The 57,671-nt window shown below is 63.1% G+C and carries 52 protein-coding genes (2 of these 52 cut by a window edge); 19 read left to right on the plus strand and 33 right to left on the minus strand.

The window, feature by feature from the left end:
* A protein-coding gene (locus AT395_RS13710; RefSeq protein WP_042116014.1) for a class I SAM-dependent methyltransferase crosses the window boundary here: on the minus strand, positions 1–471 show its 5' portion. 222 nt of this gene lie to the left of the window's left edge; 471 of the gene's 693 nt are visible here — the first part of the coding sequence; the start codon lies at positions 469–471; its stop codon lies beyond the left edge, outside the window.
* 167 nt (positions 472–638) lie between these two features.
* Here AT395_RS13710 and AT395_RS13715 point away from each other — a divergent pair, with 167 nt between their 5' ends.
* Positions 639–1,178, plus strand: a complete 540-nt coding sequence (locus tag AT395_RS13715) for a hypothetical protein (RefSeq protein WP_125347344.1) — start codon at positions 639–641, stop codon at positions 1,176–1,178.
* 68 nt (positions 1,179–1,246) lie between these two features.
* On the opposite strand, the gene AT395_RS13720 is transcribed toward AT395_RS13715, so the two are convergent.
* From AT395_RS13720 to AT395_RS13760, 9 genes are all read right to left on the minus strand, one after another.
* Positions 1,247–2,656, minus strand: coding sequence for an amino acid permease (locus tag AT395_RS13720; protein ID WP_042116015.1), 1,410 nt, complete (start codon positions 2,654–2,656; stop codon positions 1,247–1,249).
* A gap of 30 nt (positions 2,657–2,686) precedes the next feature.
* The gene (locus tag AT395_RS13725) at positions 2,687–3,946 is read right to left on the minus strand and encodes a porin (protein ID WP_048629508.1); all 1,260 of its coding nucleotides are present in this window, start codon (positions 3,944–3,946) and stop codon (positions 2,687–2,689) included.
* 81 nt (positions 3,947–4,027) lie between these two features.
* Positions 4,028–4,933, minus strand: a complete 906-nt coding sequence (locus tag AT395_RS13730; protein WP_042116017.1) for a dihydrodipicolinate synthase family protein — start codon at positions 4,931–4,933, stop codon at positions 4,028–4,030.
* Between the two features lie 86 nt (positions 4,934–5,019).
* A complete protein-coding gene (locus AT395_RS13735) occupies positions 5,020–5,907 on the minus strand; it encodes an alpha/beta hydrolase (protein ID WP_224787582.1) in 888 nt (295 codons plus the stop codon).
* Positions 5,908–5,963: 56 nt separating this feature from the next.
* Positions 5,964–6,833, minus strand: coding sequence for an ABC transporter ATP-binding protein (locus tag AT395_RS13740; protein WP_053086396.1), 870 nt, complete (start codon positions 6,831–6,833; stop codon positions 5,964–5,966).
* Positions 6,830–7,573 (minus strand): ABC transporter permease, encoded by a 744-nt coding sequence (locus AT395_RS13745; RefSeq protein ID WP_048629509.1) that lies wholly within the window; start codon positions 7,571–7,573, stop codon positions 6,830–6,832. The genes AT395_RS13740 and AT395_RS13745 overlap by 4 nt, the downstream gene beginning before the upstream one ends.
* Positions 7,574–7,600: 27 nt before the next feature.
* Positions 7,601–8,158 (minus strand): VOC family protein, encoded by a 558-nt coding sequence (locus AT395_RS13750; protein WP_042116020.1) that lies wholly within the window; start codon positions 8,156–8,158, stop codon positions 7,601–7,603.
* Positions 8,159–8,192: 34 nt separating this feature from the next.
* On the minus strand, positions 8,193–9,218 hold the full coding sequence (locus AT395_RS13755; protein ID WP_042116022.1) for an ABC transporter substrate-binding protein: 1,026 nt from the start codon (positions 9,216–9,218) through the stop codon (positions 8,193–8,195).
* Between the two features lie 37 nt (positions 9,219–9,255).
* On the minus strand, positions 9,256–10,254 hold the full coding sequence (locus AT395_RS13760) for a fumarylacetoacetate hydrolase family protein (protein WP_224787583.1): 999 nt from the start codon (positions 10,252–10,254) through the stop codon (positions 9,256–9,258).
* Between the two features lie 111 nt (positions 10,255–10,365).
* Between AT395_RS13760 and AT395_RS13765 the strand changes: the two genes are divergently transcribed.
* Positions 10,366–11,358 (plus strand): 2-hydroxyacid dehydrogenase, encoded by a 993-nt coding sequence (locus AT395_RS13765; protein WP_048629510.1) that lies wholly within the window; start codon positions 10,366–10,368, stop codon positions 11,356–11,358.
* A 142-nt stretch (positions 11,359–11,500) separates the two neighbouring features.
* Here the strand turns inward: AT395_RS13765 and AT395_RS13770 are convergent, their stop codons facing one another.
* The 3 genes from AT395_RS13770 to AT395_RS13780 form a co-directional block, all read right to left on the minus strand.
* Complete coding sequence (locus AT395_RS13770) at positions 11,501–13,303, minus strand: LVIVD repeat-containing protein (protein ID WP_048629511.1); 1,803 nt, start codon at positions 13,301–13,303, stop codon at positions 11,501–11,503.
* 104 nt (positions 13,304–13,407) lie between these two features.
* Positions 13,408–14,457: a porin gene (locus AT395_RS13775; protein ID WP_042116025.1), complete on the minus strand. Its 1,050-nt coding sequence runs from the start codon at positions 14,455–14,457 to the stop codon at positions 13,408–13,410.
* 255 nt (positions 14,458–14,712) lie between these two features.
* On the minus strand, positions 14,713–15,180 hold the full coding sequence (locus AT395_RS13780) for a VOC family protein (protein ID WP_224785718.1): 468 nt from the start codon (positions 15,178–15,180) through the stop codon (positions 14,713–14,715).
* A gap of 253 nt (positions 15,181–15,433) precedes the next feature.
* On the opposite strand from AT395_RS13780, the gene AT395_RS13785 reads away from it, so the two are divergent.
* From AT395_RS13785 to AT395_RS13805, 5 genes are all read left to right on the plus strand, one after another.
* Positions 15,434–16,087, plus strand: coding sequence for a GntR family transcriptional regulator (locus AT395_RS13785; protein ID WP_042116026.1), 654 nt, complete (start codon positions 15,434–15,436; stop codon positions 16,085–16,087).
* A 348-nt stretch (positions 16,088–16,435) separates the two neighbouring features.
* Positions 16,436–16,939, plus strand: coding sequence for an inclusion body family protein (locus AT395_RS13790; RefSeq protein WP_042116027.1), 504 nt, complete (start codon positions 16,436–16,438; stop codon positions 16,937–16,939).
* A gap of 107 nt (positions 16,940–17,046) precedes the next feature.
* Positions 17,047–17,571 carry an AidA/PixA family protein gene (locus AT395_RS13795; RefSeq protein ID WP_042116028.1) on the plus strand — a complete coding sequence of 175 codons (525 nt, stop codon included), beginning with the start codon at positions 17,047–17,049 and terminating at the stop codon, positions 17,569–17,571.
* Positions 17,572–17,851: 280 nt separating this feature from the next.
* Positions 17,852–19,078, plus strand: coding sequence for an amidohydrolase family protein (locus tag AT395_RS13800; protein WP_042116029.1), 1,227 nt, complete (start codon positions 17,852–17,854; stop codon positions 19,076–19,078).
* 163 nt (positions 19,079–19,241) lie between these two features.
* A complete protein-coding gene (locus AT395_RS13805; RefSeq protein ID WP_042116030.1) occupies positions 19,242–20,081 on the plus strand; it encodes a bifunctional allantoicase/(S)-ureidoglycine aminohydrolase in 840 nt (279 codons plus the stop codon).
* A gap of 15 nt (positions 20,082–20,096) precedes the next feature.
* Here AT395_RS13805 and AT395_RS13810 read toward each other — a convergent pair whose 3' ends face one another.
* From AT395_RS13810 to AT395_RS13835, 6 genes are all read right to left on the minus strand, one after another.
* Entirely contained in the window at positions 20,097–21,011 is a 915-nt protein-coding gene (locus AT395_RS13810; protein ID WP_048629512.1) for a LysR substrate-binding domain-containing protein, read from the minus strand.
* Between the two features lie 138 nt (positions 21,012–21,149).
* Positions 21,150–22,700 carry a gamma-glutamyltransferase family protein gene (locus AT395_RS13815; RefSeq protein WP_376738374.1) on the minus strand — a complete coding sequence of 517 codons (1,551 nt, stop codon included), beginning with the start codon at positions 22,698–22,700 and terminating at the stop codon, positions 21,150–21,152.
* Between the two features lie 385 nt (positions 22,701–23,085).
* A complete protein-coding gene (locus tag AT395_RS13820) occupies positions 23,086–23,622 on the minus strand; it encodes a DUF1097 domain-containing protein (protein ID WP_042116032.1) in 537 nt (178 codons plus the stop codon).
* Positions 23,623–23,650: 28 nt separating this feature from the next.
* On the minus strand, positions 23,651–24,922 hold the full coding sequence (locus tag AT395_RS13825) for an amidohydrolase family protein (protein WP_082164843.1): 1,272 nt from the start codon (positions 24,920–24,922) through the stop codon (positions 23,651–23,653).
* 225 nt (positions 24,923–25,147) lie between these two features.
* Positions 25,148–25,795: a response regulator gene (locus tag AT395_RS13830; protein WP_042118530.1), complete on the minus strand. Its 648-nt coding sequence runs from the start codon at positions 25,793–25,795 to the stop codon at positions 25,148–25,150.
* Positions 25,792–26,880: a PAS domain-containing sensor histidine kinase gene (locus AT395_RS13835; RefSeq protein ID WP_042116033.1), complete on the minus strand. Its 1,089-nt coding sequence runs from the start codon at positions 26,878–26,880 to the stop codon at positions 25,792–25,794. The genes AT395_RS13830 and AT395_RS13835 overlap by 4 nt, the downstream gene beginning before the upstream one ends.
* Positions 26,881–27,436: 556 nt before the next feature.
* Between AT395_RS13835 and AT395_RS13840 the strand changes: the two genes are divergently transcribed.
* The gene (locus AT395_RS13840) at positions 27,437–28,315 is read left to right on the plus strand and encodes a phosphatase PAP2 family protein (RefSeq protein WP_048629513.1); all 879 of its coding nucleotides are present in this window, start codon (positions 27,437–27,439) and stop codon (positions 28,313–28,315) included.
* Here AT395_RS13840 and AT395_RS13845 read toward each other — a convergent pair.
* The 3 genes from AT395_RS13845 to AT395_RS13855 form a co-directional block, all read right to left on the minus strand.
* Positions 28,303–29,928 carry an AAA family ATPase gene (locus tag AT395_RS13845; RefSeq protein ID WP_048629514.1) on the minus strand — a complete coding sequence of 542 codons (1,626 nt, stop codon included), beginning with the start codon at positions 29,926–29,928 and terminating at the stop codon, positions 28,303–28,305. The genes AT395_RS13840 and AT395_RS13845 overlap by 13 nt on opposite strands.
* Positions 29,929–30,018: 90 nt before the next feature.
* Positions 30,019–30,720, minus strand: a complete 702-nt coding sequence (locus AT395_RS13850; protein WP_048629515.1) for an alpha/beta hydrolase — start codon at positions 30,718–30,720, stop codon at positions 30,019–30,021.
* A gap of 104 nt (positions 30,721–30,824) precedes the next feature.
* Complete coding sequence (locus AT395_RS13855; protein WP_042116037.1) at positions 30,825–31,715, minus strand: LysR family transcriptional regulator; 891 nt, start codon at positions 31,713–31,715, stop codon at positions 30,825–30,827.
* Positions 31,716–31,811: 96 nt separating this feature from the next.
* Between AT395_RS13855 and AT395_RS13860 the strand changes: the two genes are divergently transcribed.
* On the plus strand, positions 31,812–32,828 hold the full coding sequence (locus AT395_RS13860) for an NAD-dependent epimerase/dehydratase family protein (protein ID WP_048629516.1): 1,017 nt from the start codon (positions 31,812–31,814) through the stop codon (positions 32,826–32,828).
* Between the two features lie 29 nt (positions 32,829–32,857).
* On the opposite strand, the gene AT395_RS13865 is transcribed toward AT395_RS13860, so the two are convergent.
* Together AT395_RS13865 and AT395_RS13870 are read right to left on the minus strand one after the other, a co-directional pair.
* Positions 32,858–33,706 carry an IclR family transcriptional regulator gene (locus AT395_RS13865; protein ID WP_042116040.1) on the minus strand — a complete coding sequence of 283 codons (849 nt, stop codon included), beginning with the start codon at positions 33,704–33,706 and terminating at the stop codon, positions 32,858–32,860.
* 32 nt (positions 33,707–33,738) lie between these two features.
* The gene (locus AT395_RS13870; protein ID WP_042116041.1) at positions 33,739–34,416 is read right to left on the minus strand and encodes a cupin domain-containing protein; all 678 of its coding nucleotides are present in this window, start codon (positions 34,414–34,416) and stop codon (positions 33,739–33,741) included.
* Positions 34,417–34,629: 213 nt separating this feature from the next.
* Between AT395_RS13870 and AT395_RS13875 the strand changes: the two genes are divergently transcribed.
* The gene (locus AT395_RS13875; RefSeq protein WP_042116042.1) at positions 34,630–35,892 is read left to right on the plus strand and encodes an MFS transporter; all 1,263 of its coding nucleotides are present in this window, start codon (positions 34,630–34,632) and stop codon (positions 35,890–35,892) included.
* Between the two features lie 105 nt (positions 35,893–35,997).
* Here the strand turns inward: AT395_RS13875 and AT395_RS13880 are convergent, their stop codons facing one another.
* From AT395_RS13880 to AT395_RS13900, 5 genes are all read right to left on the minus strand, one after another.
* Positions 35,998–37,860: a feruloyl-CoA synthase gene (locus AT395_RS13880; RefSeq protein WP_082164846.1), complete on the minus strand. Its 1,863-nt coding sequence runs from the start codon at positions 37,858–37,860 to the stop codon at positions 35,998–36,000.
* Positions 37,845–39,026, minus strand: a complete 1,182-nt coding sequence (locus tag AT395_RS13885; RefSeq protein WP_082117908.1) for an ABC transporter substrate-binding protein — start codon at positions 39,024–39,026, stop codon at positions 37,845–37,847. The genes AT395_RS13880 and AT395_RS13885 overlap by 16 nt, the downstream gene beginning before the upstream one ends.
* Before the next feature lie 63 nt (positions 39,027–39,089).
* Entirely contained in the window at positions 39,090–40,007 is a 918-nt protein-coding gene (locus AT395_RS13890) for a beta-keto acid cleavage family enzyme (protein WP_042116044.1), read from the minus strand.
* 149 nt (positions 40,008–40,156) lie between these two features.
* On the minus strand, positions 40,157–41,083 hold the full coding sequence (locus AT395_RS13895; protein ID WP_082164847.1) for a 3-hydroxyacyl-CoA dehydrogenase NAD-binding domain-containing protein: 927 nt from the start codon (positions 41,081–41,083) through the stop codon (positions 40,157–40,159).
* Between the two features lie 29 nt (positions 41,084–41,112).
* A complete protein-coding gene (locus AT395_RS13900) occupies positions 41,113–41,871 on the minus strand; it encodes a crotonase/enoyl-CoA hydratase family protein (RefSeq protein WP_042118540.1) in 759 nt (252 codons plus the stop codon).
* Positions 41,872–42,091: 220 nt separating this feature from the next.
* Here AT395_RS13900 and AT395_RS13905 point away from each other — a divergent pair, with 220 nt between their 5' ends.
* From AT395_RS13905 to AT395_RS13925, 5 genes are all read left to right on the plus strand, one after another.
* Positions 42,092–43,009 (plus strand): helix-turn-helix transcriptional regulator, encoded by a 918-nt coding sequence (locus AT395_RS13905; protein WP_072632834.1) that lies wholly within the window; start codon positions 42,092–42,094, stop codon positions 43,007–43,009.
* Positions 43,010–43,188: 179 nt separating this feature from the next.
* The gene (locus AT395_RS13910) at positions 43,189–43,698 is read left to right on the plus strand and encodes a sigma-70 family RNA polymerase sigma factor (RefSeq protein WP_058375205.1); all 510 of its coding nucleotides are present in this window, start codon (positions 43,189–43,191) and stop codon (positions 43,696–43,698) included.
* Positions 43,695–44,717 carry a FecR domain-containing protein gene (locus AT395_RS13915; protein WP_048629518.1) on the plus strand — a complete coding sequence of 341 codons (1,023 nt, stop codon included), beginning with the start codon at positions 43,695–43,697 and terminating at the stop codon, positions 44,715–44,717. Before AT395_RS13910 ends, AT395_RS13915 begins: the two co-directional genes overlap by 4 nt.
* A gap of 162 nt (positions 44,718–44,879) precedes the next feature.
* Entirely contained in the window at positions 44,880–47,345 is a 2,466-nt protein-coding gene (locus tag AT395_RS13920) for a TonB-dependent receptor (protein ID WP_048629519.1), read from the plus strand.
* Between the two features lie 8 nt (positions 47,346–47,353).
* A complete protein-coding gene (locus AT395_RS13925) occupies positions 47,354–48,838 on the plus strand; it encodes an alpha/beta hydrolase-fold protein (protein WP_082164848.1) in 1,485 nt (494 codons plus the stop codon).
* An 85-nt stretch (positions 48,839–48,923) separates the two neighbouring features.
* Here AT395_RS13925 and AT395_RS13930 read toward each other — a convergent pair whose 3' ends face one another.
* Positions 48,924–49,373 carry a helix-turn-helix domain-containing protein gene (locus AT395_RS13930; RefSeq protein ID WP_042116049.1) on the minus strand — a complete coding sequence of 150 codons (450 nt, stop codon included), beginning with the start codon at positions 49,371–49,373 and terminating at the stop codon, positions 48,924–48,926.
* Between the two features lie 103 nt (positions 49,374–49,476).
* Between AT395_RS13930 and AT395_RS13935 the strand changes: the two genes are divergently transcribed.
* Entirely contained in the window at positions 49,477–50,001 is a 525-nt protein-coding gene (locus AT395_RS13935; protein WP_048629520.1) for a DUF2938 domain-containing protein, read from the plus strand.
* Positions 50,002–50,141: 140 nt separating this feature from the next.
* The gene (locus tag AT395_RS13940; protein WP_042116051.1) at positions 50,142–50,927 is read left to right on the plus strand and encodes an FRG domain-containing protein; all 786 of its coding nucleotides are present in this window, start codon (positions 50,142–50,144) and stop codon (positions 50,925–50,927) included.
* 43 nt (positions 50,928–50,970) lie between these two features.
* Here the strand turns inward: AT395_RS13940 and AT395_RS13945 are convergent, their stop codons facing one another.
* Positions 50,971–52,371 (minus strand): sensor domain-containing diguanylate cyclase, encoded by a 1,401-nt coding sequence (locus AT395_RS13945; protein WP_042116053.1) that lies wholly within the window; start codon positions 52,369–52,371, stop codon positions 50,971–50,973.
* Positions 52,372–53,373: 1,002 nt separating this feature from the next.
* Between AT395_RS13945 and AT395_RS13955 the strand changes: the two genes are divergently transcribed.
* Entirely contained in the window at positions 53,374–53,847 is a 474-nt protein-coding gene (locus AT395_RS13955; protein WP_042116055.1) for a VOC family protein, read from the plus strand.
* Between the two features lie 521 nt (positions 53,848–54,368).
* Positions 54,369–55,358: a 4-hydroxy-tetrahydrodipicolinate synthase gene (gene dapA / locus AT395_RS13965; protein WP_082164849.1), complete on the plus strand. Its 990-nt coding sequence runs from the start codon at positions 54,369–54,371 to the stop codon at positions 55,356–55,358.
* A gap of 45 nt (positions 55,359–55,403) precedes the next feature.
* On the opposite strand, the gene AT395_RS13970 is transcribed toward dapA, so the two are convergent.
* Together AT395_RS13970 and AT395_RS13975 are read right to left on the minus strand one after the other, a co-directional pair.
* Positions 55,404–57,077: a methyl-accepting chemotaxis protein gene (locus tag AT395_RS13970; protein ID WP_048629523.1), complete on the minus strand. Its 1,674-nt coding sequence runs from the start codon at positions 57,075–57,077 to the stop codon at positions 55,404–55,406.
* 237 nt (positions 57,078–57,314) lie between these two features.
* Positions 57,315–57,671 carry the 3' portion of a DMT family transporter gene (locus tag AT395_RS13975; protein WP_058375206.1) on the minus strand. 168 nt of this gene lie beyond the right edge of the window, so 357 of the gene's 525 nt are visible here — the last part of the coding sequence; its start codon lies beyond the right edge, outside the window; the stop codon is at positions 57,315–57,317.

A 57,671-nucleotide genomic window follows, 5' to 3' on the forward strand; every position in this document is an offset into this window, starting at 1 on the left:
CGTCATCTCGCATGCCAGGTCGGCGCTCGCGAGGGGGGCGCCCCGGCGCAACCGTTCCGCAATGCCGCGGAAGAACCCCCGACGCTCGACCGGATCGGTCACGAACTGGGAGACAAGGATCGACGTCGCAGCGTCGAACGGCGCCATCGCCGGCAACGAATCGAGATACCCCTGATGAAACTCGCAGCGCGATGCGATACCTTGCACCTCGGCCTTACGGCGAAATACCTCGAGCATCGGCCCGGACGGCTCCACGGCAGTGAAGCGCCAGCCGGGGTGGCGTTCGGCGAGATACAGAACCTCCGCCCCGGTGCCCGCACCGACGCATAGCACACGGGCCGCTTCCGGCAACGTTGCAAAGACATTATCCAGCACCAGTTGCATGGCCTCGCGCAAGGGCGCCATGGCCTGCCAGGTCTGATCGTACGTTGCTGCGTGCTGGTCGAACATCGCTAGCGTGTCTGGTTGCATGGCCCGACTCCCGCCTTAATGTAACTTTTGGTGTTTCATAATGCCATGAAGCAGAGATGCCGTGCAAGCACGGGCCCGATCAGCGTCTCCGGCAGGGATCGACTGCAAGCCGCTTGCGCAACACTGCGCCCCCGCGGAAATTGACAGGCGAGGCTAAACACTGGCAGGTGCCGAAAGCGCCCAACCCCATGCGCGTGTCGGAGTTCGATGCTTTCGATTACCAGATCTCGCAGCGCACGCAGATCGGTGGCCAGGACACCCTCAATCGCACCATTACCCAGCAAACGCAAGCCACGCTTTCCGCGAGCTACCACCGCTCGCTCTGGGCCGGCGTGCCGCTCAATCTGACGACCGACCCGAAGTCGCAAAACTACGAGTATGTGAAGGTTCAGGACTCGGCAAGCAGCGAGATCGATATCGGCTATCGCGACGGACTGCTGGCTCGTGCGCAGGCACGCCGCACCGCCAGCCAGTCGACGCAAGTCATGCGCTATGAATTGGCCAGGCTCGTAAGCGACGTGACGACGCCGCTTTCGGGGGCGAGCAACATCGACCTGACGCCGCTGCTCCAAACTCTACTCAGGAACGACGCGGCTCACTCCGAGACATCGGCCACGAATGCCCCGGACGACGATGCCAACGCGACGCAAAGCGAAATCCGCAAGCGCACACGGCTCGAAATCGACCCGTCGCGTCTGAACGTCTAAACGGCCACTAAGCGGTGTCTTCGGCCGCGACAGCACAATGTCGTCGCGGCCACGGTCCACCCAACGGCTTACCCCTCCTGTCCCTGCGCATTCGATGCAGGCACTTCCGCCCGTTGGCGATACCACACGGCATAGATCGCCGACAGCGCCACGATAAACGGCACGCCGTACACCAGCGTCATGCGGAACTCGTCGGTGAAATACGTCGTGACGAGTGTTGCCAGCATGAGCAGCGCCCCGGCAAGACTTGCGTACGGATAGCCCCACATGCGGAACGTGAGCGACTTCGCATCGTGCGCACGGCGGAAGTACAAGTGGGTCACGAAGATCATCAGCCAAGTGAACATCGCCCCGAACATCGAGACGGACATCATCAGCGTGAACGACGCCTGCGGTGCGAGCACGTTCAGCGCCACGGCCAACGCAATGCCGATGGTCGACAGCATGAGCGCCGCGACCGGCACACCATTGCGGCTGACCTCGCCGAAGCGTCGCGGCGCGTAGCCGGCGCGAGACAGGCTGAACATCATGCGCGTCGTGATGTAAAGCTGGCTGTTCATCGCGGAGAGTGCCGCCACGAGAATCACCAGATTGATGACGCCTGCCGCACCCGGGATGTGCGTGGCGGCCATTACCTTGACGAACGGGCTGCCGTCTTCGCCCGCCGAACTCCACGGCACGACGGCAAGCGTGAGCGCCAGCGTGAGCAGATAGAAGAACACCAGCCGGAACATCGTCGCGCGGAAGGCACGCGTAATCGCGCGCTGCGGGTCCTGCGCCTCGCCCGCCGCCACCGCGATCATTTCGATGCTCAGATAGCTGAAGATCGACACGATGACCGCCACCCACATGCCCCACGCGCCCTTCGGGAAAAATCCGCCATGCGAGGTGTAGTTGGCGAGCCCGATGCCGCTGGCTTGCGGCGCACGGAAAACGACATACGCCCCAAGGATCAGGAACACGACGATGGCCACGATCTTGAGCATCGAGAACGCGTATTCCACCGCGCCGAACACCTTGACGCTAGCCGCATTGATGCCGATCAGTCCGGCCGAGAAGCCAACGATCCAATACCAGCCCGGCACCGCCGGGAACCAGTACTTCATGTACACAGCGATGGCCGTGACCTCAGTGCCGACGGCGAACACGATCGACGACCAGTACCCATAGCGCACCAGAAACCCCGCCAGCGGCCCGATGTAATGTTCGGCATAGGCACCGAACGATCCCGACGTCGGATGCGCGACCGTCATCTCCGCCAGACACCCCATCAGCAACAGCGCGATGGCGCCACCGATGGCGTAACTCAGCAACACGCTCGGTCCGGCAAAGCCGATGGCGAACGCACTGCCCAGAAAGAGGCCCGTGCCGATCGCCCCGCCAATGGCAATCATCGACAATTGCCCGCTGCTCAGGCCGCGATGCAGCCCTTTTTCTCGCTCGACAATGCTGTCGAAGCCCGGTTGTGTCGTACTCAAGGTTGTCTCCTGTAATGCCGAAAGTCGTGTTTAGAAACTGTGTTCGATGCCGAAGCCGATGCCCCGGTAGTGCGCGCCCGGCGGCGCATTGACGCCGTTGCCTATCGTCGGGCGCGGCGAAAAGCCGTAGCTGCCCCACACGCGGTTGATGACCTGGTAGTAGGCGAGATAGACGTCGGTGCGGCGCGAGAAGTCGTAGCGATAGCCAAGGTTGAGCTGCGTCGCGCCGAGGCCATCGGTGTTGCACACCGCGCCCCCCGTACGCGAGCACGCACCGTTCATCGCATAGCCGCCACCGAGCCAGACGGAATGCTGACCGCCGCCGAACCAGTGCTGGACCATCGCGTAAAACGCGTCGCGCTGGTATCGGTTCAGGTTGCCCGTGGTGCCGTCGTCGGTGCGGTAGGTCAGCCGATCCCACCCCGCGACCCATTTGGTATGCGCATAAGTGAAGACAATCAGCACTTTGTGCGCGTCGTCGCGCGAGCCCGTGGCACGCGAGCCGGGATTGGACGGATTAGCCGAGGGCGGCGCGCCGAGCCACGCCAGCCCGAAGTAGTCCTTATGCATTTCGTACGCATAGCGCACGCGCAGCGGGCCGTTCAGATACTCCAGCCCGGCACCGAACACTTGCGGCGAAATGCTGCCTGCGGGCGTGGTCATGCCGCCCTGCGAGAGCGAATACGAGAGCCGCATGTGGAACCCCGCCCAGTCCGGTGACCAGTACTGAAGGCTGTTGCCCTGACGGCGGTTGAACGTGGCGTCGGCCGCGTTACCCACACGCCCCGACTGTGTCGTTGTGTTCGGCACATTGAAGCCGGGATTGCTCAGGATCGTGCTCAGATCGCCGGTGTACGGATTTCTCACCGGCGAGCCGACCGAGAGCGTCGACCATTGATACGGCGTATCCCAGTTGCCGAGAAACGCCGTCCCGAACGGTCCGCTCAGCCCCACGTTCGAGTTGCGCCCTGCGATGGAACCGGTCGACTTGCCGTCGATCGACACGGGCGTCTCGATCTGCCAGATCGCCGCATATCCGTCGCCAAGGTCCTCCTTGCCGCGCATGCCGAAGTACGAAATGCCCGACATCATGCGCGTGCCGCTCGCCGTCGGCGCGTTGATGGCGCCCGCCGGCGCCTGAGTCGGACGCGGCGCAGACGCCGGTACCTGTTGTGCGCTCACGCTGACCCAGTCTGTCATCGGCGTGAGGTGTCCATAGATTTGCACCTGCGCCTGCGATACCTCGCAAGCGCCCATGCCCAAGGCCATCGCCAGCAGGGTGCCGTGCATGCCGGCGCGAGGCCGCGTCGAACCGTGACGCAGGAAACCACGACATGCCCCTCGATCCCGCAACGCGCCGCGCATGGTCGCTTAACCCGGTAACGCGAAACCGCAAGCGGCCAACGCCGCGTGCAGCCGCGCGTGTTGCTCGCTCGTCAGCGCACTGAGCGGCGGACGCAACTGCGCCCAAGCCCGGTCGTCGCGATGCGATGCCAGCACCGCCTTGAGCGCCGGAATCATGGGGAAGGATTGCACAATGGTGCGAACGGCATCGGCCTGTGCCTGAAGTGCGGCGCCGTCTGCGGACGACCACTCGCGGCACAACCGTCCGATCAACTGCGGATTGATGTTGACCGTCGCCGAAATACAGCCCTTCGCCCCCCTGGCGGACGCGCGCGACACGAGCGACTCCGATGCCGGGAAGATGCCGAAACCGGGGAAAGCATCGAGCATCGCACTCAGGTTGTTCCAGTCGCCCGAACTATCCTTGATGCCGACGACCGTTTGCGGGAAGTCTCGAATCAAGCGCTCGATCACCGGCAATGTGATCGGCACGCCCGAGAGTGCGGGGATGTGATAGAGGTACAGCCGCAAACGGGTGTCACCGACCTGCTCGATCACCCGAGCGTAGTAGTCGTACAAACCGTCGTCGGCGATGCCTTTGTAGAAGAACGGCGGGAGCATGAGTACGCCGGCGCAGCCGCGTGCCACGGCGTGACGCGTGAGTGCGACTGTCTCGGTTAGCGAGCAGCAACCCGTGCCCGGCAGCATGCGGCGCACGTCGAGCCCATGCTCGACCAGATGATCGAGCAGTGCCATGCGTTCGCCGGCACCCAGCGAGTTTGCTTCGCTATTGGTCCCGAACGGGGCCAGGCCCACGCCGTGAGAGAGCAACCATTCGCAATGCGCGAGAAAACGGGGGGCATCCGGCGTCAGATCCGCGTGAAACGGCGTGACGACGGGCGCAAACGCCCCGGTCAATTCGTGATCGACCATGACAGTTCCTAAGAGGGAGAGAGAGATGAACGGCGCTGCCGGTGCCGAGCCTTGCGGCTCAGCGGCTCAGGCAGACGCGCACCGCATCAGGGCGATGGGTTGATTTCGTGCAGGAATTGCAGGATTTCGCGGCCGAGCGAGTCGTCGCCCGAATCGATGTGCGCCACAACCGACGTATGGTTGTGGTCACGCACCTGACAGAAGCGCGGCGCGTGGCCGTCTCGTTGCGACAGCCGGTGACAGAACTCGAGCGCGTAGGTATCGAGATGGGGATTCTCGAACTCCGCAACCACGATCATGACGGGCACGGGCATGGCGTCGGCATGTGCCATTGGGGCGTCCGACGCGTGCCGCTCAGGGTTCTCGCCGTAGTACGCCACAACACCCGGTGCGTTCGGATTGTCGGGCAGCACATCTGCGCGCAAACGCGCACTGATCAGCACGGTGCCGGCCACCTCTGGCTGCGCAGGCCGCACGCGTGGGTCGCAAAGATAGCTCGCAACGTGCGAGCCGCCCGCCGAATGACCGATCAGCAAAATGCGCGTCAGATCGGCGCCGCCCTCACCCGCGTATTCGCCGATATGCTCGCGCACCCATCGCATGGCAGCCCCCACATCTTGCGCGCCGCCCGGAAACGGGGCTTCGGGCGCCAGCCGATACTCCACGTTCACTGCCACACAGCCGTGACGCGCGAAGTATCGCGGCAAGTTGCCGTAAATCTGCGCGTTGGCGTTCATGTCGCCCCGCACGAACCCGCCGCCGTGCACGAACACGACGACCGGCGCCGGGGCGTGCCGCGTCGAATCGGGACGATAGACGTCAAGCCGATGCCGCGCGTGAGGTCCATAGGCCAGATCGCGCACAACGGTATAGCCATCGCCCGGCATCTCGGCCAGCAGCGGCGTGTAGGTCTCGAGCACAACACGCCGGCCGGCGGCAATGTCGTCGGCCCAGCGCGGGCCGAGCGTGCGCATTTGCGCTCGTGCCGCCTGCCAGCCCGCCGTACTCGTCCGAAGGGTCTGCCCGCCCATCAGTAGACCCCCATCAACTGCGAGAGCTGCGCAATGTACCCGGCGTAACGCGGATGCTGCTTGATCGTCTGTGGCGAACGCGGTCTCGGCAGGTCGATGACGACTTCTTGCTGAATTTTCCCCGGCCGCGCCGACATCACGATCACCCTGTCGGAGAGGAACACGGCTTCCTCGATACTGTGCGTCACCAGCAACACTGTCTGCCGGTGCTCCTGCCAGATGCGCAGCAGTTCGACGTTCAGGTTGTCGCGCGTGAGCGCATCGAGCGCACCGAAGGGCTCGTCCATGAGCAGTACCTTCGGCTCGAGCGCCAGAATCTGACCGATCGACGCGCGCTGGCGCATGCCGCCCGATAACTCATGCGGGTGATGATCGGCAAACTGTGCAAGTCCCAGCATGTCGAGCAGCGCCTGTACACGAGGCTCGCTCTTTTCCTTCGGAATCTTGCGCAGACGAGTGCCCAGCAGCAGGTTTTGCCGAACGGTGAGCCAGGGCAGCATATTGCTCGTCTGGAACACCACACCGATCTCGGGCACGGGACGCGCCACGCGCTGTCCGGCCACGCGCACCTCGCCGCCGTCGTGCGGCACCAGTCCCGCCACAATGCGCAGCAGTGTGCTCTTGCCGCAACCGCTCGCCCCGAGAATCGACACGAACTCGCGATCTGCGATCGAGAGCGACACGTCGTCCAGAATTCTCACGGGCGAGGCCTTGCGCTGCTTGGCGGCGAACGTCTTGTCGACGTGACGCACTTCGATCATGGCGCTTTGCGGCAGCACTGCCGTGGCCGGCGTCGCGGGCATTTCGTCGGTCTGCCCGGCGTGCCGCGCCGCGTGGAGTTGCGTTACGGTTTTCGTCACGGTACTCATACGTTGATCCCTCGCCACCAGACAAAGCGCGCCAAACGTTCGATGACCCAGTAGAGCACCACGGCCAGGAGCGTCACCATGAGAATGGCGGCGAACATCACGTCGGTCCGTGCAGCCGCCGACGCGAACACGATCAGGTGCCCCAGCCCTTCTTCCGATCCAATGAACTCGCCAACGATGGCGCCGATCACTGCGAGCGGCATGGCAATCTTGAGTCCGTCGGCAAACGCCGGCAGCGCCGCCGGCAGGTACAGACGCCAGAAGGTGTCCCACGGACTCGCGCCGAGCGCACGGAAGTGCTCGTCGAGATTGCGGGCAACGGAGGCGAGACCGCCCATCGTTGCCACCACCACCGGGAAAAACGCGAACAGGAAGGTCGAGGCCAGCTTCGAAGCAAAGCCGTACCCGAACCACACGATCATCAGCGGCGCAAGTGCGATCTTCGGCATGCTTTGCAATGCCGTGACAAGCGGATAAAGCGTGCGGCGGGCAAATGCGCTGTAGCTGATGACCACACCGATCACCAGACCACCCGCGACCGCCGCCACGAAGCCCGTCAGCACTTCGACCGTGGTGACCCAGGTGTCGGCGAGCATCTGAGGATGCACCTCCCACGCGGCGCGAAAGATCGCCGATGGCGGCGGCATCAGGTACGACTGCACTTTGAAGTACGTGACGGCCATCTCCCACAGGGCGAGCAATACGCCCCAAAATACGATCGTCTGTGCGATGCGTTTCATTCGATGTCTCCTCCGGAATATCGGGCGCTACGCGCGGCCGCCCGACTTGTCCTTGACCATTCCCGGCGGGGGCGGCACGACGAAGCGCTCAAAACGGAAGCGGTCGAAGCTCTCGATGGAGCGCTCCCACACCTTCGCTTCGTAGGGGTGTTCGTCGTCGATCTGTGTCATCTCGCAATACAGTTCGACGTTGTTGCCGTCCGGGTCCTTGAACACCAGGAAATAGTTAGCACCCGGCCCGTGACGCCCGATACCGCGCACGATCTCGACGTTGTGAGCGCGCAGCACGTCGACCGCCTGCTCCATCTCCTCGACGCTGTCGACGAGATAGGAAAAGTGCTCCATGCCGGGACGGCCGTAGCGTGGCAGATCGTCGATGTCCGGCGAGTCCTTCGGAATCTGCGAAAGCGCCAGATCGTGGTGATCGGAACCGGCGCGCAGGAACACCATCTGGTCGCCAATCCAGTCGGAAACCGTCAGGCCGAGCACTTCGGTATAGAACTTCGCCGACTTCTGGATATCGCGCACGACCAGTACCAGATGGCCGAGTCGCTTCGGGTTGAGCTTGGGTTTGGGGCTTGTCATCTCGACTCCTTGCATTGCAGCTATTCGGGGACCGTCACTCGACGAACTGATTGGTGTAGATATCGGTAGCCTTGAGCGTGGGCGCAAGATTGAAGGCATCGCGCACGAACTTCGCGGTGGACTCCATGCGCGGCACCGGCAACCAGCCCGGCTTATGCCCTTGCGTCTCCCGATCGGTCTCCAGCACCCCGATCTGACGGATCTGTTCGACCATGACCTGCTTGTCGAGCATGGGGTACTGCGAGGCGATTACACCGGCCGATTCCTCCGGATGCTCGCGCATCCACGCATAGCCCCGATACGTCGCCTGCACGAAGCGGCGCACGACGTCGGGCTTTTGCTCGATCATCTTCTCGGTCGTGACGATGCCGTTGCCAACCATGTCCAGCCCGAAGTCGCGATAGCGCAGCGAACCGATCTCGCGGCCCTGCTTGGCGGCAAGTGACTTGAGCACCGGCAGGTTCGCGCCTTCCCAGCACTCAGTCAGGTCCACGCGGCCTTGCAGGAACGACGGATTGATGGTCGACGGATCGAGTCGCAGCAGCTTGACCGACGTTGGCGGCAAACCATTGGCCTTGAGCCAGGCGGGCACGATGTTCTGCAACGGCGACGCCCCGCCGCCGCCCATCGACAGGCCCTTGAGATCGGCGGGTTTCGCGATGGTCCTGCCCGGCTTGGCGAGATAGCAGATAGCGCCCGGCCAGACCGCGTTGATCGATCCGACCATTTTCGTCTTGCCGCCTTGCGCCCGATTGAGCATGACGCTGATCGGATCGCCGTAGCCGAATTCGAACAGGCCCTGATCGACTTCATTGACGGTGCGCTGCCCGCCGTGGCCGACGATGGCCGAGACCTCCAGTCCGGCATCGCGGTAATAGCCCTTGTTGATGGCGACGAGTACGCCGCCGGTACTGCCCTGCGGCAGCCATGAGAGGTTGAACTTCACTTTCTCCTGCGCGGCGACAGGCGTCGCCCACAGGGCACTCGCGCCCACAGCTCCGATCGCCCCGGCACATGCGAGCGCTTTCCACCAGCGCGTTGCCCACTGCCACTGCTGCATTGCTGCCTCCTCCTGACCGCCCCATGAGCGGCCTTTGTTATGTGCGCTGTGCCACGACGCGGTTCTCAATGGCGCCAATGCCCTCGATACCCGCCACCATCACGTCACCCGCCTTGAGATACACGCCACGTCCCATGCCCACGCCGGTCGGCGTGCCCGTGGCGATCAGATCGCCGGGCTTGAGCGTGAGAATGCCGGACAGGTAGGCGATCTGCTCCGCAATGTTGAAGATCATCCCTGCCGTCGTGTCGTCCTGCATCGTTTCGCCGTTCACCGACAGCGTCATGCGCAGGTTCTGGGGATCGCGAATGACGTCGCGCGGCACAAACCACGGCCCCAGAGGAGCGAAGGTATCGAAACTCTTGCCGCGAAACCAGTCGTGCGTGAACGGATAGTCGGTGCGGCGATTCAGGTCGCGCGCACTCACGTCGTTGATGACCGTATAGCCAGCGATCCACTCATGTGCCTGTTCCACCGGAATATGGCGGCCGGGACGGCCAATCACCACCGCCAGCTCCACCTCCCAATCGACCCGCTCGGCATGCGGGGGCAACACCACATCGGTGCCGGTCGCGGTCACGCTCGTTTCGGCTTTCATGAACATGTACGGCGAACTCTCGCTGCGCGGCGCGAGCTTGGTGCCCATTTCGGCCGCGTGTTCGTAGTAGTTCGACGCGGTCGCGAAGATGCGTCCCGGCTGGTATGGCACGCACAGGCGGTAATCGGCGCTTGCCAACGCCCCCACTTTGGCCGGCACACCGGCTTCCAGCGCCTGATGCACTGCGGCGCTCAAGGCTTCGCCATGGACATACCAGTCCGAGAGCAACGCCGTGAGATCTTGCGCCGCGAGCCAACCTTCATCGGCGCCCATGTGGCGCAGCACAGCTTCCATATCGTACAGACGGCCATGTTGCACCAGTGCCGTGCGACGTTGTGCGCCTGCTCCCGGCGCCAGCGATTCATAAGTTGCGATACCAAACCAGGCCACACCTTCCTCCTTGTCTTCCTTCGGGAAACCGACGGCGATCTCACGCATCGGTTGTCTTTTTGATTGCTATGTGAAGATACAATACATAGCATATGTATACATAGCAACTGGTTTGTATTTTATTTTTCAATCCTATCCATCGACACGATTAAGGCCCTCATGAACGACGCTCCGTTGCTTCTCAACCTGATTCCGCTAGAACCGATAGCCCGCGCCCAACTGCTCGCGGCAGGCCTTCGTCTGCACGATGTCGACGCGCGTCATTCACGCCTCGACGACCTCGGCAACGCCGACATAGCCTCTGCCGTGCGGGTCGTACTGACCAACGGCACCACCGGTTTGAGCGCGGTTCAAATGGACGCGCTACCGCAACTCGAACTCGTCTGCGCTTTTGGCGCGGGCTACGAGAACATTGACGTCGCGGCCGCCACGGCACGCGGCATCGCTGTCGCGCACGCACCGAACACCAATGGCGAGACCGTGGCCGATCACGCGCTTGCGCTCATGCTTGCGAGCGCGCGCGGGCTCGTCGTGCTCGACCGCGCCGTGAAGGCTGGCGGCTGGGCCAAGTACCGTGCACCGCGCCCAACGCTGCATGGCGCGCAGCTCGGTATCGTCGGCCTGGGCAACATCGGGCGGGCCATCGCAACACGGGCCGAAGGCTTCGGCATGGCGATCGGCTATCACACGCGCACGGCGCGCAGCGACTGCCGCTGGCGCCATTTCAACGACGTGCTCGCATTGGCCGACGCCAGCGACTTCCTCGTACTCGCCTGCCCCGGCGGCCCGGCGACGCATCATCTCGTGAACGCCGACGTGCTGGCGCGGCTCGGCGCTAACGGCTTCCTCGTCAACGTCGCGCGGGGCAGTGTCGTGGATACGACGGCATTGATCGAGGCGCTGTGCGACGGCGTGATTGCAGGGGCTGCGCTCGACGTCTTCGAACACGAACCGGAAGTGCCGTCGGCGCTGCGCATGCTCGAGAACGTAGTGCTCACGCCGCATGTCTCCGGCCGCTCGCCTGCCGCTCTGCAAGCGCAAATCGATCTGCTGCTCGCCAATATCCGCGCGCATCTGTCGGGCGTGGCCTTGCCCGCTGCCGTCAATACCATCGCCGCCCCCGGTGCCACCGAGCCGCGTAGCGAGCGCTAAAGCGTTTGGAAAAAAAGAAGCGGGCAACCGGGAGACCATCGGAGGTTGCCCGCTTCGAACACTTCACGCTTTGGAGGCCCTGTGAAGTCGTCGGCGGCGACGGCACGACGTGTCGCGCCGCCCTGTCGCAATGCCGCGAGGCTTACCGTGCCGGCCAGGGTTTCGCCGGGGCGCCCATCACCGGCTCACCGAGCAGCGGGCTCGACAGCGCGTAGGCGCCGTTCTCGGTGAAGGCCCACATGATGTTGCGGTCGTACTCGGTGTACATCGCGAACACGCCCTTGCCCAGCGTGTAGACGGGCAGTTCGGTCTCATCGGCCAGCCCCGGCACGAAGTAGCCCGCAATACGCGGCTTGGCCGGGTCCTTCACGTCGAAAATCTGCACACCGGCGTTGTAGAACGAATACGGCACAATGCCCTGACGCCACGTGCCCGGTTGACCGATGGAATTCGAGCGCTTCGGCCCGTAGTTACCGCCACGCTGGCAGAAGCTCGTGAACGGCGCGCCTTCGGGAATTTCGGGCTCGGGGAACTTCGCTGCCACCTTCATCTTCGCGGGGTTGCGCGCGTCGACGACGAAGATGTCTTTATACGGCTCATAGCAGTCGCGGTTCATCGGATAACCGCTGGTGAGCACGTAACCCGTGCGCTCGTACTGGCTCACATCGGCGTTGTCGTACTCGGTCCCCGCGAAACTCGGTGCGGTGTTCACATTGCCCAACACCTTCGGATGCACCGGATCGGACAAGTCGAACGACCACAGGCCCAGACCGCCCATCGCGCCGAAGCCCACTTTGCCGCCCTGCTCCAGCGGCTTGGGCAGGAAGATCGGCATGCGCGAGCCCATCCACGACGTACGGTTGCCCGCGCGCGGGTTCTGCAAATAGGCCTGCTCATGCTCCGCGTTGCCGAGAATCTGCCCCGGTACCGCAATCTGCGAGAGGAATTTCGGATTGGCCGGGTCCGACATGTCCCACACCTGATAGCCTGGCGAGTAGAGATAGTTCGGGTATTCGGTGAGTGCGTAGCTGTCGTCCGGCGCGGCAGAGAGAATCATGTACTTGCCGCCGTAGAACTCCGGCGAATCGAGCGAACCCGAGCCCTGTTGCTGGCCCACCGGGGCGCTCGGGTGCTTGTAGTCGGTCGTGCGCGTGGCGATCAGCTTCCAGTCGGAGGGCAGCGGTCCATCCATCTCGAAGACCTTGAAACCCTTGAGCGCGTTGTAGTTTCGCTGCGCCGCCACCTTGTCGGGTTGCTTCGACTTATCCGTCATGAGCCCATAGCGGCCGATTTCGAACGACGCCACCAGAATCGGCTTGCCCAGCTTCTTGTTCCACACGATGGTGGCGCCACCCAGATAATCCTGCACGTTGTTCGGGTCGAACTTCTCGCTCGATCCTTTCGGCCCCCAGACGCCCCCCTTCGAATACACAACCTTGCCGTTGGCCGGATCGGTCACGTCCATGATGCGCAGGTAGTCACGGTCATGAATGTAGAGATAACGCCGGCCATTGAAGTCTGCGATGTTGTTCCAGGCGTGGAACGGCGAATCGACACCGGGGTAGAACGCCAGCACCTTCACGTTCTTCGTATAGCTCTTCTTGTCCCACGACGTCATCTCGCCGGGGAAGCGCTGACCGGTGTGCACCTCTGGCGTGGCTTTCGGCCAGATGAATTTACCTGTCGCCGGGTCCATGCCGTAGTCGACACCGGGCTTGAGCGGCTTGGGTTCCCGGTCCGGCGTGAGGCGCAGCCAGCCGGCCAAATAAGGGTCCTTGACGTTTGGCGTGCCGGGCGTGCCTGCGGGCTGCGCGTCGGACGGTGCCGCAGCGGGCGCGGCCGGTGCGCTTTCCGGCGCCGACGCGTGAGCCGCGAGCGTCATCGTGAGCGCCGCGAGTACTGCCGTGGCAGTCAACGAAACGCCGAGTGTCTGCTTGCGAAACATGTCTTCCTCCTTCGTCTCAAAAGTTCTCTCGCCAGCGCCTCTCCGACTTCCGGCAGTGCTGGCGACGTAATGTGTGGATTCAGTACGGATTCAGATGGCGCCGATCAGAACGCGTGACGAATGCCAAGCTGCACACCCGAGGGGTTCTGCGTTCCCGTCGGGGTGACCTGGAACGTCACCGGGTAATGCACCGTGGTGTCGTTGCTGTGTTGAACACGGGCATACGTTGCGTACAGGGTGGTGCGCTTGGACAAGCCGTACATGTAGCCGACGACGAAGCCGTTGGCATTCGACAGCGCCTTGTTGTCGTCGTCCTGACGGTGAACGAAGCTGGCGTAGAAGCGGTGGCGGTCGGTCAGTGCGTAGCGCACGCCCGCCTGAACGTCCCACCCGCGCACGTTGAACGCGACATAGGGGGGATAAGCGTAATAGCCGTTGTACGTGTGGTAGATCAGGGTCGGCTCAACATCGCCGAATTTGTAGGTCGCCGCGAAGTAGTTGTCACGCGAGGACCGGATCTGGCTCGACGAGAAGATGTCGCGCGTATATTGCAACTCGCTTACGGCCCCCAGGAAGATGCCGCCATTGCGATATTCGAGGCCGGCAGAGTAGAAGCGCCCGGAGCGGGTGCCGTCGCCCACGCCGGTGGTCGCCATGAAGCGCCCCATCAGCCCGTTCCAGCGCGGCGTGTTGTACTGAATCGAGTTATCGACGCGATACGAGGCGTAGAAGAACTCCATGTTGTTGACCATACTGAAGTCGGCCGCCCAGCTCGGGTCGGCGTACCCTGCGATCCAGTACGATGGCGTGAACTGTCGGCCCAGCGAGAACTCGCCCCACGGTCCTTTCAATCCCACGAACGATTGACGCGCCTGCGTCGACTGCGTGCCGTTATTCGCCGAGAACATCGGCTCATAGGTGAAGAACGCGCGGTTGCCGCCACCCAGTTCTTCGAAACCGCTCAGATTGAAGCGAGAGTTGTTCAGGCCGCCGCTCGACATTCTCGTCACTTTGCCGCCGTTCGCCCCCGATCCCCACAACTGCTCCATGTTCAGGTCCACGAACCCCGAGAGCGTTACGCCCCCGGACGATTGCGCGTAAGCACCGCCTTGCATTGCGCCCAGTAGCAATGCACACACCACTCGCTTCTTCATGCTGTCTCCTGAGATTTCTCGTTTTTTATTTGCGGCGCTCCCGACCGGATGTCTGCCGCTCGCCCGTTGTATGTATACAATCTTTACAATGATTATACATAGCAAAGAAATTGAATTTCTACCGCTATTTGCTTATACAAACGGGCGATTTTTTTATAGCGGGTAACCCCTGATACGCGATGGCCGCCGCCGGTTGGCATGACCGGCGGGGTAAAAAGGCTGACGGACAATCGCGGCGATCGCCGCGACGCGAGATCAAAGTCCTGTGCGATCGGCCTGCAATCCCTCATGGCGCAGCTTCGGAGCGTTGTCCGTGCCGGAACCGTCCTTCGATGCACCGCCCCAGCCGTGGGCCGTCACGTCGAAGATCACACCGTTCGGGTCGAAGAACTTCACTTCGTAAAAGATGTTGCTCTTCACCGGCACTTCGCCCATGTAGTAGCGGCCGCCCGCGGCTTCGATCTTTTCGCGCGTGGCTTGAACGTCCTCGACCCAGATGCCGATGTGATGCAATCCCACGTACTCGCGGCCACGATCCCCCGCCGCTTCGTCGTTCTTGTAGTTGAGCAACGCCAGATTGATGACGCCATCCGAGAGATAGACGCCCCGGGCGAGCGACGAATCCGTTTCCCCCACTTTCTTGAAGTCGAACGCCTGCATGTAGAACTCGGCCGCTTTCCAGGGATCGGGTACGGAAAGCGCAATGTGACGCAGTTTGGCCATGATGAAATGTCTCCTTCGGATTGAGATATCAGCTCGTGCCGGAACCTCCGGCAGAGGCTTTATGTATACTATCTCAGCATATTGCATTCAAAAACGTATTTTTTGAATGCATGCAACAACACCGAAGGCCATTTCCGTCAGATGCATGGCGCCGAATGCACCGTCCAGCCACAAGTCTCTGAAAAAATACCCGTATAATCCCCATGTATACAATCCAATCAAAAGACGCATCCACGGAGCGAGATAGATAAGCATGGCTGAAACCATTGCCGCACGAATCTGCCGGGTGTTGACGGGCGAGATCATCGACGGACGCCTGCCGCCGGGGCAGAAGCTGGAAGAAGTCGCACTGGCCGAGCGCTTCAAGGCCTCGCGCACGCCGATTCGCGAGGCGCTGCGCGAACTCAACGCACGCGGACTCATTGAACTCACGCCGCACAAAGGGGGTGTTGTCGCGAGCATCAGCGTCGACGATCTCTCCGACATGCTTGAAGCCATGTGCGAACTCGACGCCCTGTGTTGTCGCCTGAGTGCCCAACGTATGAGCGCGATGCAGAAGAAGCAGCTCGAGATGATTCACATCCAGAGCAAGCAATGCATGGATGCAGGCGACGAAGCAGGCTATCTTGCGCTGAACCGCGAGTTCCATCAGTTGCTCAGCGCAGGAACGCAAAACAAAACGCTGATGGCGCTCATCGACAGTCATCGCGACCGTCTGGCGCCCTTCCGCGCGGCGCAGTCCGACGTTGAAGAACGCTTCTCCGTATCGTTCGACGAGCATGAGCGCGTTGTCGAGGCCGTGCTGGCGGCCGACGCCGAAGCTGCCTACAACGCCATGCGCAGTCACACGGCGCGCCTGAGTATCCACGTACTCGAACGCCTGCAACACAGCCGCAAGCTCGGCTGACCCTCCCCGGCCGGGTCGCCTTACCTCTTCCCCCCGGCCGACACCTCGAAAACGGTGACGCAGCCCATGCCCGCAACGCGCGCATGGGCTGTTTTGGTTACCGGGCTCCAATTCCCCGATTGGTGACCGCCCGAGCGCGCCCGGCAATCCCTGTCGCCGCGGGGGTTTGCGCGCAGATGTTACTTATCTCGCGCAATCCCCGAGTGGTTGAACATCGTCTGCCCGCTCCCTACGCTCCATCGGTGGAACGCGCTCCGGCGTTTCGCACACGGCCAGCAAGCCGCTGTCTTCGACGCCGTCGTGGCACCAGATCGACGGCAATCAACTCAGTCTTTCGTGGAGAAACACATGTCAGAAATTACCGATGTTCTGGTCAGCATCGACACCAAGACGATTGTCGACCGTTACGGCAAGAACTCCAGCATGGCGAATCCACCGGTCATCGACTTCAAGCATGTCTTCATGATCGTGACGCAAAACAATGTAGTAAGCGGGCAGGCCGGCGGTGAGCTGGATGTTGCAGCCACGGTCGGAGACGTCATCCGGTGGCGCGAGAGTTCGCTCTCCCTGGGCTTCGAGCAATCCTGCATCTTCTACAAGTTCGTCGGCAATCAGGGCAATGAACTGATCTCTCCGCCCTCGCCGCGCGAAGCCGAGGTCACGGTGCCTGTGCCGAACCCGCCGGACCCGACCAAGCCCAAGAAGCAAAAGTGCTCGAACTACTTCTGGTCTTGCGAAACGCTCAAGACCGGTCGCGTGACGTATCACTTCCAATTCATGATTCTCGACCGCAGCGGCAATCTGTGCGGTTGCTACCAGTGGGACCCGTTCATCACCATCCGCAATCACTGATCCACGCCGGGCTGCGATCCGTCTCCTGCGCAACGCTGCAATGCAGGGTGCCGGATCGCAGCAACGGTTCGCAGCGATATTACGACGACCCACGGCAAGGAACGCCCATGTCCGACGCACGAACTGACTGTGCTAGCAACGACTCTCGCGCCATCGCCGATGTTTTGCTTGTGATCGATACGATGACGCTGCTCGATCGGCACCCCGATGCGGCGGACGCCCCCGTCGCCATCGAAGGTGAAGGCTGCTACGGGCTCGCGTCCGGCAAGCAGGCGCTCGAAGGCGTAAGTGCGGCGCCGTGGCCGGTCGACGTTCGCCCCGGCGACGGCCTCCGGTTCCGGTGGACGCCGCTTGCCATGCGCGGCGAGCACGCCGTGCTGCTCCAACTCGCAGTGGACGACGAATCGACACTGGCCGACCTGAAAATGCATGTGCACGAGCACGCCATGCGCTACGCGCCTCAAGCCGCCGCACCGCAGGAGCCCATTGCCCGCGAAGCGCCCGACGCCTTCTGGCAAGCCGATGTTGTGGCAAGCGGCGCGGCTCATCTGAGCGTCGAAGCCATTGTCACGGATCGCGATGCCAATGTACTCGCCCGTTTCCGATGGTCACTGCCGGTAGTTGTGCCATGACATGCACGACATGCACCGGCATCAACCTGCCTCGAACTCCCGAAAAGCGCCGCATGCCGGCGCTTTCTCACATCGGAACCGCCAAGACAAACTCACTGTCGCAAACTATTTGGAAATCGAATGCTATGCATTCTGATATTTAATTTGTCGATGTGTGACCGGTTCGCTATCTTGTTAGTCTTTCCCCGCAGTTTCACCCCCCACGAGACCCCGCGGCGCGGCTGCGCCAACCCGTGAAATGCAGCGCCAGCGAGGCCCCGGGCAGTACAGAGGCCGGTCCATGACTCACCGTGTTTTCGTGGGCGCCGTCGGTGCCGACGGCAGCCCCCTCACCCTCGCCGTCCGCGACGGCCGCTTGACATACGTTGGCGCGCAAACGCCCGACACCGCTGGCGCACAAGTCATCGACTTGCAAGGCAAGCTGGTGCTGCCGGGCTTTGTCGATGGTCACATCCACCTGGACAAGAGTTTCGTCGGCGACCGATGGCGCGCGCACCGTCCCGCGACTACGCTGCGTGAGCGTCTCGCTGCCGAGAAGCAGGAACTCGCCGCCGCCGCGCCAATGGAACAACGTGCCGACGCCCTCATGCGGCAAACCGTGTCGTTTGGCACCGTTGCCATGCGCTGCCACGTCGATATCGACGCCAGCACCGGTCTCACGCACCTGCACGCCGTCATGGCCATGCGCGAGAAGTGGCGCGAGTTGCTGGATATCGAACTCGTCGCCTTCCCGCAGGCGGGGGTGATGACTTGCCCCGGCACGGCCAACGTACTCGAAGCGGCCGTGCGCGAGGGCGTACAGGTGGTGGGCGGTATCGACCCCACAACGCTCGACGGCGACCCTCATGGGCAACTGAACGTGATTTTCGGCATCGCCGAGAAGCATGGCACGAAGATCGACATCCATCTGCACGAGCCCGGCGATATCGGTCTGGCGCAATTGCACCGCATAGCCGCGCGCACCCAGGCCGCCGGTTTGCAGGGCCGTGTCTCGGTGAGCCACGCCTACGGTCTGGGCGACATCGGGCTTGCAGAACTCGACACCGTCGCACGCGCGTTGGCCGACGCCGGTGTGTCCATCATGACCAACGCGCCCGGCGATCGCGCGTTCCCGCCTATTCTTCGCTTGCGCGAGGCAGGGGTGCGGGTCTTCACGGGCAACGACAATATTCAGGACAGTTGGTGGCCGTATGGCAACGGCGACATGCTGCAACGTGCAATGCTCATCGGCTATCGCTCCGGCTTCTATACCGACGACGACCTGCGCGTCGCGCTGGACATGGCCACCGACGCCGCCGCTGCCGTGATCGGCAAGGCGGACTACGGCCTGCGCGCCGGCAACGAAGCAAGCTTCGTTGTGTTCGATGCGCCGAACGCCGCCGCAGCGGTGGCCGCCGCACCCGCTGCGCGCGCCGTCATTCGTCACGGACGTTACTGGGGCGGCCCGGCGCAACTTGCGCTGGACCCCGCCCTGCTTCAGGACACAGCAGGGTCCGCCCCGACCTGACTGTCATGCGCGATGCCGCCGCCTGTGCAAGGCGACGGCATCGCTCGCGTTTGTCGCGCCAAGGCGAAACTGTCTGTGCGTGCCCCCAGGTACAGGCGGTAGCCAAAGCGCCCGGCGGCAAACGATGGGGAGAAAAACCAGAATGACTCAGGAGCAATCAGTTATGTCGAAGACCACGTATTACGCGCCGCATGGCGGGCATCCGGGCCAAACGGAACTGCTCACCGACCGCGCGATGTTCACCGAAGCCTACGCTGTCATTCCGAAGGGGGTGATGCGCGACATCGTCACGAGCCATCTCCCGTTCTGGGACAACACGCGCCTGTGGGTGCTCGCGCGTCCGCTTTCCGGCTTCGCCGAAACGTTTGCGCAGTACATCATGGAAGTCGGTGCCGGTGGCGGCAGCGACAAGCCGGAGCAGGACGAGAAGGCGGAAGGCGTGCTGTTCGTCGTCGAAGGCGAAATCACGGTGACGATCCAGGGGAAAGCCAACAAGCTCACGCCGGGCGGCTACGCCTTCATTCCGCCAGCGACCGACTGGCAACTGCGCAATCAGAGCCAGAGCACCGCGCGCTTCCACTGGATTCGCAAGCATTACCAGGCCGTAGAGGGTCTGCCGTATCCCGAGCCGTTCGTGAAGAACGAGCAGGACGTCGAGCCGATCGCGATGCCCGGCACCGAGGGCCGCTGGGTGACCACGCGCTTTGTCGACATTCAGGACATGCGCCACGACATGCATGTGAATATCGTGACATTCCAGCCCGGCGGCGTGATTCCGTTTGCGGAAACGCATGTGATGGAACACGGCCTGTACGTGCTCGAAGGCAAGGCCGTCTATCGCCTGAATCAGGACTGGGTAGAAGTCGAAGCCGGTGACTTCATGTGGCTGCGCGCTTTCTGCCCGCAAGCCTGCTACGCTGGCGGCCCCGGCCCCTTCCGCTACCTGCTGTACAAAGACGTCAACCGTCACATGAACCTGACGCTGGGCGCACAACCGAAGTAATCTCGGTCGGCGCTGTCATCTCTTAATCGCGCGTGTCGATGACTTCGATGCGCGCGGTTTCGATTCCAGCATTGTCACCAGCACCTTGGCGAGCGCGCTCACCATCGGGTCGGCTGTCGGCCGGTGAAAGATCGCCAGTTCGAATGTGTCGATGACCGGCAGCCCTTGCGCACGCCCCAACACCACGTGCCCCGGCAGCACCGCGCGGGGCGGCACCAGACTGATACCCATCCCGTCGGCCACCGCGCCCTGAATACCGCTCAGACTCGAGCTGGTGAAGCTGATGCGCCAGTTGCGCCCCATCGCCTCGAGCGCGTTAATCATGTCGTCGCGATACAGCCCGCGCGTGGGAAAGGTCACGAGCGGCACCGGATCGCGCCCAAACGACGGGTGCTTCGCACTATCGATCCATGCGAGCTTTTCGGGGCGACTCGCCACCGATTCACGACTGTTGCGATGTTGCTTGACCAGCACGAGATCGAGTTCGCCATGATCGTAGCTGCCGAGCAAATCGCGGCTCAGGCCGCTCGTCACTTCGAGTTTGACCTGCGGATACTGCCGGTTGAAACGTGCGAGCACCTGCGTGGTAGTCCCTGTGGCGAAGTCCTCCGGCACACCGAGGCGTACCGTCACGGCCACGACCGCGCCCGAAAGCGCCTCGAACATCTGGTCGTTGAGCGCAAGCATTTGCCGCGCGTAGCCGAGCAGCATTTCGCCAGCATCGGTGGCGTGCACTTCGCGATTGCCACGGTCGAGCAACTGGTGTCCGACCATGTCTTCGAGGCGCCTCACCTTCTGGCTCACGGTGGACTGCGTGGAATGCAAGCGCGCCGCCGCCGTCGTGAAGCCGCCGCAGTCGGCGACCATGATGATCGAGCGCAACAGATCCAGATCGAAGAGCGGTCGATTCGATTTTGCACTGCCAGCCATGTGAAGTATTTACATTGTCGATGGATGGCTGCACTTGTATCACGTGCGACGAACCCCCGGCAACTGGGGTTTCCGGCGTTGCCGGGGACGCGTCTCGCGCGACACCAAAATCATCGTCACCTGCTCGACTGCCACCGCTCAAAGTCCCAGCGCCCGGCCGTCGCTGCGAGGATCGTGCGCGCCGCTCATCTGCCCCTGCGGGCCAATGCGAATCGCGCCGGGATGTCCCGCCAACTGGCTTTGCGGCGGCAACGCACTCATTTCGTGTCCCCGCGCGCTCAATGCTGCGAACACACCCGCACCGGCGTCCTGTTCGAGCTTGAGACTGTCGCGGCTGTCGGAGAATGTCTTGCCCAGCAAGAACCGCGGGCGGCCCAGGGCCGTCAGCGGGTCCATGCCGTAGTCGATCAGACGGGTCAGAACGGCGGCCAATGTCTGCGGCTGCCCATCGGCGCCCTGCGTGCCGTAAAGCAGTTGCGGACGCCCCTGCTTCAGATACATCCCCGGATTGAGCGTGTGGAACGGCCGCTTGCCGCCACGCAATACGTTCGGGCTGTTGGCATTGAGACTGAACGCCGCGCCCCGGTTGTGCCACAACACGCCCGTGTCGCTCAGCACCACACCGCTGCCCCAGTCGAAGTAGACCGTCTGCAACATGCTCACACAGTTGCCCTGCGCGTCAGCGGCGCCGATGTACACGGTGTCGCCCGGTTTGAACACATGCGGCCACGGCATGGCGCGATCCATGCGAATGCTGTGAGCGTGCGCGTCGAGATTCGCGCTCGCCAGAAGACGATCCACCGGCACATCGACAAAATCGGGATCGGCCACATAGCGATTGCGATCGATGAACGCCAGCTTCACCGCTTCGACCAGCACGTGATAGTAGTCGGCGCTGCCCTCAGGCATTGACTTGAGATCGAAGCGATCGAGAATGCCCATGATCTCGAGTGTCGTCACCCCTTGCGTGGGCGGGCGCAGTCCGAGCAGTTCGCCGTCGCGATAGGCCACGCGCAATGGCACCTCCTCTCGCGCCTGCGCCCGGGACAGATCGCTGGCACGCAGCGGCGAACCGACCTGTTTGAGGCCGGCGGCAATGCGCCCTGCCAGATCGCCTTCGTAGAACTCGCGCCCGCCATAAGTCGCGATGCGATCGAGACTCCGGGCGAGCGCCGGCTGGTAGAAGCGCTCACCGGCCTGTGGAATGCGCCCGTTCGGCATGAATACCGAGGCGAAGCCTTCCCAACCCGCCAGTTCACCTGTGCGAAACGTCTGCCAGAAGTGTTGTGACGGCGTCACCGGGAAGCCGTTCGCGGCATATTCGGTCGCCCGCGAAAACAACGACGACCACGCCTGCTGACCGCCCCACTGCGTGCGACTGATATCGAAAGCCTTGTCCCAGATGGCGACCGTTGCCGCCGTGGTCAGTGTTGCGCCGGGGCCCCGCACCGGGATGGCGTTGCCGTAGTCCGGCACTTGTGCCGCCGCCTGCCCGATGCCGGAGAGCGTGCGTACCTTGCCGTCCCGGTCGCTGATGACCATGAAGGCGTCGCCCCCCAGACCGGTGAAATGCGGATAGGTCACGCTCAACACCGCGCCGATGGCAATCGCCGCTTCGATGGCGTTTCCTCCATTGCGCAGCACCTCCAGCCCAGCCTCGCTCGCCAACTCGTGCGGGCTGGTCACCATGCCGCGGCTCGACTGTGCGAGACGCGGGCCGTCGTTCGTGGGGGTGCCGGGTTTGGTCCTGGCCACCGGCGCCGCCGGCGCCATCACTTCTGCCGCCGACGCAGGTAGTACGGCGCTGCCGGCCAAGGCGGCCGTGCCCATCAGAAAATTGCGCCGCGCAGTGCTGCTTGCGGCGTCGTCGGTGGCGACCGGTGGTGTCGTCTTCAGCCCATCGGCCGCTTCTTGTGTGAACGTCATGCCGTCTCCCCTCGGGATGTCATCAGTGGTCGAAGCGCGCCCGACACTGACAAACGCTTCGTCGTTACCTCGTCAAATCGTTGTGCCGGAAACCGGTTGCATCGTTCGCCGCCGCCACGTTGTGCCAGTGCGAGGCGGCGGTCCGGCGTCAGACTTCTGCCTTCCAGCCCTTCCAGTGGCGTTGATGCGTGACCTCGGGTGCCGAATAGCGCTCCTTCACCCACGCGTAGACCGGACCGAGCGCGTTCATCGCCACCGCCGCGCCCAAGGCAGCGAGAGGGTCTTGTGCCACCGGGCCGAAGCCGCCGAACAACGTGGCGAAGTACGTTGCGAAACCGAAAAACATGCCCGGAATGAAGTTCAGCCCTGGGAAGACGCGAGCGAGCGCCATCATCGTGCCGTTGCCGGCGAAGAGAATCACCATCTCGGCGAGCACGAGCCCATTCCCGCTGAACTGCGTTGCCGCCTGCTTGAATCCGAGCACGATAAGGAACGCGAAGCACGACCCCACGGGCAGCGTTGCCCAGATGCGTTTGAGGTTCACCAGCGTTGGCCCGCCCATTGCGAAGGTGGCAGCCCAACTGATGAAGATCGCCCATGGCGGCAAATGCAGCGGCAGCATCGCGATCGGAATCGTGGTAACGGCCAGTAGTGAGGCAACGACTTCCGCAGGCAGCTTTTTCATGATTGTCTCCTTGAGTTTTATGAGAACTTCATTGCGCACAACAACATGAATGCCGGTGGATCTCGCAGTGATGCTGCGTCACGACCGTGATCCGGCCGCGTTTGATCACCCACAGGCGTGGCGGGATGTCGAGCAGCGCATCGGCCACTTTGAACGTATCGAGAATAATGAGATCGGCCTGCTTGCCCACGGCGATGCCGTAGTCGTGCGAGAGTCCGATAGCGCGCGCGGCGTTGTGCGTGCCCATGTCGAGAATCGCCTGCTGATGCTCGGGCACACCGAACTGCGCCACGTGCGCCAGAAGATTGCCGATCTGCAACATGTCCGCCTTGCCGAACGGCGTGAAGGCGTTGCGCACGTTATTGGACGAGTACGCAACATTCACCCCCGCGTTGTGCAGCGCCTTGACGGGGGTGAGGCCGCGACGCTGGTTTTGCGTGTCCTTTCGTCCGCCGAGATAGAGGTCGGTGGCAGGCAGCGTGACGATACTGATGCCTGCCAGCCGGATCTGCTCGATCACCGGTGCGAGCTGGTCGTTATCGAGCGCACCGAGACTCGTCACGTGCCCCAGCGAGACACGTCCCTGATAGCCGGTGTCGATCGTGCGCTGCGCGATGTAGGAGATGGCTGCGAAGCGTTGGTCGCTGGTGTCGTCGGCGAAGTCGGCGTGCATGTCGATGGGCGCGTCGAAGCGCTGCGCCAACTCGAACACGATGTCGATATGCCGCTTGGTGTCTTCCCAGTTCAGTTCGTTGTATGGGCATCCGCCGACCACGTCTGCGCCCATGCGCAGCGCGTCGATCATCAACTCGTACGTGCCTTTCGACTTGAGAATGCCTTCCTGCGGAAACGCCACGATCTGCAGATCGAGCAGGTTCTGGTATTCGTCCTTGAGCGAGAGCAGCGTCTCGACACCGATCAGTCCCTGAATCAGATCGACATCGGGATGGGCGCGAATAGCGACCGTGCCGTTTCTGATCGCCATATCGAGCACCTGACGCGAGCGATCGAGTACGTCCTCACGCTCTTGCTTGCTCTTGAGAATGCCGGTGACACGAATCGCTTCGTCGAGCGTGCCGAAACGTGCAGGCAAGCGGCGATGCAATAACGCCTTGTCCAGGTGCAAATGCGCTTCGACAAGTCCGGGAATCGCCGCCCGCCCTTGCGCGTCGATCTGCTCGTCTGCGCTGGCATCGATGCCGGGCTCCATCGCCGCGATACGTCCACCTTTGATGGCGATATCCACAAGCGGCGCATCGTCGCGGACACATACGTTATTGATCAGCAGGTCCACATGCATGGTGCGGTCTCCTCACGTCACAGAGTTGGGTTGAAGTGCTGGCAAGCGCCGGCCGGGTAGCGATAAACTCGTGCCCCGTCTTCAGGGCCTGAGAGCAAGATTAGGGGCGCGCCCGCGAATGGGGCATCGGGATTTGCTGGTTTTCGTCTAAGAATTTCCCTAGACGCGGTGCAGCAATCAAAACGGGAGGAAAAGCGGCGGCCGGAGGGGATCCGGTATGCCGATTCAGGCGTCAGTGCCCGCGACGATCAGGCCGTGTTCGATGGCGTAGTGCACCAGGCCCGCGGTCGACGCAATGTCCATCTTGGCGAGGATGTTGGCCTTGTGCGTGCTGACGGTCTTGGCCGAGAGCGAGAGGCAATGTGCGATTTCGTTGATACCGTTGCCCTCGACCAGCATCTGGAAAATCTGGAATTCGCGAGCGGTCAGCCGGGTGTGCGGCAACGCCTCGGCCGGTTGCTGCAACTGACGCACGAGCTTGTCGGCGACCAGCGGCGAGACCACCGTGCCGCCACGTGCCACCCGCCGTATCGCACTCATCAACTGCTCCGACTCGGCGTTCTTGGTGAGATAACCGGCGGCGCCGGCGCGGATGGCCTGCACCGCGTATTGCGACTCGCGATACATGCTGAGCACCAGTATAGGCAGCGCCGGATAGGTTGCCTTGATCTGTGCGATGAGTGCGATGCCGCTCTTGCCCGGCATGGACATATCGAGCAGCAGCACGTCTACCGAAGCCAGGCGAAGGCGATTGAGTACATCGGCACCGTCTACGGCTTCCGACACCACGCACATGTCGGGCGACGTGGAGATGATTTTTTTCAGGCCGTCGCGAATGATCGCGTGGTCATCGGCAATCATCACGCGCATCACCACGTCTCCCCATGCGTCACGGCGGCGGCGCGCCCCGTCGGCGAGCGCGCCGGAATGCGCACGATCACCCGTGTTCCCTGTCCCGGTGCACTCTCGATCTCGAAGGCACCGCCGAGCATCAACGCACGCTCGCGCATGCCCATCAGCCCGAGGCGCTGGCCATGTTCCGCGCGAGCCGTGTCCATGCCCCTGCCATCGTCGGTGATGCTCACGTGACAGTGACCGTCGCGCAGATCCAGCGCGACACGCACCTGCGAGGGCTGTCCGTGGCGGCTGGCATTAGTGAGCGACTCTTGCACGATGCGGAAGATAGCGGTGCTGCATTCGCTGTCGAGGCAAGCCGTGACCGACTCCGGCATCACCAGCTCGCAGGGCAGACCGTGGCGCTGTGTGAACGATTCAGTGAGCCATTCCAACGCTGCGTGCAGGCCCAACTCATCGAGGACTGCCGGTCGCAAGTCCGCCGCAATACGATGCACCGCGTCGATTGTCTCGTCGACCAGTTCCTTGAGCATCTGGATGTGTGCAGACTGATCGGCCGGCGCCGCGCCGGGTTGCGTCTCCAGATAGTTGAGCCCGAGACGCAGGCCGCCCAACCATTGCCCGAGTTCGTCGTGAAGCTCGCGCGAGAGGCGCGTGCGCTCCGCTTCGCGAACGGTTTGCAGATAGGCGGAGAGTTGACGCAATTGCGCGCGCGAGTCGAGCAATGCCATTTCGGAGCGTTTTCGGTCGCTGATGTCGCGCGAGATGCCGACGGTGCCTACGATGCGGCCCGCCGCGTCGCGAATAGGCATCTTGACGGTATCGAACCAGCGTGGCGCACCGTCTGGGCCGGGACGGCTCTCTTCGTACCGGCGCCGCACGCCGCTCGCCACGACCGCCCGATCGGTGGCGAGATAAACTCGCCCCCATTCGGAGGACCAGACCTTGTCGGGCGTACTGCCGATGATTTCGGCTTCGGTGCGGCCGCACGCGGCCATGAAGGCGTCGTTGACGAGGATGTAGCGCGACTCGGTGTCCTTGAGCCATGCCTGGTCCGGGATGTTGTTCAGTATCGCCCGGTGCAGTTCGCCATGCGTCTCCACTACATCTCCTTACCTGAGCACCGGTATGCGGGACTGCCGGGACGACGCTCGCCTCACCGGGGCAATGGCGCGACGCAACAGCGTTGCAGGCTCTCCGCCGGGACATTCCCCCGATGGGAGGCACACTGTGACGTCAGCACCGTTCCGAGTTCAATATAGCCAGACCGGCGCTCGCGCGCGCCTCTAGTTTTCCCGCATATCGGATTGCTGCGGCGTTTCATGATTTTGTCTAATGACTGCGGCGCGGGGAGCCATCTTGACCCCGGCGTCTTCGCTTGCAGCGCATAAGCCCTGCTATGATCCCGGAAATCGCATTCCCCACAGCACGCGTCGAGCCGGCCGGCGGAGGGGTTCCGACGCACCGTCTCTCGCGCGCGCAGACGCGCACACACATTCGCTACGCTGAGACTCATAGATGAATGAGATCGACGCAGTCACGACATCAGGCACAACGGGGACAACGGGGACATCGGGGACAGCGACAGTCTCCGGCACGGCGGCTGGCAATGCCCGGCCCCTTCTCACCGGCCTTTTCCTTCAGCCGAGCTTTCGCGTCGTGCTGGCGTTGCTGGCAGGCCTGGTATTGTTCGACGCGATTGCCACGCGCGCGATGGGCCTGACGCTCACCGGGCTTGGTCGCATTCTCTGGCTGACGCCAATCGCCACGATGGCGGTTCTCGCCCATTTGCTGTCGCTGCAACCGGCCTCTCGGATCAAAGGGCTCTGGGCGAAAGCCAGTGTTGTGCTTTTCTGTCTTTGTCTGCTGACGGTGTTTTCCCTCGCCGCCATAGTGCTTCAAGACACCGTCATTTCAGCACGCTTCGATCTCGTGGACGAACAGCTCGCGGGCATCGACGCGGCATTGGGCTTTCATTGGCGTCACGCCTATCGCTGGCTCACGCGTCACTCGCAGATCTTCGAACTACTCAGGCATTGGTACCAGTTGCACGGGTGGCAGGTCACCTTGATACCGCTTCTGCTCGCGTGTAAGCAGCGCATGGACGATCTCGCCGACTATTTGCTGCTGTTTTCCGCGACGGTTGTTCTCGCCATCCTTATCTCTGCAACGATCCCTGCGTCCAACCCATACATCTATTTCGGGCAAATTGGCGCGTACGATCCCTCCGAGTGGTCTCAATTCGCCGCCCTGCACGACGGGGTGCTGCGCGTCATCGACCTTAACGATAATCAAGGCCTTATTTCCCTGCCGTCTTTACATGCGGCTCACGCCGTAGTGTTCGTCTACGTCACGCGGCATCTGCGGGGATGGAATGTCGGTTTTGGTGTCGTCAATTTCGTGATGACGATCGCTGCCCTGCCCTTCGGCGGCCACTACCTCATCGACATTCTGGCCGGCATCGCACTGGCACTCGTAGTGATCTGGACATCACGACGCGTGAGTCCGCGCCGCACCCCGTCCCTTCATCCCTCGTAACCACGGAACAGTCCGCAAAGCTTGAATACATCTTCCGTGTAGGGCATATCCTTCACCTTGCAGTAGCGGCTCGCCAGCTTCATCAGTTCCTTGATGTCGCGCCCGCTGGCGTGCGAATAGCAGGTAGCGAGCCATTCGATCAGCGCATCGTCCAGATCGGCGCCCACCTGCTCGGCCTGCATGCGCCAGAGTCGCCGGGCATCTGCCTCACAAGGTATCTCGTAGTGGATCGTGGCGATGCAGCGCGACAAAATGGCGTCGTCCACGTCGCCGATCCGGTTCGTGGTCATGAACAACAAGCCGTGGAAATACTCCAGTGAGCGCAGGAACTCGGCGACGATGGCGTTATGTTCCAGATCGTTGTCGCGCCGGCGGATATATACGTCCGCCTCATCGAGTAGCAGAATCGCGTTCCAACGCATGGCGCGACGCAGAATGCTCATCAGCGTAGCGCCCACAGACGCTGCCGTGGTACCCAGTTGTCCCGAATGCACGCGGTACAGCGGCTTGCCTACGACTTCCGAGTAGATCTCTGCCGTGAGCGTCTTGCCCAGTCCCGGCGCGCCCTGACAGAGAATCGTCGCGCCCCCAGACTTGCCGGGAACGAAGTCCGGCATCATCACGTCCATGTTCGACGTCAGGATGTCGATCAGATCGTGGTGATGCGCCGGCAGCACCAGCTTGTCGCGTAACGCGGGCTGGTACTCGTACTCGGTCATATTCTGCACATGCACCCAGAGATTGCGATGCCAGTCCAGATGAAATACGTGGACATAGCAGTGCAACGGAATGGTCTCGAAGCCACGATCGATTTGCGCCTTTCGCCAGAAGTCGGCGTCGCACACCATCTCGAAATTGCGCTCGAGACGCTCTTCGTCGTTCACACACTTCGCCGTCACGCCCTCCACTACGCGGATCAACTCCGTCGCGCCTTTCGGATCGACCGAGAAGGCCGCGCGGCGAAGCACGAACTGTGCGCCGAACGCGCGCTGCACCCGCAGGAAACGCTGCGCATGCTGTTCGTACTCGTGCTTGAACTCCGCGCACTCCTTGTAGAAGCCGAACTCGGCGAGCAATTCGGGAATGGTGCGGTTGGCGATGTCCTCGCGTGTGAAGACGAGCGACGTGGTCATGCCCGAACGACGCAAACGCTGCTCCGTCAGGTTCGAGTTGGCCGACTGCATCGTGTTTGCCAGCATGTCCATCACAACATAAGGCGAGCCCTGCTCCGGTTCCACATAGCGCAGACGGCGCACCAGCCACGGCAGCAAGGCGCCGTCGCGATGGCGCTGGTACACCCAGCCGTCGATAACGTCGCGCGAGAGGTACGCCACGAGTCCCGGCACCAGCTTGTCCAGATCGGGAATCTGGCGTGCCTGCGGTGCGTTATAGACATTGTCGAGGGCGAGCATCTGGAACATCAGCGCGCGTTCGTTCTGCGTCTTGCTCAGGACATAAAGCGTGTTGAGCGACTTGGCGTCGAACCATTCGCTCGACACCATCATGTTGCCGCGACACACACCGTAGGCCGTCAACTGTTTGCCCAACGGCGAATCGGCGCCGATTAGTTGCATCAGCGGATGAATCAGTGATTCTGGAATTTCGAAATCCATGAACGGCACTCCCGGTATCGCGATATGGCGGTGGTGGGCGGTGGTGGGCGGTGGCCCGTGCGGGCGCCGCCTCGCCCGACGGCGCGTGTTTCAGGCGAGAAAGAAGTCGACGGCGCGCGCCACGACACCCGGCTCGATGATGTGCAGGCCGTCGAACTCAACGTACTGCACGTCGTACCCGGCTGCCTTGAGCTTGTTGGCGTTCTGACGGCCGCTCGTCGCGATAGGCAATTGCTCGTCGATAAGCCCATGGGCAATGAATATCTGAGGCTGCCCCTCTTGCACGAAGACCGACATGAAGCCGCCCGATAACGCGATGACATGACTTGCGATGTCTCCGTTGGTCACACCGATCGATAAGGCATAGCTCGCCCCGTCGGAGAAGCCTGCGAACGCCACACGTCCCGTGTCGATGCGATAACGGGCCGCAACATTGCCCAGCGCAAGCTGCAATCGCTCCAGATCAGGGCCATTGCCCCCAATCACGATGTCCCACGTCGGGAAGGTCGAATGCGGCGCGAGCACCAGAAACTTGTGCTGCTCCGCGTGCGGCTCGATGAACGGCAACACCTTTTCGGGAAACCCGCCTGCACCGTGGAACATCACGAACAGCGGAACGGGCTTGTTCGTCGGCAGATCGGCCGGCACGTACAGTACTGCGTCGCGGGTGTCGCTCAACCCCAGCGGATGACGGCCGGGACTCAGCGGAGGTGGCGTGGTGGCAGAGGTAGCAGCCGACGCGGACGCGATGACGTCCGGTGGCATCCGTCCGAACAATGAAGGGGCGAACATGGCGCGATGATTGTCTCGTGATCGTTGATATTATTGATATATTGTATATCACTAAATTTCATCGCAGACACCCGCTATTTGAGTGAGCGCAATCCCATGCAGTCCTATTCGGCCATGTAGGTGGACAATCCGGCCACGAGCGCGTCGAACACCGCCTTGCACCGGGCGCTCTGTCGCAGGTCTTCGTGCATCGTGACCCAGGTCGGCAACCTGAACCGGAAGGCGCCCGGCAACACCCGCACCAGCCGGGCGTCGCGCCGGGCCAGCGGCACCTGACATCCACCGATACCGTAGCCCGCGCGAATCATGGCCAGTTGCGCCAGATCGCTGTCTGCGCGAAACGCGAAGGCTTCGCGCGACCATAGCGACACATTGCGCGTGGCTTCGCGCAGGAATGGCGTCATCTGGTCGAAACCGATCAGCGCATGCCTCGCCAGATCGGCCATCGACGTCGGTGCGCCGTAGCGCGCCAGATAGTCGTCGCGGGCATGCAAACCGACATCGATACTGCCGATGCGACGCGCGATCAGCGCGCCCTGCTGCGGGGGCGCCATGCGCACGGCAATGTCGACCTCGCGATGCAGCAGATCCTGAATGCGGTTCGTCGGCACCAGTTCGAGCGTCAGTTGCGGATGCGCGCGTCGCAGCGCGCTCAGGATCGGCGGCAACACTTCCACACCGACGACCTCACTCGCCGAAATGCGGACGACACCGCTCACCCCGTCGCCATGACTCGCCGCCGCACGCTCGAAAGCCAGCGCCGTATGCTGCATTGCCAGCGCGTGGGCACGCAGCGACTGCGCCGCGTCGGTTGGCAGCAGGCCTGTCTGTGAGCGCGTGAAGAGCGTTTGTCCCAGTGCGGCCTCCAGTGTCGCAATGTGACGCCCCGCTGTGGGCTGCGTAATACCCAGCGCCCGTGCAGCGCCCGACAACGACCCCTCGGTCAGCACCGAGAGAAACGTTCGGTAAAGATCCCAGCTCAGATTTTTCGTCATACAAAAATGTATAGCCGATAGATGGTTTTGAGCAATTTTATTTGAATCGTCTCGCATGGAGAATGGTGCCACCGACAACGATCAAGGAGCCACACCATGACCCTCAAACCCCGCAACCACGAGTCTCGCGCATTGGTGCTCGGCGCGACGGGCGGCATCGGCGGCGAAGTCGCGCGACAACTGCTCACCGCGGGATGGCGCGTGCGCGCTCTGCGTCGTGGCGGTACGCCGCACGCCGGCACCGCAGACGTCGGGGTCGAGTGGATCGCCGGGGACGCCATGTGTGCGAGTGATGTGCTGGCTGCGGCGCGCGATTGCGAGGTCATCGTGCATGCCGTCAATCCCCCCGGCTATCACCACTGGGACACGCAAGTGCTGCCCATGCTCGAAAACACGATCGCTGCGGCCACCGTGCACGGCGCCACCGTCGTGCTGCCCGGCACGGTCTATAACTATGGCCCCGAAACCTTCCCGGTCTTGCGCGAAGACGCACCGCAACGGCCGCTCACCCGCAAGGGCCGAATCCGCGCCACGATGGAGGGCCGGCTGCGCGACGCCAGCCGCAGTGGCGTGCAGACGATCATCGTGCGGGCGGGCGACTTCTTCGGCCCCTCGACTCGCAATAGCTGGTTCGCTCAAGGACTGGTCAAGCCGGGTCACCTGACGCGCGTGGTTCAGGTGCCGAATGCGCCCGGCGCCGGACACGAATGGTCGTACCTGCCCGACGTTGCGAAGGCGATGGTCGAACTCATCGAACACCGTGCCATGCTTGGCCCCTTTTCTAATTTCCACATGGCCGGCCATTGGGATGCCGACGGCACCGAGATGGCGGCCGCGATCACGCGAGTGATGGGCCGCTACGGCGTGGCGGTCAAGACGCGTCGCTTTCCCTGGTGGCTCGTGTGGGTGGCGTCGCCTTTCGTCACGACGCTGCGTGAACTGCGCGAGATGCGGTACCTGTGGCGGCAACCGGTGCGCATGGATAACACGCGGCTCGTCGAGGCACTCGGACAAGAGCCGCACACCCCGTTAGACGTTGCCGTGCGTGCCACGCTCGAAGGCCTCGGTTGCCTGCCGGGCAAACCGTCCAGGAACGGTCTCGCTAACGCCTGACTGCCTGACTGCCGCTATGGCCCGTTACGTCAGTCGGCGCGCCCACCGCCCAGCAACCGGGAAATGCGACGAGCGGCATCGGTAAGTGCGGCTACCGTTTGCGGATTCGGATGCGCCGGCAGATAGTGAATCGAGCCGACGATGGCGAGCGTGCCGAACAGGGTCCCGTCGTCTTGCACGATGGGCGCGGCGAGCGCATTCACACCGAGGAACACCTCTTCGGGGGCGTCGGCCCAGCCCCGCTCGCGCACCAGCGCGAGCTCGTGCGAGAGCCGCATGGTGTCGGTAATCGTATGCGGCGTGCAGGCGTCGAGCGGCCCCGCAAGCACCGCCTCCCGGCGCTCCGGCGCGCCGAAAGCCAGCGCGATCTTGCCCTGCGCTACGCTATGCAGCTTGAACTGCGTGCCGGGGTGCAGCAGGATTTCCAGCGGACTGCGCCCGCGCATGACATCGAGCACGACCACATCGGTTTCGGTAAACGAGCTGATGACGATGGTCTGACCGACGGCGTCGCGCAACTCCTCCATCACGGGCCGCGCCAGACTTACCACGTCAAACTGCTTGACCAGCTTCTGTCCCAGCAGGAAGAGACGCCAGCCGATGCGATATCGGCTCGTGCGCGGGTTCTGCACCACGTAGCCTTCCTGTCGCAGCGCCGTCAGGTGACGATGCACACGCGCCTTCGGCACGCCGAGCGCCTCGGCCAGATGCGTCACGCCACACTCGGCATTGCGCTCGGCCAGTAGCTCGAGAATGCGCAGCGAAATGACCGAAGTCGACGACGTGTTGAGTTCGTCGCCGCCCTGCTCGCCTCGTTCGCCAGCCGCGATGTGCGGGCTGCGGATGACGTCGTTCGAGGTGTCCTTCGATCGTTTCACTGCGTGTCCTTTTTCGCTATCGCAGCGGCTGACTATTGAGCGTCGAGCGAGATGAAACGCTCGCCGAACACGTGGTAGCGCTGCGGCTTGTTCTTGTTCGCATCCTCGGGATGCACGTACCGGATCGAGCTTCGATTGCGACACGCCCGCGGCAGGATAAAGCAGCGGATGAATGTCGTGTCGCGCGCCTCGGTCGTCGGTGCAAGCACCGGGGCGTAGCCGAGTTCGAGCCAGGCCTGTCCCGGCCCGTGGGTATGCGAGGCGCCAAGCGTCTCGATCGTGATCTCGCCCTCAAGCGTGCACCGCACGCCGGGACCTTGATGCACGTGCGTATGCGCCACGCCGCCGGGGGGGAATTGTACCTTGTCGCAACGCATGAGCCAGCGTTGGCGCGGGTCCAGTTCAATTGGCGCCGCGAGCTTGAGCGTCGACGACGCGCCCGGTGCCGACGCGATCTCGCCCGCCGTCGGCGCATCGCCCGACATTAGTTCCCAGCGCCACAACGTCGCGCCCTCGCTGCCGGCGATCAACGCCACGTCGTCCTCGCCCAGCCACGCGCTCTGCGCTGGGTGATGCTGCGCGCCCGTCTCGAACTCGATGGCCACGTCGCCACGCACGACATAGATTGCCCGGCGCGCGGCAGCCAGATAAATGGGCGCATGGTTCGGCGCGATGACATCTTCGTACAAACGCAATTGGAACGGCTTCACTTCTCGATCTCCTGTTACCCATCGATTGCCCCGACCGTCGAGACAACACTGGAAACAAGTATCGATCATCGATACGCAAAGCACCATTTATGGTTTACCACGACACACTGATTCGAAAGGTGCTGTTACCATTCAAACGAAATCATTCCCATGCGTATCGATGGTCGATACGCGAGGCATGACACTAGGATGAGTTCCATGAAGGAGACAAGAATGGACACTGGCAGCACCGCCCTGAGCGCGGCGGGCGCGGCACGTCGGCCGTGGTATCGCGGCGCGAGCCCCGCACAATGGCGGGCGTTTGGCTCGGCTTACATCGGCTGGATGCTCGACATCATGGATCTGATGTTGTTCGCGATGGTGATTCGCTACATCAGCGTCGATCTGCATTTCGACAAGGGTGTGGCAGGCATGATCGCCTCGCTCACGTTGCTGGCCACCGCGTTCGGTGGACTGTTCTTCGGTTTTCTGGCCGACCGAATCGGCCGCACCCGGTCGATGATCCTCTCGATCCTCTGCTACTCCATCGGCACGGCACTCTGTGGCTTTGCCGATTCGGTCACGCAGCTTCTCGTCTTCCGCTTTTTGCTGGGTCTGGGCATTGGCGGCGAGTGGTCCGCAGGCGCCGCGCTCATCACCGAAACGTGGCCTGCCGAGCATCGCGCGAAAGTCATGGCCTGGGTACAAAGCGCCTTTGCGGTGGGCTATGCGGTTGCCGCCATCGTGGCGGCCGTTATCCTGCCGCACTTCGGCTGGCGCTGGGTGTTTGCCTTCGGGTTACTGCCGACAGTGCTCGCGTTCTGGGTGCGGCGTCACGTCGAAGAGCCTGCGATCTGGCGCGAGCAACGTGTGCGCCTGACCCTCGGCGAGACTCTGGCCATGCTCTTCGGGCCGTATGCGCGCAGCACGACCGTCGGCCTCGCCTTCACCGCAGCGGCAATGTGTGGCTATTGGGGACTGTTCACCTGGATTCCGGCATACCTCGCAACACCGGTCGATCAGGGCGGCCCGGGGTTCGATCTGCTGCGATCCACCACCTGGATCGTCATCATGCAGATCGGCGCAGCCGCCGGTTTCGTGTGCTTCGGCTACATCGCCGATCGCATCGGCTGCCGCAAATCGTTCCTGCTCTTCTTCATCATATCTGCCGTGACGGTGCCGCTTTACGTCGCCATTCGGGAACCGATGCTGCTGCTGGTGTTCGGCCCTGTCGTAGCGTTCTTCGGCACAGGTTTCTATAGCGGCTTCGCCCCGACGTTCGCCGAGATGTTCCCCACGCAAGTGCGCGCTACCGCGCAGGGTTTCATCTACAACACGGGACGCGCCGCCAGCGCCCTCGCGCCAGCGGCCGTCGGGTTGCTCTCGCGCGGCGAAAACGTGAGTGCCGCACTGGGGGCGACCGCCGGCTTCTTCCTGCTCGCTGCGATCATCGTCTACTTCTTCCTGCCGGAAAGTCACGGCAAAGCACTCGCCTGATCTGCGCCCTCCGCACGACTTCGCGCGCCAGCGGCACTCAAGCCGCTGGCGCGCCGTCGCTTTCACTTCCCCCCAAACCCTCGACCTCTGCGGTTCCGCTCACGGTTACGGCAGGCGGATGACCGACGCACAATCCGAATAGAGCCGCGCGACGTCGTCCGCGCGCAACGTGAGCACGGCGCGTTGATTGACGTAGCCCTTGTCGGTGATCTCCCCCTGCTCAAGCGAGGGTGGCGACGCGAGAACAACGGCACGCGCAGCCCGTTGCGAACTCCCGGCGTCTTGCGCCAACCGGGCGAGCGCTTGCGCGATCAATTCACGCACCTCGTCATGCATCGCCATGGCCTTGCCCGCATGAGGCGCATCGGCGGCGTGCTGCGCCTTCGCCCGCATGGCGGGACTCGGGAAGATCAGCAGCCCGATTTCGTCGCGATCATGGCCTGCGATCACGACATCCGAGGCCAGCGGCGCCAGCGCGGACACGGCACGCAAGCGCAAGGCGCCGACCGACACCCATGTCCCGCTCGTGAGCTTGAAGTCCTCCGACACGCGGCCATCGAAGATCACCCCTGCGCTGGGGTCCTCCGGATCGGCCAATCGACCGGCATCGCCAGTCCGGTAAAAGCCTTCTTCGTCGAACGCGTCGGCCGTAGCCTCCGGGTCGCCCGCGTAGCGATGAAACACCGACGGCCCCCGCACGCGCATTTCCAGCTTGTTGCCGTTGGGCACGAACTTGAGTTCGTTACCCGGCGCCGGCACGCCGATATTGCCCGCGCCCTGAATCGGGAAATGCACGCTGGTAATGAGCGGCGATGTCTCTGTCGCCCCCCACGCGGAAGTGAAGAACGGCAACGTGTCGCAATGCCGGGATGCCAACCGCTCGAAGCGCCGCCAGACGGCGGGCGGCAAGCTCGCCGCCGCATAGAACAGCACCTGAAGCCGGCCGAAGAAGCGCCCGGCGAACGCTTCGTCCTCTTCCAGAAACGGGGCGAGCGCCTCGAACCCCTTGGGCACATTGAAATGCAGCGTCGGGGAAACGTCGCGCAGATTCTCGACCGACCGGCCGATCAACTCCGGCACGGGACGGCCATCGTCCACGTAGAACGCACCGCCATTGCGCAGCACCATATGGAAGTTGTGATTCGCCCCGAACGTATGGCTCCACGGCAGCCAGTCCACGACGACCGGCGCCGCCTCGTCGATGAAGTGCCAACACTGCGCAATCATCTGCTGGTTCGCCGCCAGCATCCGGTGCGTATTGACGACAATCTTCGGCTTGCCGGTGGAGCCGGACGTCAGCAACAGCTTCGCCGTATCTTCCGCACGCACCTGCGCAAACGCGCCGTCGAGCGCGGGCGATGCGGACGTGGCGGCTAACGCATCGAAGCGCAGCCAGTCCGGGTGCGCGTGGCGGGTCGCCACGATCGGGCATCGGATCGGTGCGTTGGCGAGCGCCCTCGCGTAGTGCTCACCGTCCTCCACATACACCATTGCCGGGTCGAGCCGCGAGAGAATGCCGTGCAGCTTGGTCATATCCTTCGCGACGCGCGAGTATGCAGACGACACAATCGCCGTCTGGCGGCCCGCCATCATCGCGCCGAGCACGAGCAACGCGTGGTTCACGCTATTGTCCGAGAGGATCACCACAGGCCGTTCACGCGGCACGTCGAGGTCAAGCAACGCCTGACCGACGCCGCGCGCGATGCTCAGCGCCTCACGGTATGTCACCTGCCGCCAGAGGCCGGCCCCCGACGCGCGATCACCCGGCGGCCAGCGCTCGGCGACGAACACCGCTTCGGGCGTGCGCGCCGCCCACTGCACGAGCCAGTCCGCCGGACTGCGTGCGAATTCGCCGAGCCTGGTGCGCGAGCGAATCACGAAGCTGCCGTCGGCACGGGTCTCGCGTTCGATATCCGGTCTGGCCAGGCGGCGCGCGCCCGCCGCCGCTGCGTTCAGTCGATCGTCCACTTGCCGCCCTTCACCGTGACGAGCACGCGACCGTCTTCGCCATAAGCCGAATGGTCTTGTGTGCTGACATTGATCATGCCGTGCGTTGCCGCAAGGCCGCGGGTCTGCTCGATGGCGCTGACCAGAGCATCGCGAAATGCCTGCGTGCCGGGTTGCGCCTGCTTCGCTGCCACCGCGACAGCGCGGTCGAGCACCAGATAGGCGTCGTACGCGTAGCCGGCGAACAGATTGCGCGACCCGGCACCGTACTGCGCCTCGTAGCGCTTGACGAAGTCGGTGGCAACCGCCTTGCCCGGGTGATTCGCACTCAGTTGCTCGGCCACGAGAATGTTACCGACCGGCAGAATCGCCCCCTCGGCGCTCTTGCCCGCAACACGCAGGAAGTCGTTGTTCGCCACACCGTGCGTCTGATAGATACGCCCCTTGTAGCCACGCTCGCGCAACGTACTCATCGGTAACGCACCCGGCGTGCCGCTGGCCGCGATGATGACGGCGTCCACGTTGGCCGACATCATCTTGAGAACCTGCGCTGTCACGGACTGATCGTTACGGGCGTAACGCTCGACCGGCGCCACCTGAATCTGCCGGGCGGCCGCACGCGTCTGAATGTCCTTGAGCCACGCCTCGCCGTACGAATCGGAAAAGCCGATGAAGCCCAGCGTCTTCACCTTGTGCGCTTTCATGTCGTCGAGCACCGCGTCGGCCATGACGGCAACCGACTGCGGCAGCGAGAACACGTAGCGCATCTGCGCAGCACTCGGCACGAACGGGCACAGGCCCAACTGCGGCGTACGGGTATCGGCCGCGACCGCCGCGACCGCCAGACACGCCGGCGTGGTCGACGATCCGATAATGGCGTCGACCTTGTCTTCCGTGGCCAACCGGCGTGCATTCTTGGTGGCGGTGGTCGGGTCGGTAGCGTCGTCGAGCAGGATGTAGCGTGCGGGCAGGCCGCCGAGCGTCGGCGGAAGCATACCGACAGCCTGCTTCTCGGGTATGCCGAGCGACGCGCCCGGCCCCGTGGTCGAGAGCGTCACGCCAATGGTGACGCCCGCCGGTTGTGCGCTCGCCTGCGTCGCCGCGCACAGCGCCGCCACGCACAGGGACAGCGCAAGACGTGTCGCGCCAAAGAATGCAGAACCGCGTGTGAACCTGTTTGCCGCCATGTGACATGTCTCCTTGTCTTCTCATTTGTTGTGGCCGGACAGCTTGCAACGCACTCCCTCGGGTCAACGCACGGCGAACTCCGGCAGCACTTCGCGGTTGCGGGGCAAGCCCATGATTTCGCGAGCTTCGGTCGGGGTGGCCGGCTCATAGCCCATCTCGCGCACGAGGCGCACCACGCGCTCCGTCAGTTGCTGGTTCGTGGCCAGCACGCCCTGCTCGTAATACAAGTTGTCTTCGAGACCGACCCGCACGTGACCGCCCAGCAGCAGCGAGTTCATGGCCGATGGGAGCTGCGCCGGGCCGATGCCGCTCACGCAGAAAATGCTCCCCTTGGGCAGCAGATCGACCATCGACTGCAACACACGCGGCGTGTACGGCATGGCGTTCTGAAACCCGCGATGCACGCCGAGCACGAGGTTCACGAAAAACGGCTCGTCGTCGAAACCGGCGGCGGTCAGCGTTGCGAGGTCCTGCACGATGTGCGTGGGACTGAAGACTTCCCACTCCGGCTTGATGCCGCGCTTCTTCATCTCGATGGCGAGATGCCTGGAGCGCTCCGGCGACGTATGCATGAGGATTTCCTTGCCGCCGAAGCTCGCGATGATCGTCGTGGCATCGAGCGTGCACATCTCGGCGCCGGCATCCATGCCCTTCAGACGCTCTTCCCAGAGAATTTCCCAGTAGCCGTTCTCGGCCTGACCGATCATCTCGCCGTGTACGCCACCGCCCGTGGAGTTGTTGATGACGATGTCGCACTTGTCACGGATACGGCGGTTGATATCGCGGTAAATCGCCGGGTCGCATGTGGCGCCATCGTCGGGGCGACGCGCATGGATCGCCACCACGCTCGCGCCCGCGTTGTAGCAGTCGTAGACATCGCGTGCGATTTCGTCGGGCTGGGTGGGCAGATGGGGGTTCTGCGATTTGTACGCCATGCCGCCTGTCGGCGCGATGGTCACGATGACTTTTGGTTTGCTCATGCCTGTCTCCTTCAGTCCTGGAATGCGAAGCCCCGGTCGCCAATTCGACATGTATGGCGTGTACGGCATGTGCGGCCGTTACGGCAGTACGCTGACGCCACGAGCCGGGGTGTTGATAACAATGCTGCCGCCGATCTTGTCGATGTCGGTTACGGCCTGCTCGCGAGAATGCCGAGGATGACGGCATCGCGTTGCGCTTCGAGCCGGGCGTTGCCCCGACCGGCGAGTTCGGCCTCGACGCCGGCCGTGATGCGCGCCTTCAGGTCGTCCGTCAGTACGGGTTCGCCGAGGTCTGCCCACCACGACTCGATAGGCGGGCCAAGGTGTTCGAGCAGATGCGCAATGCCGCCGGCGCCACCCGACAAATGCAGATTGAGAAATGGCCCCAGCGCCGCCCAGCGCAAACCCGGACCGTAGGCAATCGCGTCGTCGATATCGGCCACGGACGCCACACCGGTGTCGACCAGATGCATTGCCTCACGCCAGAGCGCAGCTTGCAGCCGGTTCGCAATGTGCCCCTTGACCTCTTTCTTCACATGGATCGGGCGCTTGCCGATGGCGCGGTAGAACTGCATCGCTGTGTGGATAGCCTCGGACGACGACTGCTCGCCGCCAATTACTTCGACCAGCGGAATCAGATGCGGCGGATTGAACGGATGCCCGAGCACCACGCGCTCGGGATGTGCACACACCGATTGCACACGACTCATCAGCAGGCCCGACGAACTTGACGCGATCACCACATGCGGTGGCAATACGCCATCCATCTTGCGAAAGAGATCCTGCTTCAGGTCTTCGCGTTCGGGACCGCTCTCCTGCACAAACTCGGCACCTGCGAGCGCGCCGTCGAGCGTGTCGTGGAAGGTCAGCGCATCGCGCGAGGCGTCTGCCGACAGCCCGATGCGGATCAGCGTCGGCCAGTGCGCATCGACCGCTTCGCGCAACCGTTCGCGCGCGCCCGGCGCGGGGTCCCACGCGCTGACGCGCAGACCACGCGCAAGAAAGTAAGCGGCCCAGCTGGCACCGATGACACCCGTGCCGATAACGGCGACCTGCTCGATGTTGTCGTATTTCACATTCGTCTCCGTGGGGACAGGCAGGACGGCTATCGTGCCGCGCGGCCCAGAAAGCGTTCCATGCGCTCGCGCGCCTCGGGGGTGGCCAGCATGAGGGCACTCGTCACCGATTCGGTGAACAGGCCGTCGGCCATCGACATGTCGTGGATGCGCGACAGTGCGTGAATCGTCGCCCAATTCGACAAGGGACTATTCTCCGCCGTGTCGCGGGCCAGTCGTGTCGCCAGCGCCAACCCCTCACCCGCGTCCGTCAGATAGTGGCCAAGGCCGAGGCGCTCACCGTCGACAGCGTCATAGCGCCGGCCGGTGAGCATCATCTCCGTCATGCGGTCCGGCCCAAGAATACGTGCCACGCGCACCGATGCCCCGCCGCCGACAAAGATGCCGCGCTTGCCTTCGGGCAACTGAAAGAATGCGCTGCGCTCGATGACTCGCACATGTGCGGCCAATGCCAGTTCCAGCCCGCCGCCGATCACGGCGCCATGCAACACGGCAACCACCGGACGTCCACCGAACTGAATTTCATGGAACACCTTGTGCCAGCGTTGCGACACACGCAGTACGTCAATGGGATCGCGTGTGCTGTTTTCGGATAAATCCAGCCCGGCACAGAAATGCTCGCCTGCCCCGCGCAGGACGACGGCACGTATGTTGTCGTCGAAATCGCGAAAGGCGGCTTCGAGCGAATCGATGGCGGCGTCGCAAAGGGCGTTACGCTTGTCGGCCCGGTCGAGGGTAACGAAAGCGATGGCGTCCTCGACGCACACACGCAAGTGGGGATAGGTCATTGTCTGCATTCGCTCCAAATCGTGAAAAGTATCTTATAAAATATTTTCGTCGCTGCGTGATTTGTGCAATGCAGTTCAGGGTTAACAGGGATAATTTCCCAATAAAAGCAATTTAATTCATATTTTGACCGACCGAGGCGGAAGGAATGTAAGGCGCTTGTCGCATCACCGGTATCTCATAGTATATTTATCAGCATCTCCGTCTCCCCCCGTTGCACTGATGAGCCAACTGCCTGCCGATGCCCCGCCACTCGATTCGGCCGATCATGCTGAAGCCGGCGTGTCCTCACGTCTGGCGTCTCTGGCACGGCAGGTGCGCACGCTGCGCGCGCAACGGGGCATGACGCGCAAGCAGCTCGCCGCGCAGTCGGGTGTCTCGCTGCCCTATCTCGCCCGGGTGGAAGCCGGTACCGGCAACGTTTCGCTGGCCGTTCTCCATAAACTCGCGCAAGCCTTGAACGTCGGCGTGGAAACGCTCGTCGCGGAACGTACGGCGTATGACGGCGATTTACTGATCCTCGTTGAATATCTACGGCAACAACCGCCGGAAGTCCTCTCTCGCCTGCGTCGCCAGATTGTCGTGCCGGGGGGGACGGAGGCACGCCGTACGGGGCAGCGCATTGCCCTCATCGGCCTTCGGGGCGCGGGTAAGTCGACGCTCGGGCCGCAGTTGGCGCAGGCTATCGGTGCACCCTTCATCGAACTGGACAAGGAAGTCGAGCGCGAAGCCGGCATTGCCATTGGCGAAGTCATTACGCTGTATGGACAAGCCGCCATGCGGCGCATCGAACGACAGTGCATCGAACGCATCATTGCCGAGCATGAGCATGTCGTACTCGCAACGGGCGGCGGCATCGTCTCTGAGGCACCGACCTACGAGCGCGTACTCCGCGCATTTCGTACGGTCTGGCTGCGCGCCCGGCCAGAGATCCACTTCCAGCGCGTGATGCAGCAAAACGATGCCCGCATCGCCACCGAAGCCTTGCGCAACGAAGCGCTCGAACACATCCACCGCATGCTCGACGCCCGCGAATCGCTTTACCGGTTGGCCGACATCACGCTCGACACCTCGGACATCACGGCGGACGCCGCCCTCGCCGCACTCAAACACGATCTGTTCCCCGCACAAGCCGCCTGATCGCCACGCCTATTGCGTCGCCCCATCATTCGCGCTTAGAATTAATAAGAATCATTATCATTTGCAGAACGGCGCTGTGGAGTCGCGGATCGCCGGACGTCCGGTGCCTTGTCGATGCACTGCCGGAGGTTCGGCAGGCGGTTGCCCGTGGCGTGCGCGTCATGCGAACACGGGGAATCATGGAAAGTCACTTTCAGCGCGAAGTGGGAGCGCTCTATAGCGATCATCACGGCTGGCTGCGCGGTTGGCTGCGCAAGAAACTGGGCAATGCGTTCGACGCGGCCGACCTCGCGCACGACACCTACCTTCGTGTGCTTTCAAGCGGCCTTGCACCGCAGGCCGAAGATGCCCGCCGCTATCTGACCCGCATCGCCAACTGTCTGGTGATCGATCTGTTTCGCCGCCGTCATATCGAGTCGGCCTATCTTGAAGCGCTCGCGGCCCTGCCGGAGCCAGTCGCCCCGTCGCCCGAGACGCGCGCTCTTGTGCTCGAAGCGCTGATCGAAATCGACACGCTGCTCGCGCGCCTGCCGGCCAAGGCACGAACAGCGTTTTTGCTCTGCAAGCTCGAAGGCCTCGGCTATCGCGAGATTGCCGGGCGATTGCAGGTATCCGTGTCTTCCGTCGAGAAGTACGTCGCGCAGGCGCTGCGCGAATGCTATGCCGTGCAATACGGGAGCGATACATGAGTGTCTTGCAGACGACCTCGCGTGCCGCACTGCCCGCAGGCGCGCTTTCTCCGGAAGTCGTGGAGCGTGCAAGTCTCTGGCTCGCGCGGCTGTGGTCAGACACGGCCACCGCCGAGGACTTCGCCGCTTGCGGGCGCTGGCGTGCCGCACATCCCGATCACGAGCGTGCCTGGCAACGGCTAGGCGCCATCGGGCAAAAGTTCGACGCGGTGCCTTCGCGTATCGCATTCGACACACTGAACGCACGTGCCGCGCCGCGCGTAAGCACCACCGGACGCCGCCACGTCCTTCGTGTCTTCGGCGGTGTCGTCACACTGGCCGGCGCTGGCTATACGCTGCGTCGCTCGCCGGTATGGGACACCGTGACCGCCGATTACGCCACGGGCGTCGGCGAAGTCCGCCGCCTGACATTGGCCGACGGCACACGTCTCTGGCTCGATACCGCCTCGGCCGTCGACGTGCGCTTCACGCCCGGCGAGCGGCGCATTGAGCTGCGACGCGGCCGGATTTGCATCGAGACAGAACCGGCACCGGCTGCCGGCGCCCGTCCGCTGGCCCCCCTCGTCGTCGCCACCCGTCAAGGGGAAATTCGCGACATCGGCACGCGCTTCATGGTGCGCGATGGCGGCGATCGCACTCAGGTGGCGGTGTTCGACGGCGTTGTCCTCGTGCACACCACCCAGGGCGCACGCACGCATCGGCTCGATGCCGGCCAGGCCGCAAGCTTCTCGTCGACCACCCTCGATACCGTCGATGCACCGGACACCTTTGACGACAACGCCGCGGCCTGGACCCGCGCCCAACTTATCGTCGAGCGCATGCGTCTCGGCGACCTCGTCGACACACTCTCGCGCTACCGGCGCGGTGTACTGCGATGCGACGCCTCCGTGGCCGACCTGCGTGTAAGCGGCGTGTTTTCGCTCGCCGACACCGACCGCGCACTTGCCAGTCTGGCGGTCGGGCTGCCTGTCGAGACCATCTACCGTACGCGTTATTGGGTGACGGTGAAGGCGCGATAGCGGCACGCGCCAGCCGCTTTTTCAGACAAGTCGCCGACGACTTTCGATACTTTTTTGCGATGTCGGTTGAGGGTTTGCCGATCTCGTTCGGAATACCTGTAGTCACCGGTGCGAAACCATGGCGCCGGCACTCTAATTTCCGAACTCTCAGGCATTCCGACCGTGTTGATTTCCCAAGCTGCTCCGCTGCACCCAACGCCCCTTGCCGCTGCGCTCCGACCTGCTGTTGCCCTCCTGATTGCCCTCGCGGCTACCGGCGTCGCGCATCGCGCCAACGCGGCACCGGCTTCCGCTTCGTCACAGACGGCTCCCGATGTGCGCCGCGCCTGGCAAATTGCGCCCGGCACGCTCGATGCCGTGCTCAACCGTTTCGCGAACATGGCGGGCATCGAACTGGTCGTCGACGCTTCGCTGACGCAGGGACGCCAAAGCGCCGGGCTCGACGGCGAATACACGGTGGTGCAGGCGTTGTACCAGTTGCTCTCGCCGTACCAGTTGCAGGCCATGCGCAGCAGCCACGGGGTCTACACCGTGCGTGCGGCAGCGCAGGACAATGGCGCAGGACCAGCCGCAGCAGTTGGCGACGGCGTGCTGCTGCCGACCACGCACGTCGTGGCGCAGACGGTCGGCCTGCCCGAAGCGTATGACGGCGGGCAAGTCGCACGCGGTGGTCATCTCGGTTTGCTTGGCAACCAAGACTTCATGGACGTGCCGTTTAACCTGACGTCCTACACCGCTCAGACTATTCAGGATCAGCAGTCGACAACGCTGGCCGATGTGCTTGAGAACGACCCGTCGGTGCGATTCACCACGTCGAGCGGGCACATGTACGAGAACTTCAGCATTCGCGGCTTCCCGCTAACGGCCGATGAGGTTTCGCTCAACGGCATGTTCGGTCTCTCACCTTACGGCCATGTGCCGACCGAGTTCATCGAACGCGTGGAAGTGCTCAAGGGGCCGAATGCGCTGCTCAACGGCATGTCGCCATCGGGCGCCGTTGGCGGCGCCATCAACGTGGTAACGAAGAAAGCGCAGAGCACACCGCTCGCGCGCCTGACGGCCGATTACCTGTCCGATTCGCAATTCGGCGTGCAGGCCGACCTCGGCCGACGCTTCGGCGATCGCGAAGAAGTCGGCATCCGCTTCAACGGCGCGCTGCGCGACGGCCGCACCACGCTCGACGGCCAGAAAAAACGTCGTCAGTTCGGCTCGGTCGCACTGGATCTGAAGACCGATCGCGTGCGCATCGGACTGGATGCCTACACCGACACGGAGAAGTTCACCGGCGGCAGTCCGTGGATGGCGACCTTTGCGTCGAAGGTCGTCACCCCGCCGCCCGCGGGCACCAATGTGCTGCGCGGGGAGTACGGCAACCTGGAGAGCAACGGCGTGCAGTTGCGCGGCGAGGCCGATATCACCGATGCCGTCACGGCGTACGCGGGCATCGGCGCCCTGAGCTATCGCTACTCGGGCTACATCACGGGCACGCGCACCGGCCCGATCAAACCGGACGGCAGCTACACCGGCGCTACCTACTTCCAGCGCGGCTGGACGGAGAACCTCTCGCTCGATGCCGGCGTGCGCACACGATTTCGCACAGGGCCGGTCAAGCACGAGCTGACCGTATCCGCCACGTCGCTCGAGACGACCAGCGGCAACGTGTTCACAACGAGCGCGAACTACAACTCGAACATCTACGCCCCGGTCAACCCGACGCTCGCAAAAGATCCGGGCGCCGCACCGAAGACGGCCGAGTCCACGCTGTCGAGTTTTGCCGTGTCTGACACCCTGTCGATGTGGCAAGACCGCGTCATCGTGATCGCGGGTGTGCGCAGTCAACGTGTGCGTGCGTCGGCATTCGCCGCCGCTACCGGGGCACGCACCTCCAGCTACGACGAAAGCGCCATCACCCCGGCATTCGGTCTGGTCCTCAAGCCGTTCGGCCCCAACGTATCGCTGTATGGCAACTACATCGAAGGTCTCACGCAGGGCGGCATGGTCACCGACGTGAGCGCCGCGAACTACGGGCAGGTTTTCGCCCCCTATCGCAGCAAGCAGGCCGAAGTCGGCGTGAAGTGGGATGCGGGCAGTTTTTCGAACACGTTGTCATTCTTCCAGATCACCAAGCCCGGCATGATCAAGGACGTAGCGACCAACACCTACAACCCCGACGGCGAGCAACGCAACCGCGGCGTGGAATGGAACGTGTTCGGCGAGCTCACGCCGCGCTGGCGTGTGCTGGGCGGTGTGGCCTACACGCGCGGCGAGCTGACCAAAACCGCCGGCAATCTCTACAACGGCAACACGCCGTACGGTGTGCCGAAATGGACGGCGAACCTTGGCACCGAATGGGATCTGCCCTGGGTGCCCGGCGTGACGCTCACGGGACGCATGATCAGCACCAGCGCGCAATACGTGAACTCCGCCAACACACAACAGATCGGCGGCTGGACGCGTTACGACATCGGCGCGCGCTATGCCACGCGCGTCTACGGCAAGGGCGTGGTCTTTCGCGCTGCCGTCGAGAACGTCACCAATCGCATTGCCTGGTCGGGCACGTTCAACGACGGCTACGTAATCCAGAACGCGCCGCGCACGGTCAAGCTCTCCGCGAGCATCGATTTCTGAGATTCGTCATGACACCTACCCTCCAACGTCGCATGACCCGCGCCGGGCTCGCAGCCATCGTCACACTGCTGGGCGTTGCCGTGACCGATGCCCGGGCATCTGCCGCCGTGCCCGATGCGTTGCACGACGCCTGTACCGGCGATCTGCACTCGCCGAAATACCGGCTCGGACTCGTCAGTCCGCGTCTGCTGTCATTGAATGCCTCGCTGTGCGCAGGTGGCGATACCGACGCCTTCTGGCAGGAAGTCGCCGCTTCGGGCACGCCCATAGTCGAAGCCATTCCGCAAGGCACCGTGACGGGCGATGAGTCGGCGTCGCTGCTGGCCCAACCGCCCGGCAAGGTCTCGCTGCTGACGTTCCTGTGGCGCGGGCATCCGCGCAACGTGCGTATTCTCGGCGCGCCGTCGGGCGACCACGACGATATGCGTCAACTGGGCACCAGCGATGTCTGGTACCGCAGCTATGTCGTGCCCGATACGGCGCGTCTGTCGTATCAACTCGCGCCAGACGTCCCCGATATTGAAGGCCCCGCGATGGCGCGTCGCCGTGCCGTGGTGAAGACCTTGCAGGCCGACCCGCTCAATCGTCACCCGTTCACCGTGGAAGGGTTCGATGGCAGGCGCAGCGTGAAGTCGTCGGTCACACTGCCCGGCGCACCGCCCCAACCGTGGATCGACCGACGCGCAAATGTGCCGGCCGGCACGGTGCAGGCGACACGATTCACCAGTACTGCCCTCGGTAACACGCGCGATATTTATATCTATCGCCCTGCCGGATATCGCGCGGACGATACCTCGCAAGGATTGCTGGTGGTGTTCGACGCGCATGCCTACGTGAATACGGTGCCCACGCCTGTCATTCTCGACAACCTCATCGCAGAAGGACGAATTCCTCGCACAGCCGCGCTTATCGTGGGCGTGATCGATAGCAGCACGCGGAGCAAGGAATTGCCGCCGAGTCCCGCGTTCGCACGCTTTCTGTCCAACGAATTAATGCCGTGGGCGAAGTCGCAGGGCATATCCGCCCCGGCTGCACGCACCGTGGTCGCAGGGTCGAGTTATGGCGGGTTGGCTTCCGCATGGGCGGCACATGAAGCGCCCCAGTGGTTCGGCAACGTGCTATCGCAGTCGGGTTCTTATTGGTGGTCGCCTTCACACGGTGACGCCGCCGCACGCGAATCGGGCTGGCTGATCCGGCAGTATGCCAGCGGCCCGCGCCTGCCGGTGAAGTTCTACCTCGAGTCGGGACTATTCGAAGACCGGCGCGGGCCGACCGGCATTGGCACGTCCGGGCGGCACATGCGCGACGTATTGCGTGCCAAGGGCTACGACGTGACGTATGCATCGACGGCGACCGGACACGACTACCTCCACTGGCGCGGATCGCTCGCCTGCGGGTTGATGGCGCTCATTGGCACGCCCGGCACACTTCGTGACTTACATGCGGCACCAACAACGCCGCAGAGCCTCGCCAGCGTTTGCCCGATGCAGTAAACGCCGGGCGCCCCCCTTTGGGGTGGTCGCCCGTCTTCCCAGATACGTTACGTTTTCAAGCACGCTACCGTATCGCCATCTCCTTTTAACGCGCTGGCGGCAATGTGCCCTTCACCGTTTTTCTCGCCGCCTTCGCTTCCCTCACCCCTTTTACACTCGCGAGCCGCATGAGCCGCTGAAATTGCGGGCACGCCAAGTGCTCCGGCGCCGGGCAGACTGCGGCGTGTCGCAGCCCGTCGCGCAATGCGCTCAGTTGCCGGATGGTTCTGTCGATGTCGTCCGCTTTCGCCGTCAACCGCGACCGGTCGATGCTCGCCTTTCCTTGAGGCAGCAACATGCCGGCAATGTCATCCAGCGAAAACCCCGCGGCGCGGCCCAATGCGATCAACGCCAGGGTCTGCAACACCGACGCGTCGTACTGACGCCGTAACCCGCGCCGTCCTGTCGCCGCAATGAGTCCCTTCTCTTCGTAATAGCGCAATGTGGATGGCGGTACCCCCGCGCGCTGCACGACTTCGCCTATGTCCAATGCCATATCGACGCTCCCGCTTGACTTCAAGTTAACTTGAATTCGTATAGTGCATCAAACACGGCGGCTGTGCTCGGCCGGCCGTTCCACCGGCATTCAGGAGTTGGATATGACGACCGCACTCGAATCTCTGCTGTTCCTCGCCGCTCGGGCACTCGCGACGGGCGTTTGCGCAACCGCCGCGATGGATCTATGGGCGATCCTGCTGCGTCGTGCATTCGGGTTGACGTCGCTCGATTACGCGCTGGTCGGCCGATGGCTGGGTCATATGCCGGCAGGCCGTTTCGCACACGCGAGCATCGGGCGGGCGTCGCCCGTTTCGGGGGAAAAGGCGTTGGGATGGTTCGCGCATTACGCCATCGGCGTGGGATTTGCAGCTTGTTTCGTCGGCCTCGCCGGCCCCGCGTGGTGGCAGGCGCCGACGTTCGCACCGGCACTGGCGTTCGGCATCGGCACGATCGTTGTACCGTTCTTCATCATGCAACCGGCATTCGGTGCAGGCATTGCGGCATCGAAGACGCCCAACCCCACACAGGCACGATTGCGCAGTCTCATGACGCACAGCGTTTTCGGTCTCGGCCTCTATGCGGGAGGCTGGTTAGTGAGCCTGGCGGGCCGGGCAATCGTGGACTAAGGCGGTTTCGCACGACGCGCGCTTGAGCTGTCACAGACGCCGTACTATAGTGGCCGACGCCATGCATTGCTTGCGGTACCTTGGCGTCCTCACAACACGGCATGGCGTCGTTGCACGCCTACTCAAGGATTTCGCCCACTATGGACACCACCGTCGTCGAAAGCTGGAAGGATTTCATGGAGTTGTCCTCCCGCTTCGAAGGTTGGGCCTTTCGCGGGCAGCAGGATGCGCGTTGGCACCTGCAAAGCTCGCTCTCGCGGTATCTGCACGCCTACGTGTCCGACAAGGAACAGTGGCGAAGCCGCGAAGCGCGTGCCATCCGCATCTTCCGGCGCAAGGCGCATAACCATGTGCCGTGGCCCGAGCTGTTGCACGACGACCTGCGCTGCCTCGGGCTAATGCAGCACCACGGCGCGCCCACCCGCTTGCTGGACTTCACGAAGTCGCCCTTCGTCGCCGCTTTCTTCGCGCTGGAGCGCGCCACGAGCGATTCGGCCATCTTCGCGCTGAACACCCCCGCGCTTTACGACGACCGCGCTCGCCCGCGCCATGCACCGTGGCTCACGCGCGATACGATCGATCCGCGCGTGAAAGGGAACATGGCGAAGTACTTTCTCGGCAACGACAACGAAGTGGTCTGGTTCGGCGAGCCGGAAGAGATGGACGGCCGCCTCATCGCGCAATCGGGAACCTTTGTGGTGCCGGGCGTGATCGACAAGCCGCTGCACCGCATTCTCGACGGTTACGAGAGCGATGAGCCGTTGCTGCGCAAGATCGTGCTGCCAGTGGCACTGCGCGCGGACGCAATGAAGTGGCTCTACCGGATGAACGTGACGAACGCGTCGCTGTTCCCCGACCTTGACGGTCTGGCACGCTCGATTGCCGTCGAAATCGAAATGGTCTGGCCGACGCAGACGCTCGGCTGAGCGAGGTTCATGGGGCGGCCCATGGCCGGCTTCCCGTTGCACCTTACAACAGGCGCTCCAGAAAGCTGGCCCCGCCCGAGCGGCGCTCGGACTTGTTCGCGTACATGCGCTGATCGGCAACGCGGATAAGTTCGCTCAACGATTCGCCATCTTCCGGGAATACCGCCACCCCCACGCTCACGCGCACGGTCAGGCTCGCGTCGTTCACCGAGATGGCCTGCTCGATCTCCGAGCGCAAACGTGTCACGGCGAAATCGATCCTCTCGACAATCTCCGCATCCTGAACGATGGCGACGAACTCGTCGCCAGAGTGACGTGCTACAAAGCCGCACTCCGCCACCCCCGCCTTCATCCGATGGCCGATCTCCTTGAGCAGCACGTCGCCTGCGGCATGACCAAGGCTGTCGTTCACCCCTTTGAATCCGTCGATATCGGCAAAAAGCAGCGCCAGCTTTCCGTTGGTGCGCTGCGCTCGACGCACGGCTTCGCGCGCGAACTCACCAAACGTGCGGCGGTTCGGCAGTCCGGTCAGTTCATCGAAACGCGCCGCCTTGTAGAGATCGTCGATGAGTTGCTTGCGCTCGATCGCCAGCGCGGTTTGATCGCAGACGAATGCCAGCAGGCGTTGCGCGGTTTCCGCCTGCAACGCGCGGGCCCGGCCATAGATCATGAGCGTGCCCACCGCGCGCCGCGCTGTGTACATGGGCAACACGGCTAACGCGTGCTTTCCTGGCGCCGCGCTCTCCTCTGGCGAGAAAGGTTCGCACCGCCACTGCCCGGGCAACGGGGCCTGCGCCTCATCGGGCACCGCCTCGATCAGCCGCCACTGCGATTGCCGGGCGTTCGTGGCCCGCGTGGAAAGCGCCTCTGCTTGCGACCAGTCGAGCACCGGGATCTCGGCACTGTCGCGGTACTGATACGCCTTCTCCCACGTCATCAGTTCGGCGTCGCATGTCGCAACGACGATGGCGTCGATGGGGAACAACGTGCAGAGCGTGTCGTGAACCGCCTTGCAAAGCGAGCGGACGTCCGCGGCGTCGTGCGCGGCTTCGGAGATCGAATAAGTCGCTCGTTGCAGCGCTTCGGCGTGCTTCTTTGCCGACACATCGCGCGCCACACCGATGCGCAAGCCGTACTCGCCGGACCAGCGCGCCGACCACATGATGTGGACGTAGTGACCGTCCTTGTGAATGTAGCGGTTCTCGAAGCCAATGCGCGGATGCCCCGACATCACCAGCTTCGACTCCTCAATCGTGCGCTCGCGGTCTTCCTTTGCCACGAAATCGATCATCGGGCGCCCCATCAATTCCTGCGAGGAGTACCCGAGAATGCGCTCGCAAGCTGGACTCACATACATAAGAGTGCCGGCTTCATTGACGAGAAATACCGCGTCCAGCAGCAACTCCATGCAGCTCGCCAGAACGTCTTTTGTTACGAATTCCATTTATTTCGAACGGGCATGAATCATCGGCCCTGCATTTACCAATCTCAACATGTGAATATTTCATCACTATGACAACGCAACACTTGCGATTGCTGCTCTACGCTGCGCACAACTCAGAAGATCAGTTGTTTCACCCACCTCGGAGTGGCAACGTTCGTCGCACATTCCGACCGACATTTCCGGCACGCCGCCTCGTATTCGGTACGAAGCAGCCTGATTCTGCCCGCAACGAGATGCCTGAATTCCAACTCTCGTTCGCTAAAACCCACCCGGTCCACGTACTTCGAGCCGTCGGGCAAAGCGCCCCGGATTTCGTAGTAAGTCACCCCGTCACGCGAATATTTCACCACTTTGGCTGCCATCTTTGCCCAGTCTTTATGTGTTTTTGCTCTGCCAAAACTTCCCTGTTATTTTCTGTACTGCCGGAGGGTGACAACGATTGTCACTTGGCAAATTCAAATTGGCAACCACGGCAATACACCCGTGGCAGCCTTACCACGGGCGGCTTTCGGCGATAGTCGCCGTTGGCAAGCGGCAAATACCACGCTCCTCAATTGCGATAATTTCAACAAAATATATCGGATGACTAATCAAGAGTTTTTTATTAACCATTCCATCTTTAAATTTTTTATATCAATAGATCACCGGAAATGACAAAATTTCCGTCATTCACAGAATTAACCAACCTTTCACCTGCGCTCCATCTTGGCGTCGCGATTCTGGAATTTATACATTCAAATCAAATCCGGGATATTCAGGACAACGATTTATAGCCAATCGACGCGATTTTTCCCGGATTTCCGGGCATGCTCGCCGGCAAGTCGTAGCGAGCGCGGACAGCCGTGCCGCCGGCCACATCAGCTTTCGCCCGGATGGCATGGAGACCTACCTGCCTGCGCTGACGTCGACTAGCATAGGAGGCATGATGACCGACGCCATGTAGCGTGCGGATCAGCAAAGCCGCTACCACGCTCACAACAGCGGCAATGACAGGAGATCGCAATGACCAAGCTCGTCACATGCGTATGGTTCGATCAGGGCCAGGCCCGCGAGGCGGCAGAGTTCTACGCCGCCACATTCCCCGACAGTCATGTCGACGCGCGTCACGCGTCGCCGATCCCCGGCGTCGGCCAGGGGGACGACCTGACAGTGGAGTTCACCGTGCTCGGTCAGCGATTCGTCGGTCTGAACGGCGGTCCCGAGTTCAAACCGAACGAAGCGGTGAGCTTTATGGTGCTCACGCAGAGCCAGGAAGAGACCGACCGCTACTGGAACGCCATCGTCGGCAACGGTGGCAAAGCGTCTGCCTGCGGCTGGTGCAAAGACCAATGGGGATTCTCGTGGCAGATCACGCCGCAGCGTCTGCTGGATCTCGTGACGAGTCCCGACGTCGCCACTGCACGCCGGGCGATGGAAGCCATGATGACCATGTCCAAGATCGATATCGCCGCACTCGAGCGCGCTGTCGCGGGTTGATGCAGCTCCCAAGGCCGGCCTTCGTCGGCGAATGCTTCGGCAGCCTCATGCGCTTCCGGCATGGAACGAGACTGCGCACGGCGTGCGCTTGCCGGCGCATGCCAAAACAGGCTATGGATCGCGTCGGGCATAGCGACTTCGCATACCTACCCCTCACAATGACCGCGCTTGCCGCCAATGCACTTGACGTCATCCGCTCATAGCGTATAGAGTCACCGCATGACGAATTCCAGCACCCGCCTCTCGCAGCGTTTGCACGGTGTCCCGATGGGACAGCGGGGTGCGTTCGTCAAAAGCAAAAAACAGTCGCTCAACTGACCGGAGCGTGCTGTTCCGTCAGTTGAGCGACGGAATAGCCACGTGGACCCGGCAGTCCCGCCCCGCACGCAGCGCCGCCTGGCGCCTGGCATTACCCGGCCCGCCTGCCCTGAAGTTCTCCCACGCGTCTGACACATTACGTCGCGCAACTGTTCGGTTTCCGTACAGGTCATCACACGTACGTATTGTCCAGGGAGACACTCATGCAAGTTGCGCAGTCCCACACCCCGTCGCCGGCTTCGTCTGACGCGTCCGCCGCATGCCTCAGCGCTGCCTCACCCGGTACCCCGGCGTTTCGCGGAATCTGGCTGCCGCTCGTCACGCCGTTCCTGCGCAAGGGTGCCGACACGCCGGTCGACCACGCGGCATTGCGCCGGCTCGTCGCCCATTACCGTCACTCGGGCATTGCCGGTTTCGTGATCTGCGGCACAACAGGCGAAGCGGCAGCGCTCGACGAAGCCGAACAACTCGCCGTATTCGACACGGTGCTGACAGAGGCCGGCGATCTCCCCGTGATTGCGGGACTCTCGGGCAATCATCTGGGCCACACTCTCTCCCGTATGGACGCCTTCAATGCGCTGCCTCTCGCGGGCGTGCTGACCCCAGCGCCGTATTACATACGGCCGTCGCAGGCGGGACTGGCCGGCTGGTTCCAGACGCTCGCCGACCGCTCGCGCGCGCCGCTCGTGCTGTACGACATTCCCTATCGCACCGGCGCTACGCTGACGCTCGATACGTTGCTCACGCTCGCGGGCCACGGCAACATTAGCGCGATCAAGGATTGCGGCGGCAATGCGCATACCACACAGTCGCTTATCGCCGACGGCCGCCTGTCGGTTCTCGCCGGCGAGGATCACCAGTTGCTGTCTACGCTGACGATGGGAGGACACGGCGCGATCATCGCGTCGTCGCATTGCCGGCCGGCGCATTTCGCGGCACTGTATTGCGCAGTGCAAGCGCAGCAACTTGACGTGGCCCGCGCACTGTTCCATGCGCTCATGCCGGTGGTAAAGCTGCTGTTCGCCGAGGCCAATCCCGGCCCGGTCAAGGCGTGGCTCGCCCGCGAAGGACTGCTGACGGACGTATTGCGGGCACCGATGACGAGCGCATCGCCCACGGTGGCGCAACAGTTGGTAGACGCGATTGCCGCCGTCGACGCCGGATTCGGCGCCAAGGCGGTCAACGCTGCATGAGGCATGACGGGCGCAACAAGCGGCGCCCGCGCCTGACGGCCCTCATCAGGCGGCCGCGCGCTGGCCTCCTCGCGCCCCGGTCAGTCCCTCCGGCCCCTTGCCGGCATGCCACGGCGTACCGGCCAGCGCGGTGAGCGTCGGTGCGTGCCGCGCCTCGCCGTGCGGCAGGCTACTGTCGGCGTCTACCCGGAACTTCGCGGTCTCCCCGACGAGGTCGGCGGCCTGCTGGCGCATATGTTCGGCCGCAGCCGCCGCTTCTTCCACGAGCGCAGCGTTCTGTTGTGTCACCTCATCCATCTGGGTGACGGCCTGATTCACCTGCTCGATGCCGCGCGCCTGCTCGTCGCTCGCGGCGGCGATCTCGGCGATCAGTTCGTTCACGCGTCGTACCGACACCACGATCTGATCCATCGTACGGCCGGCAACTTCCACGCGCGAAGTCCCGTCCTCGACCTGCTGAATAGACGCCGCAATCAGTTCGCGAATGTCCTTGGCCGTGCCGGCCGAACGCTGGGCAAGCGTGCGCACTTCGCCCGCCACCACCGCGAACCCGCGCCCCTGCTCGCCCGCGCGCGCAGCTTCCACCGCGGCATTGAGCGCCAGAATATTGGTCTGGAACGCGATACCTTCGATCGCCTTGATCATGTCGCTCATGCGGGCCGAGGCGCTGGCCATCGCCTGCATCGTTTCGACGACAGCACGCACGCTCTGCGAACCGGCATCTGCAACCCCTGATGCCTCTTGCGACAGACGCCGCGCCTGCATCGCATGTTCGACGTTCTGGCGCACGGTCGAGGTCAGTTCTTCCATCGATGCCGCCGTCTGCTCCAGCGACGCTGCCTGCTCCTCGGTGCGCTGCGACAAATCGGTATTGCCCTGCGCGATCTCACGCGCGGCATTATCGATTGCGCCCGACGCTGCCTGAATATTGCGCACAAGATGCGCCAGTTGTTCGACTGCGGTGTCGAGCGCGTTGGCCATCTGCCCGATCTCGTCGCCGCGCCCGGCGTTCACCCGATGGGTCAGATCGCCGCTGGCAAGTGCGGCCGCGCCCCGGGCCGCGGCGTGCACCGGACGTGTGACCGACCGGACGATAGCCACCGCCGACACGACCGAGATCGCAACAGACGCCAGCAGCGCGATAAGCAGCCACAGTCGCGCAGATACGTAGGCGGCATTCGCGTCTGCGGCTTCCTTGGCACTGACGGCCTTGCCAACCCCCATGAGATCGTCAAGCGGCGAGAAGAAAGCCAGCTGGGCCTTCTGCACCGGCCCCAGCAATTCGGTCTTGGCCTGCGCATAATTGCCGCTGCGGACTAATCCCTTGATGACCTCGAGCTGCTTTCCGTACTCGGTGCTGGCCTCGGTCAGCGTTTTGTATAGCGCCTTGCCTTTCTCGGTGTAAAAGATCGTCGCCATGCCGGCGATGCTCTTGAGATTGGTGGCGTTCAGTTCGTCGATTCTGGCCAGACGCGCGTCGAGTTGCGACGCGTCTTCCGACATCACGATGTCGCGCAGGACTACGGCAATGTTCGCCGCCCGATCCTTCAGCCCGTGAAATTCGAGAATTTTGTTGTTAAGGTCGGAAACGATGAGTTGGGTATTCGTATCCATCGTCGCCATCTTCGCGACCGCCACCACGGCCACGATCAGCAGCATGACAACATTGATGGAAAACGCGGCCGTAAGCCGTCTGCTGATACTCAGATTCTTGAACATTACCTTGCACGCCTTGAGCGGTTCGTCCTGCGGATCGTAATTTCAAGCCCGCTGCCGGCACGCGCAGCAGGCCACTGTCTCTCTCGGTACCCCTGACGAGACTTAACGAATCCTTTTGACGAAACTTGAGCGTGCGAGCGGCGAAATCGTGTAACCGCCTGAAAACGCCCGCCCAGCATGGTTGTCCACCGGTGGACAATGGCGCCGGATCAACGCAAATTGCGTATATCGGAAGCGTCAGGACCCGACGGCACTCGCGGCGACCGGGTCTGCCGGTGCCGCACGCGTTCCCCATTGCACGACGAGCATGCCCGCGACGATCAGCATCACGCCCGCTACGCGCGTCAGATTGGCTGGTTTGGCCACAAGTCCCATGAGGCCGAAGTGGTCGATGATGAGCGATGCCACGACCTGTCCCGCCACGACACACACGATGAAATTTGCGGCACCCAGGCGCGGTGTCAGCACGAGCGCCGCCGTAATGTAGGCAACGCCCGCGATACCGCCGATCCACAGCCACCAAGGCCCGCGTGCCGCCGCGCCGATATCCGGGGCGCCCGCGCGCATTGCACTCAGCACCGGCAGCACCACAAA

The organism is Pandoraea apista (genome assembly GCF_001465595.2).
Lineage (GTDB): Bacteria > Pseudomonadota > Gammaproteobacteria > Burkholderiales > Burkholderiaceae > Pandoraea > Pandoraea apista.

Excerpts from the sequence above, each read along its gene's own strand:
- AT395_RS13725 (WP_048629508.1), bottom strand. The coding sequence starts at position 3,946 with ATGCACGGCACCCTGCTGGCGATGGCCTTGGGCATGGGCGCTTGCGAG.
- AT395_RS13730 (WP_042116017.1), bottom strand. The coding sequence starts at position 4,933 with ATGGTCGATCACGAATTGACCGGGGCGTTTGCGCCCGTCGTCACGCCG.
- AT395_RS13735 (WP_224787582.1), bottom strand. The coding sequence starts at position 5,907 with ATGCGCACGCTCGGCCCGCGCTGGGCCGACGACATTGCCGCCGGCCGG.
- AT395_RS13740 (WP_053086396.1), bottom strand. The coding sequence starts at position 6,833 with ATGAGTACCGTGACGAAAACCGTAACGCAACTCCACGCGGCGCGGCAC.
- AT395_RS13745 (WP_048629509.1), bottom strand. The coding sequence starts at position 7,573 with ATGAAACGCATCGCACAGACGATCGTATTTTGGGGCGTATTGCTCGCC.
- AT395_RS13750 (WP_042116020.1), bottom strand. The coding sequence starts at position 8,158 with ATGACAAGCCCCAAACCCAAGCTCAACCCGAAGCGACTCGGCCATCTG.
- AT395_RS13755 (WP_042116022.1), bottom strand. The coding sequence starts at position 9,218 with ATGCAGCAGTGGCAGTGGGCAACGCGCTGGTGGAAAGCGCTCGCATGT.
- AT395_RS13760 (WP_224787583.1), bottom strand. The coding sequence starts at position 10,254 with ATGCGTGAGATCGCCGTCGGTTTCCCGAAGGAAGACAAGGAGGAAGGT.
- AT395_RS13765 (WP_048629510.1), top strand. The coding sequence starts at position 10,366 with ATGAACGACGCTCCGTTGCTTCTCAACCTGATTCCGCTAGAACCGATA.
- AT395_RS13770 (WP_048629511.1), bottom strand. The coding sequence starts at position 13,303 with ATGTTTCGCAAGCAGACACTCGGCGTTTCGTTGACTGCCACGGCAGTA.
- AT395_RS13775 (WP_042116025.1), bottom strand. The coding sequence starts at position 14,457 with ATGAAGAAGCGAGTGGTGTGTGCATTGCTACTGGGCGCAATGCAAGGC.
- AT395_RS13780 (WP_224785718.1), bottom strand. The coding sequence starts at position 15,180 with ATGGCCAAACTGCGTCACATTGCGCTTTCCGTACCCGATCCCTGGAAA.
- AT395_RS13785 (WP_042116026.1), top strand. The coding sequence starts at position 15,434 with ATGGCTGAAACCATTGCCGCACGAATCTGCCGGGTGTTGACGGGCGAG.
- AT395_RS13790 (WP_042116027.1), top strand. The coding sequence starts at position 16,436 with ATGTCAGAAATTACCGATGTTCTGGTCAGCATCGACACCAAGACGATT.
- AT395_RS13795 (WP_042116028.1), top strand. The coding sequence starts at position 17,047 with ATGTCCGACGCACGAACTGACTGTGCTAGCAACGACTCTCGCGCCATC.
- AT395_RS13800 (WP_042116029.1), top strand. The coding sequence starts at position 17,852 with ATGACTCACCGTGTTTTCGTGGGCGCCGTCGGTGCCGACGGCAGCCCC.
- AT395_RS13805 (WP_042116030.1), top strand. The coding sequence starts at position 19,242 with ATGTCGAAGACCACGTATTACGCGCCGCATGGCGGGCATCCGGGCCAA.
- AT395_RS13810 (WP_048629512.1), bottom strand. The coding sequence starts at position 21,011 with ATGGCTGGCAGTGCAAAATCGAATCGACCGCTCTTCGATCTGGATCTG.
- AT395_RS13815 (WP_376738374.1), bottom strand. The coding sequence starts at position 22,700 with ATGGTGACCAGCCCGCACGAGTTGGCGAGCGAGGCTGGGCTGGAGGTG.
- AT395_RS13820 (WP_042116032.1), bottom strand. The coding sequence starts at position 23,622 with ATGAAAAAGCTGCCTGCGGAAGTCGTTGCCTCACTACTGGCCGTTACC.
- AT395_RS13825 (WP_082164843.1), bottom strand. The coding sequence starts at position 24,922 with ATGCATGTGGACCTGCTGATCAATAACGTATGTGTCCGCGACGATGCG.
- AT395_RS13845 (WP_048629514.1), bottom strand. The coding sequence starts at position 29,928 with ATGGATTTCGAAATTCCAGAATCACTGATTCATCCGCTGATGCAACTA.
- AT395_RS13850 (WP_048629515.1), bottom strand. The coding sequence starts at position 30,720 with ATGTTCGCCCCTTCATTGTTCGGACGGATGCCACCGGACGTCATCGCG.
- AT395_RS13855 (WP_042116037.1), bottom strand. The coding sequence starts at position 31,715 with ATGACGAAAAATCTGAGCTGGGATCTTTACCGAACGTTTCTCTCGGTG.
- AT395_RS13860 (WP_048629516.1), top strand. The coding sequence starts at position 31,812 with ATGACCCTCAAACCCCGCAACCACGAGTCTCGCGCATTGGTGCTCGGC.
- AT395_RS13875 (WP_042116042.1), top strand. The coding sequence starts at position 34,630 with ATGGACACTGGCAGCACCGCCCTGAGCGCGGCGGGCGCGGCACGTCGG.
- AT395_RS13885 (WP_082117908.1), bottom strand. The coding sequence starts at position 39,026 with ATGGCGGCAAACAGGTTCACACGCGGTTCTGCATTCTTTGGCGCGACA.
- AT395_RS13890 (WP_042116044.1), bottom strand. The coding sequence starts at position 40,007 with ATGAGCAAACCAAAAGTCATCGTGACCATCGCGCCGACAGGCGGCATG.
- AT395_RS13900 (WP_042118540.1), bottom strand. The coding sequence starts at position 41,871 with ATGACCTATCCCCACTTGCGTGTGTGCGTCGAGGACGCCATCGCTTTC.
- AT395_RS13905 (WP_072632834.1), top strand. The coding sequence starts at position 42,092 with ATGAGCCAACTGCCTGCCGATGCCCCGCCACTCGATTCGGCCGATCAT.
- AT395_RS13910 (WP_058375205.1), top strand. The coding sequence starts at position 43,189 with ATGGAAAGTCACTTTCAGCGCGAAGTGGGAGCGCTCTATAGCGATCAT.
- AT395_RS13915 (WP_048629518.1), top strand. The coding sequence starts at position 43,695 with ATGAGTGTCTTGCAGACGACCTCGCGTGCCGCACTGCCCGCAGGCGCG.
- AT395_RS13925 (WP_082164848.1), top strand. The coding sequence starts at position 47,354 with ATGACACCTACCCTCCAACGTCGCATGACCCGCGCCGGGCTCGCAGCC.
- AT395_RS13930 (WP_042116049.1), bottom strand. The coding sequence starts at position 49,373 with ATGGCATTGGACATAGGCGAAGTCGTGCAGCGCGCGGGGGTACCGCCA.
- AT395_RS13935 (WP_048629520.1), top strand. The coding sequence starts at position 49,477 with ATGACGACCGCACTCGAATCTCTGCTGTTCCTCGCCGCTCGGGCACTC.
- AT395_RS13940 (WP_042116051.1), top strand. The coding sequence starts at position 50,142 with ATGGACACCACCGTCGTCGAAAGCTGGAAGGATTTCATGGAGTTGTCC.
- AT395_RS13945 (WP_042116053.1), bottom strand. The coding sequence starts at position 52,371 with ATGGAATTCGTAACAAAAGACGTTCTGGCGAGCTGCATGGAGTTGCTG.
- AT395_RS13955 (WP_042116055.1), top strand. The coding sequence starts at position 53,374 with ATGACCAAGCTCGTCACATGCGTATGGTTCGATCAGGGCCAGGCCCGC.
- dapA (WP_082164849.1), top strand. The coding sequence starts at position 54,369 with ATGCAAGTTGCGCAGTCCCACACCCCGTCGCCGGCTTCGTCTGACGCG.
- AT395_RS13970 (WP_048629523.1), bottom strand. The coding sequence starts at position 57,077 with ATGTTCAAGAATCTGAGTATCAGCAGACGGCTTACGGCCGCGTTTTCC.